Here is a 54,388-nt window from a genome sequence, read left to right on the forward strand (position 1 = left end):
TTAGAAAATAGAGTAAAGAATATAGAATCTTTAGAGAGCAGATAATACTTGAATATTAATTTTTTAGATTATTTCGCTTTTTAGATTTTAAAACATAAAAAACACATGGCATTAGATAAAATAGGAATTGCAAAACGAATTGCACAAGAATTAAAAGACCGTTATTTCGTCAATCTAGGCATCGGAATTCCCACTTTGGTGGCCAACTATATTCCAAAAGGAATTGACGTCGAATTTCAAAGCGAAAATGGCGTTCTAGGCATGGGTCCCTTCCCTTTTGAAGGCGATGAAGATGCCGATATCATCAATGCGGGAAAACAAACCATCACCACTTTGCCGGGAGCCTCATTTTTTGACTCCGCCACCAGCTTCGGAATGATTCGCGGACAGCATGTCGATTTGACCATTCTGGGCGCGATGGAAGTTTCGGAAAATGGAGATATTGCCAACTGGAAAATCCCCGGAAAAATGGTCAAAGGTATGGGTGGCGCGATGGATCTTGTGGCATCTGCCGAGAATATTATCGTGGCAATGATGCACGTCAATAAGGCTGGAGAATCCAAAATATTAAAAAAATGCACCTTGCCATTAACTGGTGTCGGTTGCGTGAAAAAAGTAGTCACTGAATTGGCAGTCTTAGAAATCACACCAAAAGGTTTTAAACTGCTGGAAAGAGCACCTGGAGTTACGGTAGAACACATCATAGCCTCCACAGAAGCCAATTTAATCATCGACGGTGAAATTCCAGAAATGATAATCGATTAATTATTCATCTGATTAAAAAAATTCTTACGAGTTATTTTTTATTCCTAAAATTTAAAAACTTCAAATCGATTATAACTATCTACCAGATGAAAGAATTTCTTTATTTAGTTACAATTGATTTAACACTTAATTTGTAATATTTTTGATTTTTTATTTATATTTGTTAAAAACAAACAAAACAAAAAATTATGAAAAATTACAGATTATTATTAATAGCTCTTTTATTTTCAGCAGGTATGATGGCTCAAGATAGAGGAGATATTGTACTAGATGTTCACGGAAGTTATACATTTTCAAACAACGTTAACTTTGATTATGGAGACATTAAAATTGGAGATGGTATTACGTATGGTGCCGGCTTGGAATTTTTTCCTCAAAAATCATCGTCTATAGAACTTAAATATCTAAGGCTTGACACTTCAATGAAAATTGATGTTCCTCTTGCTGGAGGTGATGTAGATGGAGATGGTGCATTCAATTATATCTTAATTGGGGGTAATCATTATTTTGACAATGGTAATAATGCAGTTCCTTATTTAGGAGGAGGTCTTGGTATGGCTATTACCGAAGGTCCTTCTGGCGGAAGCGACACCAACTTCGCATGGGAAATCAAAGGAGGTGTAAAAATCAAAACAGCTTCTATACTTTCTATTAGTCTTCAAGCAAATCTTATATCAACGGTTGCTCCTGCTGGAACAGATACATATTGGGGATATTGGGGACCAGTTGCCGTACAGGATTATGCCTATTCTTATCAATTTGGTCTAGGTGCTATCTTTGGTTTCAATTTTAAATAAAAGAATGAAACATATTTATAAAAGCAACTCAATCGAGTTGCTTTTTTTATGCCAAAAAAACACAAATCAGAAGTAAAAGACTACGTTAATTTACGTAAATAACTAATATTTAATGAAATAACTAAAAACATTCCTTCAAATTTCAAAAATATAGTTAAATTTGATTACCCCATTTTTCACAACGGATTATTCATTATTTAATAATAAATTCCATGAAAAATACATTACTTCAAAAGGCTTTCTGCTTAATCATTTTTTCTTTTTCAACATTCACATTATTAGCTCAAGAAGGAGATAAAAATGTATTAAAAAAAATCACAAACGAAAAAGGAATTCCCACCTTGATAACATTTACGAGTAAATCAACTTATAAAATAAGTGATTACCAACAACTCTTCAAAGATCAATTGGGAATAAAAGGCAATTCAAATTTTGCAAAAATCAAAACTGAAATTGACAAATTAGGTATTTCCCATGAAAAATTTCAATTATTCCATAACGGTATCAAAGTAGAATTTGCCACTTACACGTTGCATTCTTCTGCAGGAAAACTGAACTCAATGAACGGAGAATTCTACAAAACCGATATGTTGAATTCCATTCCCACTTTATCGCAAGATCAAGCTTTCGCAAAAGCATTACAGCAAATAGGAGCTCAAAAATACCTTTGGGAAGTACCGGAAGATGCCAAAATGTTTAGCTATAAAAAACCAATTGGTGAGTTAGTTTGGCTTCCAATTTTGGATGGGGACAATTCTAATACAAAGGACACTCCTTTGCGTTTAGCTTATAAATTTGATATTTATGCCACAAAACCAGTAAGTCGAGGCGACATTTACATAGATGCCATTACAGGAGAAACGCTGTTTTATAACGCTACTATTAAACATCTTGGGGAATACAGCCATGGGAAAGGAGAAGCAACTTCCAGAAACCAAAACAGAATGGTCGTTGCAGCCAATGCCGATACTCGTTATACTGGTTCACAAACCATACAAACAACCTTAAGCGGAGCCAACTATATATTGGCCGATGCCACAAGAGGAAACGGAATAAACACTTTCAATATGAAAAAAGGCACCAATTACAGCAACGCCGTAAACTTCACTGATGCCGATAACAACTGGACCGCAACCGAATATAACAATACCAACAAAGACAACGGAGCTCTAGATGCGCATTGGGGAGCCGAAAAGACTTATGATTATTGGTCAACTGTACATGGGCGAAATAGTTACGATAATGCCGGAGCGACTATCAAAAGTTATGTGCATTATGATAATGCCTATGATAATGCATTTTGGGATGGATCCGTAATGACGTACGGAGACGGAAGCGGAACCAATTTTGATATCTTAACCTCATTGGATGTGGCAGCACATGAAATTGGTCATGCTATTTGCGAAAAAACAGCCAATTTAGCTTATCAAAAAGAATCTGGCGCCATGAACGAAGCTTTATCGGATATTTGGGGTGCCTGTATAGAATACTATGCTGCTCCTTCCAAATCAACATGGTTAATAGGTGAAGATATCGAAAGAAGAGCTGGGCATTTATCATTACGATCCATGAGTAATCCAAAAGCAGAAGGCCAACCCGATACTTATGGTGGAACCAATTGGAAAAATCCCAATTGTGGTTTCCCTTTCAGCTTCAATGATTATTGTGGTGTTCACACCAATAGTGGAGTCTTGAATCACTGGTTTTACATCTTGTCAGTGGGAAAATCAGGAACAAATGACAAAGGCAATAGCTATGCTGTAACTGGAATTACTATCGAAAAAGCAGCAAAAATAACCTATCGGTTGGAAAGCATTTATCTAACGGCCAATTCAACTTATGCCAATGCCAGAACCTACGGGATTCAAGCAGCAACCGATTTATATGGAGCAGGATCAGCAGAGGTAATTGCTACAACAAATGCTTTTTATGCAGTGGGTGTTGGCGATGCTTATACTGGCCCAACAGACACTACCGCACCTACGACACCACTAAATTTAGTGGCATCGGGAACTACAGATACCACCACTAATTTGTCATGGACTGCTTCAACCGATAATGTAGCCGTAACAGGTTACAATGTGTACAATGGAGCTAACTTAATAACCACTGTTGCAGGAACGACTTACAATGTTACAGGTTTAATCGCATCAACTGCCTACACTTTTACAGTAAAAACAAAAGATGCTGCTGGCAATTTATCTGCTGTTAGCAATGATGCATCCATAACCACCTTACCAACTCCAGTAGACACAACAGCTCCAACTGCACCAACCAGTTTAACAGCTTCTGGAACTACGGACATTTCCACCAATTTATCTTGGACTGCTTCCACCGATAATGTAGGAGTTACGGGTTACAATGTGTATAATGGAGCTACCCTTGTTACGACCGTTTCTGGAACAACTTATGCAGTAACCGGACTAAATCCAAGTACATCCTACACCTTCACGGTTAGAGCCAAAGATGCAGCGACTAATTTATCGGATTCAAGTAATGAAGCCAATATTACCACATTAGCAACCGACACAACTCCTCCATCCGCACCAACGGCATTGACTGCCAGTGGCACTACAGCCACAAGCACCAATTTGTCTTGGACCGCATCAACCGATAATGTTTCCGTAACAGGTTATAATGTTTATAATGGTGCTATTTTGGTAAACACCGTAACTGGCACTACCTATACTGTAACTGGATTAAGCCCAAATACAGCCTATACCTTTACGATCAAAGCAAAGGATGCGAAAGACAACTTATCAGGTGACAGCAATTCAGTTACAGTAACCACTTCAGCAAATAATCTTACATATTGCACTTCCAAAGCAACAAATTCTACTTATGAATACATTGATTATGTGGGCATAGGAGGAATTGTCAACACAACAGCTGCCAACAGCGGTTATGGTAATTTCACCAACCTAACAGGGAATCTGCCTTATGGGTCGAATACAATTGTTTTGAGTATCGGTTATAGATCAGCTTCATATAAAGAATTTTGGGGAGTATGGATCGATTTTAATCAAAATGGCACTTTTGAAAATTCAGAAAAAGTAGTTTCGACATCAATAAAAAGCAGTACCAATAATTCATACTCCTTTACTGTTCCAGCAACGGCTTTAACCGGCACTACAAGAATGAGAGTAGCGATGAAGAGAAATTCAGCATCAACTGCTTGTGAATCTTTTTATTTTGGAGAAGTAGAAGATTACACCGTGAACATTGGGGCAAGCAACCTAATTACTTTTGCGTCTCCAATTGAAAATACTTCCGAAAGTAATACCAATACCAATTTTTATTCTATTTTTCCGAACCCGACCAATTCAATCTTAAACATTACCAATCCCGAAAACAAAGGATTATCGTTTAGAATTATAACATCATCCGGAATACAAATTGCTACAGGAAAAACAGTTGAAAACAGTATCAATACGGGCAATTTGAACCCAGGAGTTTATATTTTGGAACTAAATGACGGCAATCAAAAAATCACCAAAACCTTCATTAAAAAGTAAAAGTTAACATTAAATCAAGAAAGCCACAATTTCAATCCAAATGAAATTGTGGCTTTATAACATAATAAAAATTGTGTTTATCTAAAGATTCTCAAAGAAATCATTCCCTTTATCATCAGTGATAATAAAAGCAGGGAAATCCTTGATAGTGATTTTACGAACGGCTTCCATGCCTAACTCTTCAAAATCAACTACCTCAACCGAAAGGATATTTTCTTTAGCTAAGATTGCTGCTGGCCCTCCGATAGAACCCAAATAGAATCCGCCGTAAGTTTTACATGCATTCATCACATCTTTGGTTCTGTTTCCTTTGGCAAGCATTACCATGCTTCCGCCATTCTTTTGGAACTCTTCTACATAAACGTCCATTCTTCCTGCTGTTGTTGGTCCAAAACTTCCTGAAGCCATTCCTTCCGGAGTTTTTGCAGGACCAGCGTAATAGATTGGGTGATTTTTAAAGTATTCCGGCATTGGTTTGCCTGCATCCAATAATTCTTTGATTTTAGCGTGAGCAATATCACGAGCCACAATCAAGGTTCCGTTTAATTTCAAACGCGTTTTGATTGGATATTGAGACAATTTTTTAAGAATATCAGCCATTGGTTGATTCAAATCAATCTCAACTGCTGCTTCCAAATGTGGTGGTGTTTCAGGCAATAAACGTTTTGGATTTACTTCCAATTGTTCTACAAAAATACCGTCTTTGGTAATTTTACCTTTTATGTTTCTATCGGCAGAACAGGAAACTCCCAATCCAACAGGACAAGAAGCAGCATGACGTGGCAACCGAATCACACGAACATCATGAGTGAAATATTTACCTCCAAATTGCGCTCCAATAGCACTCTGCTGACAAATTAACTGCACTCTTTTTTCCCACTCTAAGTCTCGAAATGCTTGACCTGCCATGTTTCCAGTTGTTGGCAAATGGTCAAAATATCCTGCAGACGCTTTTTTAACGGCGGCTAAATTCGCTTCAGCTGAAGTTCCTCCAATCACTAAAGCCAAGTGATACGGCGGACAAGCAGAAGTTCCTAAGTCCATTATTTTGGCACGAATGAAAGCATCCAAAGATTTTTCATTCAGCAATGATTTTGTTTGTTGGTATAAATAGGTTTTGTTCGCAGAACCTCCTCCTTTTGCTAAAAACAAAAACTCATACGAAGCTCCTTTTTTGGCATAAATATCTATTTGGGCTGGAAGATTTGATCCCGAGTTTTTCTCCTCAAACATACTGATTGGCACAATTTGGGAATAACGAAGGTTTCTTTCCTGATAGGTGTTAAAAATCCCTTTTGAAAGCCATTCGGCATCATCAACTCCCGTATATACATTTTCGCCTTTTTTGGCCATTACAATCGCTGTTCCGGTGTCTTGACATGAAGGTAATTCCCCGTCGATAGCTACAACTGCATTTTGTAATAAATTATATGCTACAAATCTGTCATTGTCGGTCGCTTCAGGATCATCAAGAATAGCTCTTAGTTTCTCCAAATGCGAAGTACGCAACATAAAAGAAACATCTTTCAAAGCTTCCTGTGCCAAAAGTTCCAAACCTTTTGGGTCAACAGTCAAGATTTCTCTATCACCAAGTTTTTCAACTTTTACAAAATCGGAAGTGATTTTACGGTATTGGGTATCGTCTTTTAAAATAGGATAAGGATCCTGGTATATGAAGTCCATAGTTTGTTTTTTTTAAGAATGCCAAATATAAGAATTGTTCAAGGAATCATAACTGATTTATATCACGTTCCTTAAAGAAATTATTAAAAAATTTAAGTTTGATTGCCTGTTTTTAGAAGCAGAGGCATCGGCATTTTTGGTTATATGGTTCCTGCTCTCCACTATATCTTTGCTTTTTTAAAGAAAAAAAGCAAAGGATGCCGTTTCGATCAGGGCTAAAGGTGATTATTTGGTGATTTTATTGGTATAATTTGCATTTATAAAAACAAAAAACCTCGCTAAAAACAAGGCTTTTATATCATTTATCGGTCTTGGCTTAAACTCCAATTTAATTAACCGAAAGTAGTTTTACATCAAAAATCAAAACAGAACCACCGGGAATACGGCTAGTACTATAACTGCCATAACCCAAATGTGCTGGTATCAAAAGAATACCGCTTCCGCCTTCTTTAAAATACGGAATTCCTTCTGTCCATCCTTTTATTACTTGCTGCAGATTGAATGAAATTCCGGTCGTATTTTGGTCAAAAACACTTTTGTTCGTAAAGTAACCTTTGTAAGTCACCGTCACGTTTGAAGTTGCCGTGGGCTGTTTACCAGTACCTGCTTCATTAATTACATAATACAAACCCGAGTCTGTTCTTTTAGCATCTAATTGGTTTGCGACAACATATGCTTTAATTTCAGCTTCATTTTGAGCTGTATAATCTACCGCTACGGGCTGTTCCGAATCGCTATTACTGCATGACATAAAAAATACAGCTATAATGGCAAGGAATGAATATTTCATAAATAAATTTTAATAGTTATTGGCGACAAATATACTTTTTTGAAAGTATACAGGTTAATAGGATTGTCTTAAAAATTTCTAAACAGATGATTTTGTAGGCTCATCATTAAAACAAAAAAGCTGCAGGACTTAAATAAGTCCTGCAGCTTTTAGTTTTTATTAACTGTTATTTTGCAGTGAAAAAAAAATCCTTTTTCATCAATCGGATCAAAGATTTAACTTAATAAACTAGTAACCAAGAATAAAATAAGCAAACCTATGGCGATGTATTTAGTGTATTTTGACATTTTTTAATTTATTTAAAGATTTGTAAAGCGTTCAAAAGAATGAAAAATAAATTAATATTCCTAATTAGGCGATTCATATTTTATTCTAAAAAAACCAGCTTGCTACAAAAATTGCCGTAATCACACAAATTACATCAACTAGAAGCATTGTCCCTAATGCGTAACGGGTATTTTTGATATTTACAGAACCAAAATAAACCGCAATCACATAAAAAGTACTCTCGGCACTGCATTGAAAAATACTGCTCAATCTTCCCGTCATGGAATCGGCGCCAAATGTGTTCATCGAATCGATCAAAAATCCTCTTGATCCCGCAGAACTAAAAGGTCTAAGCAGCGCTACTGGCAAAGCATCGGTAATTTCTTTACTTACTCCCATATTCGAGAAAGCAAAAGCAATCCAGTTACTTATAATTTCAAACAGTCCACTGTTTCTAAACAAAGAAATGGCCACTAACATCCCTAAAACATAAGGAAAAATAACAACTCCTGTTTTTATTCCATTATTAGCTCCTGTTACAAAGGCTTCAAAAACCGTGGTTTTAGCCTCGGTAAATTTTTTCTCTTTTATAAATGAAAATATCAAAGTAAAAGCAATAATTCCAACCAATATCAATGCCGAAAGATTTGAAGTAAAATAGTTTTTCCCGATTAAATCCAAGTGGTTTACGTACATCAATAAGCCAATAATTGCAGCTATCAATCCCATCAGTACAACAACTAATGAAGCACTCTTGAAATTAATTTTTTGCTTTATTCCAACAATTAAAAACGCGGCAATTGTACCAATGAAAGAAGTAATAATACAAGGCAGCATTACATCGGCTGGATTTGTTGCGCCTGCAGCAGCACGATAACCAATAATCGAAGTTGCAATCAATGTCAGACCCGAAGCATGCAGACACATGAACATAATTTGTGCATCACTCGCTTTGTCTTTCTCGGGATTTATTTCCTGCAAACTTTCCATGGCTTTTAATCCAAATGGCGTCGCAGCAGAATCCAATCCTAAGAAATTGGCAGCAAAATTTAAAGTCATGTAGGAGATCGACGGATGATCTTTTGGGATACTTGGGAACACCTTAACAAATACGGGACTCAATAATTTAGCCAATTTTCCAGAGGCTCCAGAAATGATTAAAAGTTCCATCAATCCACAGAAAAATGCCAAATAGGCAATAAGTGGCAAAATCAAATCAACTAATGTGCTTTTGCAGGTAGGCAATAAACCATCCGATTTTTGAACACCGCTGAAGATTTTTACGGTTTTATTTTTATAAACATAAGTCGTGTCGGAATTTAGCGTATCACGATTTATAATCATGGTTTGATCCGTTGCTTTCTTGATACTGTCTTTGATAAAAGCAGGAACTTGCTCAATATACTTTTCGGATATAAGAACTGGGTCGTCTTTTTTCCCGTTCAAAACATAATCAATGGTATAGGTATTGGCAGAAAACAAACTGACAACAATAAAGACAATAGATGAAATAAAAATGACTAACCAGAATCTACTTAATACCATAATTTATATTTTTTGTAAATGTAATAAATCAATCGGAAATGCAATATCAATCATATTACCGAAAAATTTCAAATCATGAATAATCCCTATTTCTCTCTATTGAAAACTTTTATGCTCAATAATAAATGTTTGAGCTAGAGCAATTGTGGCTTTATTTCATAGACTGGCTATCCGGTCAAAAAATATTTTTCCGATAAAACAATAATAAATATTTATATATCAATATCTTATACCTAAAATACTTTTAAGGAGTTTGTATTTATTTTTCGATAATCTTAGTGATTATTCAATACTAATTTTAGTTTCCAGATAATTTTCAAAAGGTTTAATTGCTTCAAAAAGAGTATTTCTTTTAGTTTCATCCAAAGCAGAAAAAAACTGAGTTTCTATTTTTGCATGATCTTTTTTGATGGTTCGCTTCCAAATTCCGATGACTTTACCATTTTCGAGAATAACGGGTTTAAAAATGCCATTATTAGTAAATGCTTTAGACTGATGTTCCAATATAATAGATGCCTCACGATTTTTATACGAAATCAAAATCTCATCAAAGGCAGGCAGAAAATGTAAGCTTTCGCGAAAGTTGTCTTCGTCAGAAAAATCGGCTCCAAACCAATACTTCTGATTATCAATTTCAACCGAGTTCAGTTCCGATTCTATTGAATTAATCACCAATTTAGCCGTAGTTGGCGGAAAACCAGACCACCATGAAAAGTCGTGCAAAGTAGCTGGACCGTGGCTTTCGAAATAACGTTTGGCTAATTTAGCCAATGCTTCTTCTTTTGTAAAAGTTGTTTTGGGTTTTTCAACACGTTCTTCGAGTAAAGCGTATGTAATTTGTTTGCCTTTCATCTTGCCGTTACACACAACACCTTCTAATTCTGCATTCATCATTATTATAACGGGAGACAAGTCACCTGAAGCCTTTTTGATATTAAGCTCCTGCATTATTTCGTCCCGTGTTAAATGATTGTTTCCAGTTAGTAGTTTTTCGATGGACGAATTAACTTGATCCAGTTTCTTTTCATCATAGCCGTGTTGTCTGGCTGATGAAGTAAAAAGACGTTTAACTTGTGGTCTGGAAACATCCAGCATCCAATAAATATCATCCGCAGCAACAAAATGCCAAGTTGGCCTAAGGATATGAGTCCGGATAATTTTACCAGAATTAATAGCTTCTTCAATTTCTTTTTCCGTCGCATTACAACGGGAACCAATTGCCCATTTTGCCATCGAGTAATCCTGCGCCTGTATAGCCCCTAAATGCTTTACTATTTCTTGTGGCGAGTTAGAATTTGTTTTAAAAAGCTTTTGTGAAGCAAGTCTATAATTTGCAATTTCCTCATGTCTCATTTCAAAAATAAATTACACATGAATAATTTCTTCTTCGATCAATAAATCTTCTCGTCTCAGTCTCAGAAAGATCTGAGCGACTGCAATCGTATCTTTTTCACAATAGGTGACTATTCGGTCAATATCTTTGTCAACATAAAAGACATGACCTACCTGACTACCATCGATATCGCCTTTTGGCGATGGGATTCCGAGTACTTTACACATTAATTTCAAGGAAGTGAAATGTTTGTAATCGCCAAATTTCCACAACTCTAAAGTATCCAAATGTGCAATTTCCCAAGGTTTTTTACCAAATAAATTCAGTTTGTCAGGAATTGGAATCTGGTTAATAATCATTCGTCGTGCAAGGAAAGGAATGTCAAATTCTTTGGCATTGTGCCCGCACAAAACATGCTGTGGTCCATTGAAATGATTGTTCAGCAGATTATTGAAATCTTTCAAAAGTTTAGGCTCTTCACCAAAAAAAGAAGTCACTCTAAAATTTCGAATATCTCCTTTGATGACAAAATAACCCACCGAAATACAGACAATTTTCCCAAACTCCGCCCAAATTCCGGCGCGGTCGTAAAATTCCTCACCAGAGAACTCGTTTTTACGCTGGTATTGGGTTTTGAGTTCCCAAAGGATTTTCATTTCGTCATCCAAAGAATTGAAATCAGCTGTTTCCGGAACGGTTTCAATGTCAAGAAAGAGGATATTATTAAGGTTTATTTTTTCAATCATATAAAGTTATTTTGGACACGAATTGCACGAATTAGCACAAATTAAATAGTGCAAAAAATTACACAAACTCAGAATAATTTAATTTTATAAATCTATAAAATTAATTTGTGAAAATTCGTGCAATTCGTGTCTATTTACTTAGAACAAACTTTGCTGTGTTGTTGGATTTTCGTGTTCCAACAACCATTTTTTTCGCCATAATCCTCCGGCATAACCCGTAAGTGAGCCGTCTGTTCCAATGACTCTGTGACAAGGCACAACAATCCAAAGCGGGTTTTTCCCATTGGCAGAAGCTACGGCACGTATCGCTTTAACATCTCCTAAAACTTTTGATTGTTCAAGATACGTTCTGGTTTTGCCGTATGGAATTTCCAATAAAGCTTTCCAAACTTTTTGTTGGAATTCTGTTCCCTTTGGGTTGAGTTTGAAATCAAAATCAGTTCGTTTACCCTCAAAATAATCATTGAGCTGTGAAACTGCTTCTTGTAAAACAGTTGGAATTTCTTCTGAAACAATTCCTTCATCGGAAACTGAAATTACAGACACACCATTTTCATCGCCTATAATTGTGGTGATTCCCAAGGGTGTTTTGATGTAAGCTGTTTCCATAATTTTGAATAGATTTAAACGCAAAGTTCACAAAGTTATCGCAAAGTTCGCAAAGAATTTAGAAAGGATGAAAATAAAAAAACCACTCGTTTACACAAATGGTTCTTGTTTTTTAGCCCCGATGGAAACGGCATCCTCTTGTGGTCTCGTTTTTTTACGAGACCACAAGAGATATAGTGGACAGCGGGATTAGCTTCTAAAAATTATTATTTCAGATTCGAATAAATATAAGCCTCGACAGCTTTTAGTTCTTCCTCAGTAAAGGTTTTTGTAATCTCTAAATTGGCTTGCATTACTGCAAATTGGCTTGGATCAACAATGGCTTCGCCTTCGCCTTTAAGGAAATTAACCATATTTCCGTTTTTGTCTTTATAGATTTTGGCAATTTCCTTAATACTTGGTCCAACCACTTTTTGATCTACTTGATGACAAGCGACACAGTTTCCTTTTCCTTCGAAAATTTCTTTTCCTAATGCTTTTGGTGTTTGAACTTCAGTGGCAGCTTCTGCTGGTTTTCCGAATGGTTCTTGGCTTTCTTTCTTACAGGATAACGCAAAAACAGCTATTACGATAAGTACTAATTTTTTCATATTCAACTATTTTTGATTTAAAAGAATCGCTGCTTCTTTAGCAAAATAAGTTGAAATCAAACTCGCTCCCGCTCTCTTGATACACATTAATTGCTCCATCATTATTTTGTCGTTGTCCAACCAGCCTCTTTCGGCGGCCGCTTTGATCATCGCATATTCACCCGAAACGTGAAAAACTGTTACTGGAACATTCACAGCATTTTTGACTTCGCGAACGATATCCAAATACGCAATTCCTGGTTTTACCATCACCATATCGGCTCCTTCTTCTACATCAGATAAAGCTTCTTTGATGGCTTCAATGCGATTAGCATAGTCCATTTGGTATGTTTTTTTGTCTTTTGGAACCGCAACATCAGCTTCTCTTGGTGCACTGTCCAAAGCATCACGGAAAGGCCCGTAAAAAGCCGAAGCATACTTCGCCGAATAACTCATAATCCCAACGTGGTGGAATCCTGCGGCGTCCAATCCTTCGCGCAAACGCAAAACGCGTCCGTCCATCATATCGGATGGCGCGACAAAATCGGCTCCGGCCTCAGCGTGAGAGACAGCCATTTTTACCAAAGCGGCAACTGTAGAGTCGTTTTCTACATCGCCATTGGCAATAATTCCGTCGTGACCATAAATAGAATAGGGATCCAAAGCTACATCCGGCATCACAATCATCTCTGGACAAGCCGATTTGATCGCACGGATAGCCTGTTGCATCAATCCGTTTGGATTCCAAGCTTCTTTTCCAGTATTGTCTTTTAGGTCTTCGCTTACTTTTACGTAAATATTGACTGCACGAATTCCCAACGCATAGATTTCTTTAACCTCAGCTACCGTCAAATCAATCGAACGGCGGAAAATTCCCGGCATAGATGGTATTTCGACATTTACGTTTTCACCTTCGGCGATAAACATAGGAAACATAAAATCAGTTGGGCTTAAAGTGGTTTCACGAACCAAAGAACGGATGGATTCATTAACTCTTAAACGGCGATTTCTGTGTAATGGAAACATATTTTTTTAATTTTTAGATTGTAGATTTTATATTAAAGTCCTGTTTTCTGATGAATAGTTTCAAATGCCTCTTTTACTTTTTTGGGAGGATCAAAACGATATCCTACAGCAATATTTAAACTCGAAACATTATCATTCAATTGCACTCTTGTGTCGCTGTCTTGCGCAAATGCAATATAATTTATGTTAATAAATGAAAAAAACGAATCGGTATTGTAACCCAGCTTTAAACTCCCACTGGAATTATAAATACCCGAAACATCACCATCCATATCACTAATTCCTCCTCCTATTCCAAGCCCTGCCGACAGCAAAACCCGGTTATTAATCACAAAATTATAATAATAAGACGGAGATAATGTCATTTCAAAGAGGTCACTTTCTGGATTTGGACTTCCGTCATTCAAATCAAGATTGGTATAAAAGAATGAAAAACTTGGAATAAAACTGCCCGAACTTTTGGTTTGCCATTCTTTTTGATTCGCTATTGTTTTAAAAGAAAAATTGGGATTCAAAATATATGATGTAACTCCTCCGATTTTAGTTGTTCTCAAATCTGGCAAAGGAACTGTTGTTGCTCCCTCGCTCACATAAAATCCTGTTTGATTGATAAAACTAAGCGTTTGCATCCATTTTTTATGAATAAATCGCGTACTGAAATTAAATAGTTTTGAACCGTCATTGTCTTTATTGACATCAAAAAACTGAGGTGAAAATCCAAATGAAAAATCGGCTATTTTAAATGAAACACTTGCCCCGATTTGTTCTCTACGATTCGGAATCAAGTCATAAATTTTTTTAGTCCCATCTGAATTCGGGCTAACAATTTGAAAATTATTGGAAACATCCAAATAATACAAACTGGCAATCACTTTGTCATCATACGTTTTGAAATACGGATTGGAAGCTGTTTTTTCTTGGGCAAAACAGCCAAGAATACCGCCAATCAGTGTCAAACAAAACGTTTTTATAACCATTCTTTCGGATTTTCAAGCGTTGTAATTAATTTCTCTTCATCACTTCCCGCTTCTGGATGATGATCATAAACCCATTGCACGTTCGGCGGTAAACTCATCAGAATACTTTCTATCCTTCCGTTGGTTTTTAATCCAAATAAAGTGCCTTTATCGTGCACCAAGTTGAATTCTACATAACGTCCTCTTCTTATTTCTTGCCACGTTCTATTTTCGGCAGTATATGGAAGGTTTTTTCTTCTTTCCACTATTGGAACGTAGGCTTCTAGGAAACTATTTCCAACTTCAGTAACAAAGTTAAACCAATTTTCCATTGACATTGTTTCTGTAGCTTTGCAATAATCGAAAAACAATCCACCAATTCCGCGGGCTTCGTTACGATGTGCGTTCCAAAAATAGGCATCACATTGCTTTTTATATTTTGGGTAAAACTCAGGATTGTGTTTGTCGCAAGCCGTTTTACAGGTTTGATGAAAATGAATGGCATCCTCTTCAAACAAATAATAAGGCGTTAAATCCTGTCCTCCACCAAACCATTGCTGAATCACGTTTCCGTTGTCATCGTACATTTCGAAATAACGCCAATTCGCGTGAACCGTTGGTACCATTGGATTTTTTGGATGCAAAACCAAACTCAAACCGCAGGCAAAAAAATCAGCTTCACCTACATTGAACAATTTTTGCATTGAATCTGGCAATTTTCCGTGTACTGCCGAAATGTTGACACCGCCTTTTTCGAAAACAGCTCCATTTTCGATTACGCGAGTACGTCCTCCTCCGCCTTCAGGGCGTTCCCACAAGTCTTCACGAAATTTAGCTTGACCGTCAACGGCTTCTAATCCTGCAACGATTGTGTCTTGAAGGTTTTGTATGTATGAGAAAAATTTATCTTTCATTTTGTTAATTCATATAATTCCATATCTAATGGAAGTTCATTCGTTGGCGTGAACTCATCGATTAATGTTCTTTGCCAAATAAAACCATTATTTTCAGCCACTTTAATGCTTCCAAAATTAGTTTTGTGAGCAATAATTTGGAGAGTTTTTAATTCTAATTCATCGCAAGCAAAACTTGAAAGAGCTTTAACTGCTTTAGAAATCATACCTTTCCCTTCAAAATCATTTCCAATACAATAGGCAAATTCACCAATTCTATTTGTCCAATCAATTTTTTTAATGATAATTAATCCAATGATTTTTTGAGTCTCGATTTCCCTAATTGCAAAAGTGAAATTTACTTTCTGTTGAATTTCTCTCTCTTTAATTTCAATATATTCTACTGATTTTTCAAATGTCTCATTACTAGAAAGTGTAAGTGGGAAAAATTTACTTAATCGTTCCGTATTCTCAATAATAAACTGATGCAGCTGATTGGCATCTGTCGGTTTCAATTTATCAATACAAACGTTTTCAATGATTATCATTTTCATTATAAATTGGCCTTCGCGGAAGCTATTTTATTAAAAATCCCAAACGAAAAGACTTTGCTTTCCTGCTGGATATAATTGTAAATCGCAATGGCTTTTTGTGAAAAATCAAACTGACTTTCTTTGGAAAAAGCGACCAAAAAATCAGCGAATAACTCCAACTGATTCCAATCTAAATGAAGACGTTGCAAGTGGACTATCAATTCGGCCTCACTGAATTCATTAAGACTTTCGACATTCATCGCCAAGTCTTTCAATTCATTTTCTAAGTAAAGAAGGTCTTCCAAAATCCAAAACTTAGGCACATAAACCAATGACATCAGCTTTTTGAGCACGTTGTCAATTCGGATACTTTCTTGGTCTCTTAAGCCTTTGTTTAGCATTTTTTATTGATTGTTGGTTGATACCTGTTAGTTGATAGCCCAAGGATTCTCCAAACAACTATCAACTAACAACTGTCAACTATTAGTTCCCGTATTCCTTCACAGCATCAATAAATGCTTTGGCGTGATCTACAGGGATATTTGGTAAAATTCCGTGGCCTAAGTTCACAATGTATTTGTCTTTCCCGAATTCGTCGATCATTTCGTGAACCATTTTCTTGATCGTAGGAATTGGCGAAAGCAATCTTGAAGGATCAAAATTCCCTTGTAAAGTTATATTTCCACCAGATAAATAACGAGCATTTCTAGCTGAACAAGTCCAATCTACTCCAAGAGCCGAAGCTTTACTTTTCCCCATATCGTTCAATGCAAACCAACATCCTTTTCCGAAAACAATAACTGGAGTTACCTCAGCCAATGCTTCGATGATTTGGTTGATGTATTTCCAAGAGAATTCTTGGTAATCCACTGGCGAAAGCATTCCTCCCCAAGAATCAAAAATCTGAACGGCATTTACTCCCGATTTTACTTTTTCTTTTAGGTATAAAATAGTCGTATCGGTGATTTTTTGCAATAAAGTGTGCGCCGCCACTGGGTTTGAAAAACAAAATCCTTTAGCAGTATCAAAACTTTTAGAACCTTTTCCTTCAACAGCATAACAGAAAATTGTCCACGGAGAACCTGCGAAACCAATTAACGGTACCTCATCATTCAACATCTCTTTGGTTAATTTGATAGCATCAAAAACGTAACCTAAAGTTTCATTTACATCCGGTACATAAACTTGGTTTACTTGTTCCATAGTACGAATAGGATTTGGAATAATTGGCCCCAAATTGTCTTTCAATTCTACGTGAATCCCCATAGCTCTTGGCACTACTAAAATATCCGAGAACAAAATAGCGGCATCCGGAGCAATTCTGCGGATTGGTTGTACCGTGATTTCAGCTGCTAATTCTGGAGTTTCGCAACGGGTGAAAAAATCGTATTTGTCACGCAAAGCTCTAAATTCCGGTAAATATCTTCCGGCTTGACGCATCATCCAAACTGGTGGGCGTTGTACTGTTTCTCCTTTTAAAGCTTTTAAAAATAGGTCGTTCTTTATCATTTTTTATTCTTTTTTTAAATTCCCCCTTCGGGGGTTAGGGGGATTACTTATATTCTGCTATTACATCCTCAATTACGTCTTCAACGCTGGGCTGGTCTGCAACAATAATGTTTTTTGTTATTTTATCTAAAGCCTCTGCAGTAGTTTCGCCTATGCAAAAACAGATTTCTTTCTTTATAACATTGTTTTTCAAATAACTTTCTACGCCTGATGGGCTGAAAAACAAAATTGCATCGATTTTCTCCTTAATCTTTATCGGAGTCAATAGCGTTTCATAAACCTGAATCTCATTGAATTTTATCCCTGCTGCTGCCAAAGCTTTTGGTAATGTTTCTTTACGAAGATTTCCACTAAAAAAAGTATAGCTTTCTTGGCTATAAATCAAAGTGATAATCTCGGCTAAGTCGGCAGCATAACCAGTGTAGGCAACTACATTGAACCCAGCTTCGGATAATAGAATTTTCGTTTTTAGTCCAACGCAAAAAACATTTTTGGTTTTCAAATTGTCTATATCTGAATTTTCTAAAACACTTTGTACCGCATTTTGACTGGTAAAAATCAAATTGTCGTTGATGGCATTGAGTTCGAATTCTTGCTTCTTAGTCGAAATGAAATCCTCTTCGAACACTTCAAAACCAGCACTTAGAAGTTCACGTCGCTGAACATCCGACAGCGTTTTGGTAGATAATATAACTGTTTTACTCATTTTTTGTTTTTGAATCATTCTGAAAAAGCCAAATCTTTCGTTTCTTATTTTTTCAAAGTTACTTTTATCGTTGCCATCAATTCAGTTCCGCCGTTTGCGAAGATTTCTTGAGCCGAGTTATATCCAAGCTTTTTCCATTCTTCGATGGGAACGACTTTGTTTACTTCGATTTTTTGTTTTCCGTCAATCGAAAACAGCACTCCGTTGAAATGGATAGTATCTTCAATTTCGTTGTATTTTGCCAAAGCCCCGATAGGTGCCGTGCAACCGCCTTCGAGGGTTTTCAGGAATTGTCTTTCGATATGCGTACAAACTTCGGTTTCTATATCATTGAGTTGCGCAACAGCATCACGGCAAAAATCGTCATTAGCCATAGCCACAACAACCATTGCTCCTTGCGCTGGCGCAGGAATCATCCAATCGAGATTGATGTAATTTTCGGGTTTCAGGTTGATTCGCTCCAATCCTGCAGCGGCAAAAACGGCTCCGTTCCAATCGTTCTCCTGCAGTTTTTGCATACGGGTATTCACGTTTCCGCGCAAATCGACTACGTTGTGATTCGGATATTTATTCCACCATTGGGCTTGACGGCGCAAGCTTCCTGTGGCGATAGTTCCTTTTCCTTCCAAAAAATCCAGGTTTCCTTTGTGAACCAAAATGTCCAAAGTATTGGCTCTTTCGAGAACCGCACCTTGAACTATTCCGATTGGCAAAGCGGTTGGAACGTCTTTCATGGAATGCACAGCGATATCTACCTGACCATTGATCATAGCAATATCAAGCGTTTTGGTAAAAATACCAGTGATTCCGAGTTCGTAAAGGGGTTTGTCGAGAATAATATCTCCTTGTGATTTTACGGCAATGATTTCGGTTTTATATCCTAAATCGTTTAGCTTTTTTTCTACCGTGTGGGCTTGCCATAATGCGAGTTCGCTATCACGGGTTCCTATTTTAATAACTTTTTGAGCCATATTATTTTTGAATCCTTTAGATAGTAAGGAACTTTATTATTTACACTATTTAGGACAAATTGATTTTGTACTTTTCTTCAATTTCGGAAGTAGTTTTTTTGGAAGCCGATTGCCCAATTTGAAAAACTTTCTCAATAAATTCAATACTATCATCTACCGAAGTATTTTCGTCTTTCAAGTGACTGGCAAAATGATTGGTGATTTTTTGAATAATTCTAGCACTAAGTAAGTCAGCTTGTTCTTCATCAAAATTTGAGATTTTTTTTCGTTGAAAAGCCAATTCACTAGCTACAATATCGTTCAATTTAGCTTTCAAAGCGTGAATGGTTGGAGCATATTTTCGACCGTTCATCCAAGTGTTGAATTCTAATTTCATGTCCTCAATTATTGCTTCGGCAGCAGGAATATGATTCTTTCTTCTTTCCAAAGTATCATCTGTCATTTGAGACAAGTGATCCAGATGAATTAAAGTCACACCGTCGATTTGTTCTACATCTGGATTTACATTTCTAGGAATCGATAAATCCAAAATCAATAATGGTTTTTTTAAATTCAGCAAGGTTTTGTCTATCGTTGGATTTTTAGCGCCAGTAGCCACAACCAACACATCTGTTTGTTGTATTTCTTCTTGCAAATTGGCATAATCTTTTACAATGACATTAAGTTTTCCTGCTATTTTTTCGGCTTTGTTCTTTGTTCTGTTTACCAAAGTAATATGACCGTTTTTAGTATGTTTTACTAAATTCTCGCAAGTATTTCGGCCTATTTTTCCTGTTCCGAATAATAGAATGTTTTTATCTCCAATGTTTTCTACATTACGGATGATATATTGAACGGATGCAAACGAAACCGATGTTGCACCAGATGAAATTTCAGTATCTGTTTTAATTTTTTTGCTCGCTTGAATAACCGAATTTACCAAACGATCCAGGAATGTATTCACTAAATCCTTTGATTTACTTTGATTAAAAGCGATTTTGATTTGGCTGATGATTTCAAAATCACCCAAAATCTGACTGTCTAAACCAGTTCCTACTCGAAACATATGGTTGACTGCTTCTTGATTTTTGTAGATATAAGCAACTTCTCTAAATTCTTCTACAGAACCATTACTGTTTTCGCAAAGTAATTTGATTAACTCATAAGGATGATTGGCAAAACCATAAATTTCCGTTCTATTACAAGTAGAAGTGACAATTAATGATTCAATTCCTTCGGCTTTGGCTTGCTGTATCAAGGCAGACTGCGCATTAGTATCTAAACTAAATTTTCCTCTAATTGTGGCATCTGCTTTTTTGTAACTTAAACCTAAAGCGTAAAAAGTGGTAGTTTTGGACATATTGAATTTTTCCATATTATACTTTCCTTAAAAAGTTTGACAAAATTATTACTTACTATTTTATAAAAACAACGCTAGAGGAACTTTTTATATCGCTATGGAATAAATCGATTCAAAATATAAATTCTAAATAGTGTTTATTGCAATCTATAATGAAATCAAGCCTTCAATAGTTAGTTGTGTAGATTAATTCTAAATAACACTTTGGCTTTTGCGTTAAATATTATACACAAAAATATCGCTAAGGGTTCTGATAAGTGTTTTTAAAATTTATAAATCATTCACTTTCATATGTATAATTAACCGTTATGAATGATTTTAAAACAACTGCTTTTAAATAAAAACGCTACCCAAAATGGCAGCGTTTTTACTAAAAAAAACAAAATTATTTTTGAACAATTGGAGTTCTCAATGATTCCAAAACAACAACAATATCTGTATAAAGTTCTGTATTTGAAGCAACTCCATTAGCATTGGCAGCTGCGCCAACATAACCTACAAATTTTGTGTAATCTGCATTGCTGGATTTTGTTCCCATGCGAGCATTTGTCGCTGGATCGTGAGCTGCAACCATATTCAAACCCGAATAAGTATTAACAGCGTTAGTTCCTCCTGTATTAAACGAGAAGAAATCAGTCAAATTATCAGATAATTTAGCAATATTAGTAGATTGCGTAGTCCCTGTTTCGGCTAAAACAGGAGCAAAATGTGCCTGTAAATTCCCTGCTGCATTCGATTGAACATCGGCAACAATTAATCCGATAGTAGAATTAACCACTTTACGGAAACTCAAACGACCTTGTTCGATCATTTGCCCCATATTATCTGGATCAGAAACCATTTTTGTTCCGCCTAATCGCTCATAAATAGACGCTTTTACAGCAGGTGCTGGAGCATCATCGTCATTGTTGCAAGAAGTAAAAGCTGCTGATGCAACGATTAAAACGCTAAGTGTAATTTGTGAAAAATTTTTCATTGTAAAAAGTATTTAAAGGTTAATTAAAAATTTGATTTAATGATTTAGCCATTTTATAGCTGAAACTATTTTGATCTACCGGACAAACTTCTTTGTTTGCTAAATTTGCTGGTAAAATGTAAGGTTGCGCGTCATAATGTCTTTTATGCATTAATTCATCATAGACTTTTTTAGAATTAGTGATTTTATTGTTGTGGAAATAGACCACAACGTTTCTTTTGACAATTATAGAATCGGAGGTTAATCCTTTTATAGATCTTAAGTCCGAACATATTTGTTTGGCCTGAACAGAATCGATAGTTGTTTTAAAGTCAATTCGACTCACTTGCAGGTTGGGACTTTCATAAACAGCTGGCTTGGCTGTAATAATGTGATAAAGCATAATGCTTAGCAATAACACAACAATTACTAATACGGACCAAAGTCCTCTTTTTAGTGTTTTGTTAATTTTCATACCGATAGTTTTTAAAATTGATTGAATTTTAAAAGGATATACGAGTGTTTTTTAAACTTGGATTTTTTTTAAAAGAAGAAAATATTAATTTAGAATTATTTTAAATAATTATCCCCTCTACATCCGAATCGTTTTAGAAAACTCTGGAGAGATTAAACCCAAAAAACACATCGCCTTTTGACCAATCGCCCGTTGTTCTTGCTAAATATCCCGCTTCGTCAATACCTTGAGAATTGGTAAAATGCATTTGAAAAACGTGTCCGCCGGTTTCTAAATCAAATCCAATAGATAATGGGTTGTTATACACAGAATTGGAAGCTCTATTTAAATGTGCTGCGTAGTCAATATTTAAAGACCAACGTTTAGCGAATTTATATCTCCCTCCAAAACCTATAGCATATTGCGAATTTTTCTGCAGTTCGTTTTCTACAAAATTTTCATGAAAAAAGGTGGGAACTACTTCCAACGAAAGTTTATCAGTGAACTTTCTGGAAATTAATAATTGCGCTACATAGGTCAGCTTGTTTTCGATTTTAAGCCCAGGATAAACACTTTCTTTTAGTGTGTTGTTAATAGACATACTATTAAAACCTGCGATGGTCACTGGGAAACCACCTTTTATTTGAGGAAGCAAAGCATATTTTACAGCAAAATCATAAGCCAATTGATTTCTGGCGGCACTAACATGAAGTCCGTCTGTTACTCCGTAAATGAATTTGATTTGAGTATTGGCGTTATCCAACCCGTAGAAACCCTCGAATCCATCTTGGATAGATCCAAAGCGGTGTGCAACGACAAAATACAAATCGCCTTTTGCGGCCAATTTTGTCGATTCTAGGTTGACGATTTTTAAAGCCTTAAAAGCAGAGGTTACTTTTTCTTTTGTAACAGGAATGTCAACACCAGACAATAAATCATTTTGGGAATAGGTTAATAATGGAAATAAGAATAAAATGAGTAAAAGCTTTTTCATAAGATATGGTTTTAAATTATTTTGTTTTTTTAATGTGTAACTGAACTTTGGTCAATTTTGAATTCACCCAACAATTCATCGTATCCTAAAAAGCGTCCTTTGATTTTTAGTGTTTTACCCGATGTTATTTTTTTTGGCAAGCTGTCTTTGAATGTTACAAATACTTTTTCTCCCAAAACAATCCCTTTGCTCGTGGGATCAATCGCTGAGACTGTAGCCGTTAATTCGATGATTTTATTTTGATATTTAGTATAAGCCGATCTTTCATTCGCCGTAAATTCTCTCTCCAGTCCAGAAATAGTTACCACATAATCCACTTTTTCCGAACTTATGTCTCGATGCGCTTTATAAGAGTAGCGGTAAACTATACCTAAACTTGCAATGACCAAGAAAAGCGACATCCCTATAAGTATTTTTTTTTTCATAACTAGTTTTTTGTTGTTTGATGTATCTACGTTAAAAACTATGCTTTGGTTTTAAAAAAAAAATAATATGCGGTCAAAAAAACTAAACAATACATTTTTCCGTATATGTTTATGAAATGCTTTTATGAATCATCCTTATTAATTTAAAACCAGTAGTTATGAATGCGAAAACCCTTTTTATTGTCTTGTCATTTTCTTCAATCTTTGTTGGCTGTACCGATGATAATCCCAGCACGCTAATGGATAATCCTCCTGTAGTGGGCACCACAACCTATAATCAAAATGTAAAATCAATCATTGACAACAACTGTGTAGTCTGTCACGCAGCAGTCCCAAAAAATGGAGCTCCAATGTCTTTGGTTACTTATGATCAAGTAAAACAAGCCGTCTTAAGTCGTGGATTGCTATCGAGAATTTCATTAGAAAACGGCAATAGTTCCTTAATGCCAAATGGTGGGCCAAGGATGCCTCAAGCCACAATAGATATTATTGTTAAATGGGAGAAAGATGGATTATTAGAAAAATAATTCTATAATACAATTATGAAAAAAACAATACTTATAACAATGCTATTGGCTTCCTTCATTATTTTTTCACAGGAAAAAATGATAACTAAATCAGGGACAATAATTTTTGACGCTTCATTCCCTTCTTTTGACGAAGTAAAGGGAACCAACAGCAATGTAACCTTTGTTTTAAATCCGGCAACAGGAGAAATTGCAAGCTTGGCAATAATGAAAGGATTCGAATTTAAAATCGCTTTGATGGAAGAACATTTTAATGAAAGTTATATGGAAACGGATCAATATCCAAAAGCAATTTTCCGCGGACAAATAGAAGATTTTGATACTAGCCGTTTGACAGAAGATTTTAAAGATTATATCATAAAAGGAAAATTGGAACTCCACGGCAAAACCAAAGAAATAAACGCCAATGCAAAAATCCGCAAATTCGGCCCTCGAATTACTGTTTTATCAAACTTCTCTGTAAACACAAGTGATTTTAGCGTTCCCGTTCCAGCACTTATTAAATATAAACTTGCTAGTGAAGTGACTATAAAAATCACTGCTGTTTTGATGCGTGAATGGAATTAAAGATTTCATCACAACCAGACACTAATAGGTTCAATACAAATTATTAAGAATGCTAATTTAAAACAGAATCATGAAAAAAATCATACTCATTGCAATGTTAAGTATAACCGGTATTTGTCTTTCGCAAGAAAAAATGATTGATAAATCAGGAATGATAACTTTTGAAGCTTCTGTTCCTTCTTTTGAAGAAGTTAAGGCAATCAATAACAGCGTAACTTTTGTTTTGAATCCAGCAACGGGAGAAATTGCCTGTTTGGCTTTAATGAAAGGATTTCGGTTTAAAGTAGCTTTGATGGAAGAACACTTCAATGAAAATTTTATTGAAAGCGATCAGTATCCCAAAGCGATATTTAAAGGAAAAATTGAAGATTTTGATGCGAATAATTTAACCCAAAAAGCCAAAGATTTTATTATAAAAGGGACATTAGAACTTCACGGAAAATCTAAGAATATAACCGTTACAGCAAAAATCAGCAAAACCTCTTTAGTGTATATCATTTCCTCTAAGTTTACTGTAAACGCCAGCGATTTTGATATTTCAATACCAAAAGTCGTCAAAAACAAACTCACGAATAAAGTAAATGTTCAAATGGTAACCGTTTTTAAATATAAAGACAAAAACAATAAAGATTCTATAAAATAATAGTCAAGTAAACGATAAACCGTCAAAAAGATTTAATTTTGAAAAGATAAATTATTCGTTTCACAAAAACGGCAATAATAACTTGACTAAAGGAAATCAACAAAATGGAAGAAGAAATAAAAATTGACGATGATTTTATTTTAATTCGTTTTCAAAATAACACCAATGAAATTACTACTTTTCAACGTCCAGTTCAATTGGGATTGATTCAATTTCATTTTGGTTTGAAAGGAAATGCCAATTATATTTTTAACCAAGGAAATTATAGCATAAAACTTAACGAAGAGAAAGCGTTACTTTTTTATAATACTGAAAAAGAATTGCCTCTTCATGTCGATATTGCACCAAAATCCTGGTTGATTTCCATATTTGTTTCGATCAAAAAATTTCACGGATTATTTACAGCAGATGCGGAACATATTCCTTTTTTGAGCCAAGAAAACCAAGCAAAAAAGTATTATAACGAGAGTAACATTAGTCCGTCAATGGCAATTGTTTTGAATCAAATGTTTCATTATAATCTGAATCCATCGATCAAGAATTTGTATTATAAAGGCAAAGGATATGAGTTGTTGAGCTTGTATTTTAATCGCTCGGAAGATCCCAATGCTGAACAATGTCCGTTTTTGATTGATGAAGAAAATGTTTATAAAATAAAAAAAGCCAAAGAAATAATCATTGCCAATATGGCTGAACCACCAGGACTGCAAGAATTGGCCGATGAAATAGGTCTGACGTTGAAGAAACTCAAAATGGGCTTTAAGCAAATTTATGGAGACACTGTTTATGGTTTTCTTTTTGATTACAAAATGGATTACGCGCGGCAATTATTAGACAGTGGTTCGTATAATGTCAATGAAGTAGGTTTGAAAATTGGTTATAGTACTGGAAGTCATTTTATAGCGGCATTCAAAAAGAAATTTGCGACAACTCCCAAAAAATATCTGATGTCAATAAATACTAATGTTTAAAAACACTATTGTTTTTAGATATTAAAACATAACAAAAAAATAACATTTATCATATTTCCAAAAAGTTGCTTTCTATACTTTTGGCAAAAATTAAACTATATATGAAAGGCGTATTATTAGTAAACTTAGGCTCACCTGAAAGCCCAACACCCAAAGATGTAAAACCCTATTTAGATGAATTTTTAATGGACAAATACGTGATTGATGTTCCGTATTTGTTGCGAGCATTATTGGTTCGCGGTATTATTTTGCGAAAAAGACCTGAAGAATCTGCGCATGCTTACGCAAAAATTTGGTGGGATGAAGGCTCTCCATTGGTTGTCCTTTCTGAAAGAATGCATAAAAAAGTACAGCCATTAGTTAATGTTCCTGTGGCGCTGGCTATGCGATATGGTAGCATGACTATTGAAAAAGGACTTCAGGAATTGAACGACAAAGGTGTCACAGAAGTTTTGCTTTTTCCTTTGTATCCGCAATATGCTATGGCTTCCACTTTAACAATTTTGGTCAAGGCCGAAGAAATCCGCAAGAAGAAATTTCCACAAATGAAGTTTACTGATGTTCCTGCGTTTTACAACAAACCCGATTACATTAAAAACTTAGCCGACTCGATTCAGAAACATTTATCCGGATTTGAATACGATCATTTGCTGTTCTCTTACCACGGAATTCCAGAGCGCCATATCCGCAAAACCGATGTAACCAAATCACATTGCAAAATTGACGGTTCCTGCTGTAACACGCCATCTCCGGCACATGATTTTTGCTACCGCCATCAGTGTTACGAAACGACCAAACAAGTGATTAAATTACTAAATCTTCCTGAAGATAAATACAGTCTGACTTTTCAGTCCAGATTAGCAGGAGATAAATGGCTTGAACCTTATACTGATGTCGAAATTGATAAAATGCCCGAAAAAGGAATTAAAAATCTGGCTGTTGTAACTCCAGCTTTTGTTTCAGATTGTTTAGAAACATTGGAAGAAATTGCAATGCGTGCCAAAGAAGATTTTGAAGCAAAAGGTGGTCAAAATTTCTTAGCAATTCCTTGTTTGAATGATGATGATGAATGGTGTGAAACGGTTGGAAATTGGATTAATGATTGGGCTAAATAAAAATGTTTAAAAGTTTAAGGTTTAAAGTTATATAACGAGCTTGAACCTTAAACTTTGAGCTTTAAACAAAAAATATGGAATATTATAATTACCTAAAATCCCTACATCTCATCTTTGTAATCACTTGGTTTGCTGGTTTATTCTATATCGTTCGGTTATTTGTGTACCAAATAGAAGCCGCCGATAAACCTTCGCCAGAAAAAGAAATTCTGCAAAAGCAATACAAAATAATGAGTTATCGACTGTGGTACATTATTACTTGGCCAAGTGCTGTTTTGACTAGTATTTTTGCATTTTGGATGCTGTTTTTTACTCCAATGGGCAATGCTTGGCTACAAATGCCATGGATGCATGTAAAACTTGGCTTTGTTTTTGTGCTATATTTATATCATTTGAAATGCCAGCAGATTTTTAGTCAATTGCAAAGAGACGAAGTAAAATACACCACCAATTTTATGCGCTTGTGGAATGAGGTTGCCACTATCATTTTATTCGCTGTTGTGTTTTTAGTAATTTTAAAAAATGCCGTTAACTGGATTTATGGAGTAATCGGTATTTTCGTATTTTCGATTACCATTATGCTAGGTTTTAAATTTTACAAAAGGATTAGAGAGCGAAATAGTAAGCAGTAATCAGTATTTAGTATTCAGATGTTGGGTTAATGCCTGAAACACTGAACACAAGTTACTAACTGAATACTTAAAAACCGAACACTGAATACTTAAAAAAATATGCTTAAAAACTTTAAGATTCCTATAATTTCATTACGTGTTAGAATCTTTCTCTCAATGGTTGTGTTGATCATTGCAACCTCTCTTTTGCTCATAACCATCTCCGTCTTTCAATATAAAAGCATCGCCAAAGAGTACAATCAAAAGCGAATTGAAAGTATGGAATTTTATGTGAAAAAGCATATTAATTATATGCTTTCCAATACCACTTATCCCTTGACGGATGACAACATCAAATTAATCTTTAAAGACAAAATTCACGAAATATCCGATATTCAAAATACTGAAATACAGATCTATTCCCTAGACGGAAAATTATTAAAATCCTCCAAAGAATCCTTTTTTGTAACGACAAAATCCCCGATAGTATCGAAATTCATCGTTCGTTTGGTCAATACTTCAATAGACAAAAGATTTGTCGAAGTCAAAACCGTTAATGGCATAAAATATCGTTCTTCCTACAGTCTCATAAAAAACAAAAAATTCAAACCCATTGGAATCCTAAAGTTACCAAGTGTTCCCGATGATGGCTATTATGAAAAGAAATTAAACGATTTCTTGGTCAGCTTAGCACAGGTATATGCGCTCATGATTGCCTTGGCTTTTGGATTGGCTTATCTCCTTTCTTCCTTTATCACCAAACCCATCTATGATTTTGCCGAAAAATTAAGGGATACCAGTTTGAACCAAAAGAACGAAAAAATTCCTTTTTCGGCCAAAATTAAAGAAATTAACATGCTGTTGCATGCCTACAACAGGATGATTGAAGAACTCGAAAGAAACACCATAAAACTGGCTCAAAACGAGCGAGATCTAGCTTGGAGGGAAATGGCCAAACAGGTGGCTCACGAAATCAAAAACCCGCTAACGCCAATGCGACTTACTATTCAGAGTTTTCAGAGAAAATTTCACCCAGAAGACCCAAATATCAAACAGAAACTAAACGATTTCTCTGAATCCTTAATTCAGCAAATAGACACGATGAGTGCCGTTGCTTCAGCCTTTTCTGATTTTGCTTCGATGCCTGCCCAACAAAATGAAGTATTGAATGTCGTAGAAGTGGTAGAACTCACCCTAGATATTTTTCATGAAGATTATATTGTTTTTGAGTGTTCCGAAAAAGATATTATTTCCAAAATTGACCGTACACAGCTCATTAGAGTGATTACGAATTTGGTTAAAAATGCCATACAGGCCATTCCAGAAGATCAAGAAACCAAAATGATATTGGTTACCATCGAAAGAATAAAAAAAGAAGTCATCATTACTATAAAAGACAATGGAACTGGAATAAATCCTGAACATATCAACAACATTTTTGAACCCAAATTCACTACCAAAAACAGCGGAATGGGCTTGGGGCTTGGAATAATAAAAAACATTATCGAAAACTACAACGGAACAATTACCTTTGAATCTAAATTTGGAAGAGGAACTATTTTTACCGTTACCCTACCCATCATTAACTCATAACTAAACACAATGAACTACGACAATCTTTTAATTACAATTGAAAACAACATTGCAACCGTTGTTATTAACAGACCAACCAAACTAAATGCTTTGAACATTGCAACGATTAATGATTTGCACAAAGCCATAAAAGTATTGGGTAAAAACAAAGAAATTCAAATTATCATACTTACGGGAACTGGCGAAAAAGCATTTGTCGCCGGTGCAGACATTTCGGAATTTGCTCATTTTACAATCGAAGAAGGAGCGCAACTGGCTTTTCAGGGGCAAGAATTGCTATTTAATTATATTGAAAACCTAAAAACTCCTGTTATTGCTGCCATCAATGGATTTGCATTGGGAGGCGGATTGGAATTGGCTATGGCCTGTCATTTTAGAGTAGCCTCAGACAATGCCAAAATGGGACTTCCAGAAGTTTCTCTTGGAGTGATTCCGGGTTACGGAGGTACACAACGTTTACCGCAATTGGTTGGTAAAGGCCGAGCAATGGAAATGATTATGACCGCAGGAATGATAACTGCCGACGAAGCCAAACAATACGGACTAGTGAATCACGTAGTTCCACAAGCCGAATTAATCGAATTTTGCACTGGAATTGCCCAAAAAATAATGAAAAACTCTCCTTTTGCCATTGGTAGGGCCATAAAAGCTATCAATGCAAATTATACCGAAGGAAAGAACGGTTATGAGACCGAAATCAAAAACTTTGGAAAGTGTTTTGGAACCGAAGATTTCAACGAAGGAACTAAAGCATTTTTGGAGAAAAGAAAAGCTGTCTTTACTGGGAAATAGTTAATTAATACATTGATTTTTAAATTGTCATTGAAATTGAATTTTGCCGTTCTAAAGTCGGAATGCGAATGTGTGAGGGAAATATCGTTAAGTTAAGGTTTTTTTATTCTCGCCAAGACGCGAAGACGCAAAGATATTGACTCTGAACTTTGCGCCTTCGCGTCTTGGCGAGAGTTAAATTTAGAAAAAAACTAACTAGAAATCCTTAACATAACGACATTTTTCCTTATCCAAAAATGATAAAAAAAACAACTTTTGCTACTTCGAAAAAAAGAAGTATTTTTACGAAAATTATATAAAAACGATCCCTTATTTTGAAGAAAATAAAGGAAAAACCGAATAAACAAAAGAAATAGAGATGAAAGAAAAAAGCAGTTCAGAGAAAGAAGCTAAGTTGAAAGCGTTGCAGCTTACACTTGACAAATTAGACAAAACCTACGGAAAAGGAACTGTAATGAAAATGGGGGACAAAGCCATAGAGGAAGTGGAAACTATTTCATCTGGGTCTTTGGGAGTTGATTTGGCTTTGGGAGTTGGTGGATATCCAAAAGGAAGAATTATAGAGATTTACGGACCAGAATCGTCTGGTAAAACGACTTTGACACTTCATGCAATTGCAGAAGCTCAAAAAGCGGGAGGAATTGCTGCTTTTATTGATGCTGAGCATGCTTTTGATAGAAATTATGCTGAGAAATTAGGAGTTGATATCGAAAACCTAATCATTTCGCAACCGGATAACGGGGAACAAGCACTTGAAATTGCCGAAAACCTGATTCGTTCTGGAGCGATTGACATCGTGGTTATTGACTCGGTTGCTGCATTGACACCAAAAAGTGAAATTGAAGGTGAAATGGGAGATTCCAAAATGGGTCTTCACGCTCGTTTAATGTCTCAAGCATTGAGAAAATTGACGGGAACGATCAGCAAAACGAATTGTACTGTGTTTTTCATCAACCAGTTGAGAGAGAAAATTGGTGTAATGTTTGGAAATCCAGAAACTACTACCGGTGGTAACGCCTTGAAGTTTTACGCTTCGGTACGTTTGGATATCCGTCGTTCTACACAGATTAAAGACGGTGAGAATGTTTTGGGTAACAGAACTAAAGTAAAAGTCGTTAAAAACAAAGTGGCACCACCATTTAAAACAGCTGAATTTGACATTATGTACGGTGAAGGAATTTCCAAAACTGGAGAAATACTAGACCTTGCCGTAGAGTTTGAAATTATCAAAAAAGCGGGTTCTTGGTTCAGTTATGGTGATACCAAACTAGGGCAAGGCCGTGATGCAGTTAAAACATTGATTAAAGACAATCCAGAATTGGCTGATGAACTGGAAGTGAAAATCAAAAATCACATCAAGGAATTAGCCGAAGCATAAAAACATAAAAGACCGTCTAGTTCCAAAAAACGAGACGGTCTTTTTTATTTACTTATTTTAGATTCATCCAGCTTTTTGAAAGCCATTAATTCATCATAAATTAAGTTACGTACGTGTTCACGAACTTCCTTTCTGTCCAATGGTTCTCCCTTATCCGAAACCGTTTCAACCAAAGGCAAAATCTTAACACGCATTAGACCTGGACTGCCACTATAGAACGTGTACGACAACCTCTTCTTATTATCCGGAAATACAAGCGGAACTATGGGCAAATGATGCTCTACAGCCAAACGGAAAGCACCGTCCTTGAAATGATCCAAAAATATTGACTCATCATGTGGCACTCCCCCTTCTGGAAAAATGCAGATACTTAATCCTCTATCAATTCTTTTTTGAGCTTCATTAAACACTTCCATTCTGCTTTTAGAACAGCTTCTATCCACTAAAATACTGGTTCTTTTATAGAAAAACCCAAACAACGGAATCTTGGCAAGCGACATTTTCCCAACAAAAACAAAAGGATTGTCCACTGAAGCAAGCATTAGCATAATATCCGACATCGAAGTATGGTTGGCGACAAACATATAACTTTTCTTGCGATCCAATTTTTGGACTTTCTCAATTTTATAATAGAAACCCATACCAAAAAGCACACATTTGGCCCAAATGCGGGACATTTTAAAGAAATATGGATAACCTCTTTCAGTCAATATGGAAGCTACCAAAAAAGGAAGCATAATCAGGATGGGTATGAGCATAACCACATAAAACCAAACCCGCCAAACGGCCCAAAATATCTTTTTTACACTTTTCATAAAGTCAAAAGTAAGGAAACTTGCGGAAAATTTAGCAAAAGAATTAACTTTGCGGTCAAATATTACATCACCATACAATCATACGAGATTTAAATAAATAAAAATGGCAAAAATACTTACAGGCGTTCAAAGTACAGGAACTCCGCATTTAGGAAACCTATTGGGCGCAATTATACCTGCAATTGAACTGTCGAATAAACCAGAAAACGAATCTTTCCTTTTTATAGCCGATTTGCATTCAATTACACAAATAAAAGATGGCGACACACTAAGAGCCAACACTTATAGTACCGCAGCTGCATGGTTGGCTTGTGGTTTGAATATTGAAAAAGTGATTTTTTACCGCCAGTCCGATGTGACACAAACAGCGGAATTATCGTGGTATTTGAGCTGTTTTTTCCCTTTCCAACGTTTGACATTGGCACACTCTTTCAAAGACAAATCAGATCGATTGGATGATGTTAATGCCGGTTTGTTTTCGTATCCAATGTTAATGGCTGCTGATATTTTATTATATGATGCTCAATTTGTTCCCGTTGGAAAAGACCAATTGCAACATTTAGAAATTACCCGTGATGTGGCATCCCGTTTCAACCACCAAATGGGGGAAACTTTTGTGATACCTGAAGCCAAAATTCAAGAAGACAGCATGTTGATTCCTGGTACGAACGGTGGAAAAATGAGTAAATCCGCAAATAACTTTATCAATATTTTCTTGGATGACAAAGCCTTGCGCAAACAAATCATGAGTATTGAAACTGACAGCACGCCACTTGAAGCTCCAAAAAATCCTGATACCTGCAACTGTTTTACTTTGTATAAATTATTGGCAAACGAAAGTCAAATCGAAGCGATGAGAGCCAACTATTTAGGGGGTAATTATGGATACGGCCACGCCAAACAAGCTTTGTTTGAATTGATCGTTGAAAAATTTAAAACCGAAAGAGAAAAATACAACTACTACATCAACAATCTTCCAGAAGTAGATGCTTTATTGAAAAAAGGAGCTGCAAAAGCCAGTATTGTTGCCAATGGAGTTTTGGCAAGAGTAAGAGAGAAATTAGGATTTGAGGTTTAGATAAAATTTCCACAAACAAAACGAATTGCACTAATTAGCTCGAACAGATTCGTGCTAATTAGTGCAATTCGTTTTTTAACTTAATGGTGTAGCAAATTAAGAAGCCAATATATTACCAAACTAATCTTTATCTTTCGCTAATTTTTCTGCTATTATGATTGTATGCGTCTCTTTAGTTTTATCGTTTTTTTGGTAATTTATTAGCATAAAATTCAGATTATCAAAATCGTTTGCTTTCAATTGATTTGTTAAGTTTTCTGTGTTGTGATAATAAAAATAGGTCCTGTCACCACTGCTTCCTTTTTGATAACCCGATTTGTCTTTATCACCTTCTACAAAACTTAAATATAGTATTCCCTTTTCATTTAATAAATTTTTACAATCGCCAATGATTTTTTTAATATCAAATTCTGATAAATAAGGCAAGCAAAATCCACAAACAACTGCATCAAATTTTGTTTTAATATTATCAATTTCTCTACTGTCCATCACTTCAAATTTGGTATTTGGACAATTTATTTTTGCCAAATCAATCATATTTTGTGAAATGTCAATTCCTAAAATTTCGAAATCAGGTCTTTTATTCAATAGATATTTTGTTATGTTTCCTGGGCCACAGCCAATTTCTAAAATTGATGGATTGTTTTTCGGTAACAGTTTGCAAAACTTGTCATAAGTCTCATTATACAAGTCCAAATCCATAAATTTATCTTCGTATAATTTGGCAACTTTATTCCAAGTTTCAAAAGTTTCTAGATATCTATCCATTTCCTTTTTTTCTGACTATTACAGTGTTTAAAATCCTTATTGTATCGGCAAGTTTTTCTCAAAAGCCGACCCAAAAGAAATAAACGAATCCGTACCTCCTACTCCTTCTATAATGTGAATTTGTTCGTAGATGATTTTACGCAACTCTTCGTTATTGGCCGCAACAATCTTGATAAACAAAGCATATTTGCCCGAAACCCAATGGCATTCCACAATCTCGGGAATCAATTTGAGTTGCTCGGCTATTGAATAGGCAAAACGAGCTTCTTTGGTAGCGATTCCGGTATAGGTAATGGTTTCAAAACCATTGGCTTTCGCATTCAATTTTACTGAAAAACCGGCTATTACACCCGATTCCTGCAATTTCTTTACACGTAAATGCACCAAAGAATTCGATACTTTTAATTCTTTGGCTAATTCAGAATATGGAATTCTTCCGTTCTCACTCAGCTTTCTGATGATTTCTTGGTCTAAATAATCAGTATTTTCGTTGTTTTTGGTGTTTAACATCACTTAACTATTTGGTTGAAAACTATAACATTGACAATTCTAAAGCAAAAAACAGTTTTAAAACTGTCAAAATTACATAAATATTATTCAAATATGTCTATTTATAAATAATCGAATCAACATTATGTTAGTTCAACAGATTTCTATCTAGTTTTGTGTCATTCTTACAATTTAAAAACACAGACAGAAATGGACAAAAATCAACTGCTTTCGAAACTATGGGAACAATATGCTGAAATAACCCCATCTGCAAAAAAAATACATACTTTATTAGAAGAAAAAGGCGAAACGATTCAAAATGACCACATTGCGATTCGTACTTTTAATGACCCTAGAGTTAACATCTCTGTATTAGAAAAAATTTTCGTAAATGTTGGATACGAAGCCCGTGGAGAATATGTTTTTGAATCCAAAAAACTATTCGCCAAACACTATGAACATACTACAGACAAAGATGCGCCAAGAATTTTTATATCCGAATTAGAGTTAGAAAAATGTTCCGAATCGTTACAAAACACGGTTAAAAAATTACTGGATGATTGCGATCCTAACGAATTTAATCATCCTGAATTGGCTCTAAACAGCACTTTTTGGAAATCAGATTCACAGGCGATTTACAAATCTCTTTTGGAAGAATCAGAATATGCAGCTTGGATGTATATCTATGGCTTTCGTGCCAATCATTTTACGATTAGTGTAAATGCGCTAAAGCATTTTGAAAAACTAGAAGAATTGAACGATTTCTTAGAAGCAAACGGGTGGAAACTTAATGCTTCAGGTGGAAAAATAAAGGGAACTCCTGAACAATTTTTAGAACAATCCAGCACATTAGCAGATTTATACACAATTACTTTTGAAGAAGGCTCAATTGAAATTCCATCTTGCTATTACGAATTTGCCTTGCGATACGCTATGCCTGACGGTAATTTATACCAAGGATTTGTAGCTTCATCTGCCGATAAAATTTTTGAAAGCACTGATGTGAAATTGCAAAATTAGAAGCAAAAAACAATTCAATAACTTGTCAAATTCACCGTTTTTTGGGTTGGATTACGACAAGTTATTGTCTTTTTTAAGAAATATAACTCTCATATTGCAAAAATCCGTATTGAAAAAGTCATTTTTAAATAAATAAAATAAAATTTAAAATTGCTTTTTGAAGATTAAATTTAATAATGTCCCGTCAAAAAGACTATTTATAACAATAACCTCAATTATCGTTAAACTGGCTAGTATTATACCAATATATTTTCAGAATAACAATCGAGGGTTTATCTTTGTGCAAAAAATTTACAAATAATTTTTATTTGTGACAAACACAAAAAAGATGACAGAAAATCAGGAAACATTTATATTCGATTTTGACAGTACTTTTATAAAAGTCGAAGCACTTGATGTATTATGCGAAGTAATTTACGAAGATAGTGCCGCAGGGGTTCAAATATTAAGTGAAATTCAACGATTAACCGACCTAGGAATGGAAGGTAAATTGTCCTTAAAAGAATCTTTGACCAAAAGAATCCAATTATTACAGGCCAATAGAGACCACATAGGAAGTGTAATTGAAGAATTAAAAAAGAAAGTAACAGCTTCAGTAATTAGAAATAGAACTTTTTTTAAACAACATTCCGATAATATTTACATCATTTCAAACGGTTTTAAGGAAATTATCATTCCAATTGTTCAGGAATACGGTATCAAACCAGAGCATGTTTTAGCCAATACTTTCAAATTTGACCATGACGGCAAAATAATTGGTTTTGACGAAAAAGATGAATTGTGTGAAAACCAAGGAAAAGTAAAAAAAATCAAATCATTAAACCTTCAAGGAGAAGCTATAATGATTGGTGACGGTTATACTGATTATGAAACCCTTGAGGGTGGAGCAGTAAGTAAGTTTTTTGCTTTTACTGAAAATGTAAGCCGCAAGATTGTGGTAGAAAAAGCCAATCAAATAGCACCTTCATTGGACGAAATCCTTTATGAACTATCATATAAAGCTTCCGTTTCCTATCCAAAAAACAGGATTAATGTTTTGTTATTGGAAAACGTTCATCAAGATGCTGTTAAAATCTTTGAACACGAAGGTTATAATGTAGAAACCATCAAAGGATCTTTGTCTGAAGACGAATTGATCGAAAAAATAAAAGGAGTTTCAATACTTGGAATCCGTTCAAAAACTCACGTTACTGAGAAAGTTTTAGAGCATGCTAATAAATTGCACGCTGTTGGAACATTCTGTATCGGAACGAATCAAGTGGATTTGAACGCTTGTAGCATGAAAGGGATTTCGGTTTTCAACGCGCCGTACAGTAACACTAGATCTGTTGTGGAATTGGCTTTAGGACAAATCATTATGCTAGTTCGTAATACTTTCGAAAAAAGCAAATTGATGCACGAAGGTGTTTGGGACAAATCGGCCACAAACAGTGTTGAAATTCGTGGTAAAAAATTAGGTTTGGTTGGATACGGAAGTATTGGATCACAACTTTCTATCGTAGCCGAAGCATTGGGAATGAAAGTATATTTCTACGATGCTGTTGACAGATTGGCTCTTGGAAATGCAAAAAAATGTTCTTCTTTAAAAGAATTATTATCGCTTTCGGATGTTGTTTCTTTACACGTTGACGGACGCGCAAGTAATAAAAACATAATCGATGCCGATGCTTTTGATTACATGAAGCCAGGTGTTGTCTTTTTGAACCTTTCAAGAGGCCACGTAGTTGATATTGAAGCATTGGTAGCCAACTTAAAAAGCGGTAAAATTCACGGAGCTGCTGTCGATGTTTTCCCATACGAACCAAAAAACAACGACGAGCCCTTTGTATCTGAATTACAAGGTTTGAAAAATGTAATATTGACACCGCACATTGGAGGAAGTACAGAAGAAGCACAAGAAGACATCGGACATTATGTTGCCAACAAAATAATCAATTACATCAATACTGGTACGACTTATGGAAGCGTTAACCTTCCTGAAATTCAGCTTCCTGAACTTCAAAGTGCCCACAGAATCATGCACATCCATGAAAATGTGAAAGGTATTTTGGCTCAAATCAACAATATACTTTTAGAGTACGATAACAATATTTTGGGACAATATCTGAAAACCAACGAAACTTTGGGATATGTAATTACCGATATTGATAATTTCCACAACAAAGATTTGGAGAAAAAATTAAAAAAGATTCCAAATACAATCAGATATAGAATTCTATACTAAATAATTTTAGATTTCAGCTTATAGATTTCAAATTACCGAAATCCATAAGCTGAAATTTTTTAAATCAAAAATCACCAAAATGAACCTTGAAAGTCTTGAAAAGCAATTAGATGGAAAATTACTGTACGACCACACTATGCGTACGCTTTATGCCACTGATGCAAGTGCTTACAAAGAAATGCCGTTGGCAGTAGCCATTCCAAAAACGAAGGAAGATATTCAAAAAATCATTGCTTTTGCCAGAGAAAACAAAAGCAGCGTAATTCCTCGTGCAGCCGGAACATCTCTTGCTGGACAAGTTGTTGGGAATGGAATCGTGGTTGATATTTCACAAGAATTTACCAAAATCCTTTCTGTTGATCCTGTCGAAAAATCGGCTTGGGTAGAACCTGGAGTGATTCGTGACGAACTGAATTTACATTTAAAATCCTATAAATTATTCTTTGGCCCTGAAACCTCAACCAGTAACCGCTGCATGATTGGCGGAATGGTGGGTAACAATGCCTGTGGCGCAAGATCCGTAATTTATGGTTCAACTCGTGAGCATTTACTTGAAATTAAAGGTTTCTTGGCAGATGGAAATGAAGTAACTTTTGGCGCTTTAACCAATGCCGAATTTGAAGATAAATGCAACGGTATCAATGTGGCAAGCCCATTGGAACAAGCTATTTATGTTCAAACCAAAGAATTATTGTCGTCACCAGCCAACAGAGCTTTATTCGACGAAAATTATCCTAAAAAATCAATTCCGAGAAGAAATACAGGTTACGCGTTGGATTTATTAGCAGATAGTCAGCCTTTTGGCGATCCGACCGAGAAATTTAATTTCTGCAAATTAATAGCAGGATCCGAAGGGACTTTGTTCTTTTCGACTGCAATTAAATTGAATTTGGTTGATGCACTAAAACCTTTCGCTGGTTTGGTCTGCGTACACCACAATAGCATCAACGAATCGTTGAAAGCCAACTTGGAAGCCTTAAAATTCAAGCCGGACAGTGTTGAGTTAATCGACCATTATATCCTTGAATGTACTAAAGAAAATATCGAGCAGAGCAAAAATAGATTCTTTGTGGAAGGTGATCCACAGGCGATTTTGGTTGTTGAATTTTTAAGGGACTCAAAAGAAGAAATTATTCAGGCCGCCCAAGAAATGGAAGAGCTGATGCGTTCCAAAAACCTTGGTTACCACTTCCCGATTGTTTGGGGCGAAGACACCAATAAAGTTTGGAACCTGAGAAAAGCAGGATTGGGATTATTGTCTAATATTCCCGGCGATGCCAAAGCGGTTGCCGTTATTGAAGATACTGCAGTTGATGTTAATGATTTACCTGATTTTATCGAAGATTTCAATGCCATTTTAAAAGAGCGAAATCTAAGCTGTGTACATTATGCCCACGCAGCGACAGGAGAATTACACCTTCGCCCTATCATTGACCTAAAAACCAAAGAAGGGGCAGCACTTTTCAGAACTATCGCTACAGATATTGCCCATTTGGTTAAAAAATACAAAGGTTCTCTAAGCGGAGAGCACGGTGACGGAAGACTTCGTGGTGAATTTATTCCACTGATGTTGGGAGAAGAAATCTACCAAATGTTTATCCAAGTGAAAAATACTTGGGATCCTTGGGGAATTTTTAATCCTGGGAAAGTGGTAAATACACCTCCGATGGACACTAGTCTGAGATATACTCCAGGTCAGGACACTCCAATGCCGGAAACCTATTTTGATTTCTCCGAACATAATGGTATCGTGCGTGCTGCCGAGATGTGCAACGGATCGGGAGACTGCAGAAAAACTGAGAAAAGCGGCGGTACTATGTGTCCAAGTTATATGGCAACTCGTGATGAAAAACACACCACTCGCGCCAGAGCCAACATCTTGAGAGAAACCATCACCAATTCGACCAAAGAAAACAAATTTGATGATGAAGGTTTGCTGGAAGTGCTTGATTTATGTTTGAGCTGTAAAGGATGTAAATCCGAATGCCCTTCCAATGTGGATATGGCGAAGCTTAAAGCGGAAACCTTACAGCAATACCACGATAAAAACGGAGTGAAATTTCGTTCGAAATTAATTGGTAACACGCCAAAAATCAATCAATTATTTTCCTCATTACCATGGTTGTATAATTTTGGTTCCAAAGGAATCTTAGGAAACATTATGAAACGTTCAACCGGTTTTGCAACCGAAAGATCGTTGCCGCTAATGCACAAAATCACTTTTGCCAAATGGATCAAAAGCTACAGACAAACGGGGAATTTCATTCAGGGGAAAGTCTATTTGTACAACGATGAATTCCTGAACTTCTATGATGTCGAAATCGGTCAAACTGCTGTAAAACTCTTTAACCGTTTGGGTTATGAAGTTGTCGTTCCTGAAATTGGTATCAGTGGAAGAACCTATCTTTCGAAAGGAATGCTGAAAGAAGCTAGAGAAATAGCCGAAAAAAATATACAGGCTTTCGCCAAAGAAATGCCGGAAAATGCCATTTTAATTGGTATCGAACCTTCTGCTATATTGTCGTTCCGTGATGAATATCCAGATTTATGCCGTGGTGATTTTAAAGAAAAAGCAAAAGTCTTTTCAAGTAGAGCAATGCTTATTGAAGAATTTTTGGCCAAAGAATTAGACGAAGGCCGAATCTCTTCTGCTTCATTCACAGATAATACAGAAAGAGTTCGTATGCATGGCCACTGTTTCCAAAAAGCGTTGTCTTCATTAGTGCCGCTTAAAAAAATCCTAATGTTGCCACAAAACTATACCGTACTCAATATCCCAAGCGGATGCTGTGGTATGGCGGGATCTTTTGGATACGAAAAAGAACATTATGATATTTCGATGAAAATAGGAGAATTGGTATTATTTCCAACTATCCGTTCAGAAGAGCAAGCCACTTTGATTTCTGCCTCAGGAACGAGCTGCAGACACCAAATTAGCGATGGAACAAGCCGAAAAGCATTTCACCCTGTTGAGATACTTTTTAAGGCTTTAAAATAAGTACAATTAGTTTTTTATAAAAGATGCAGCTGTTTTTTAATGGCTGCATTTTTTTGTTTGAATTTTTTTGTTATAATTGCTGTATAAATATTTTGTTTTGATATCAATTAACTTAGAACAATAAAAGCAGTCTGCTCATAAATTTGCTAACCTAACTAATTAAACAATTGAACACTATTCAAACATTGCCAACAGATTTAAGATCGGTTATCGGAACAGAAAAAATTGATTTTTCAATCCTTGCCAAGAGAAAAGAACCTTTAAATAAATCCTTAGGAATTATTGGTTTTGGAATTATATGGTCTGCCTTCATCAGTATTTTTGTTGTTGCGTTTTTAGGCCCGATTTTTAAGGGCGAAGAAGTTCATTTTAAAGTAAACGATGAACCGACAACTGCTAGTTGGGATAATTTTGAACCAATGCTTGTTCCTTCTTTAATAATTGGTCTTTTTGTTGTAGTAGGGATTGTCATTTTGTGTAGCGGATTTTACTCCTTATTTCAAAAAGGCGGATATTTTGTAGGCACAGAAAACAGGCTCATTCACTATCGCAAAGGAACTATTAAATCCTATGACTGGGAACAATTCTCTGGGAATATGGAAATAAATAGTAAAAAAGAAGACATTTCAATGGAACTACGAACTGGTAAAATGGTAAGCCGAAAAAACAAACCCGATGAATATGTACCCGATATTCTGCACATTTCGGGAGTTACCAATGTTTTAGAAATTGAAAAAATATGCAGAAACAGGATTAAGGAAAATGATCCTACTCCTACAACTATTTTAAATACACCAAACCTTTAAACCGCCTCAAACATTTTGCCAGGCAAAGGCCTTATAACGCCCTTCAATTCCATATTGAGCAATAAACCCGAAATTCTGTAAATGGGAAAATCACAGTGCAGAGCAATAATATCCATTAGTTCTTTTCCTGTTTTCAAAAGATAATCATACACTTTTTGTTCGTCAGCGTCGAGGGTGACAAACAATTGTTTTTGAACGGGTTTGGCTTCTTTTTCAATATCCCAATTTAGCATATAAATCAAATCGGCTGCGCTAGTAAGCACATTGGCCTTTTGGGTTTTGATCAGATTATTGCATCCCTGGCTGTATTTATCGGTAACGCGACCCGGAACCGCAAAAACATCACGGTTGTAATCATTGGCCATATTCGCAGTGATAAGTGAACCTCCTCTATCTGCAGATTCGATGACAATCGTGGCTTCGGTCATTCCGGCAACAATACGATTTCTACGTACAAAATTCTCTTTATCAGGATTGGAGGTACTCCAGAATTCGGTCATAAAACCACCATTCTGTTCCATTTTGGCTACATACTTTTTATGCGGTTTGGGGTAAATTTGGTTTAGGCCATGGGCAACAACTCCAATCGTCTGCAAATCATGGTCCATCGCCAGTTGGTGCGCCACGATATCCACACCATAAGCAAAACCGCTGACAATTATTGGGTTCAAAGGCGCCAAATCTTCAATTAATTTCCGGCAGAATTCTGTCCCATAAGAAGTTATTTGGCGAGTGCCAACAATACTGATTATTTTTCGGTTTTTTAAATTGATATTCCCAGACGAAAACAATAAAACTGGGCTATCGATGCAGTGTTTTAAACGATCCGGGTAGTTATGGTCCTGAAAACATAGCACCTCAATGTTGTTATTTTGAATGAAATCCATCTCCTGCTTGGCTTTTTCAAAAATGCTTTTGTCCTTAAAGTTTTTGAGCAAAACAGTTCCTACCCCATCAATGGCAGCAAGCTGTGAGGCTTTGGCATTCAAAACATTTTCGGCAGTTCCAAAATGGGTAAGTAGCTTTTTGGCCATAATATCCCCCACACCTTCAACACGGAGTAAAGCCAATACGTGAAATATATTTTCTTCTGACATATCTTACAATTATAAGACAAATTTTCGAATCATAAAAAGGATTAAAAATTAAAATCTCATTCATTTGTGAAAAAACAGAATCCAAATTTTAAAAAAATGAAAGCAAAAAACGATTTAAAAAAAAGATTCTTGAAAAAATAAAACAGTAATCTACTGATTGTGTAATACATGCAGATTGTTAATAAAAATTGTGAATAAAATTTTGATAACTATTCCCGTTGTATAACTTTGTTACTATGAAAATAGAACTTTACATCGCGCAACTTTTATACCGTTATCAATGTGTAACCGTTCCTGGTTTTGGAGCTTTCCTGACCGAAATCCAATCGGCTCAACTGCTTGAAAACTCTCATTCTTTTTTTCCGCCAAAAAAGGTGATTTCCTTTAATACACACATCAAAAACAATGATGGTTTGTTGGCAAATCATATTGCCCAAGCGGAGAAAACATCATATGACTATGCCGTAAGCGCTATCGAATATGAGGTTTTGAATTGGAAAAAAACACTACAGGAAAATCGTAGTTTATCGATAAAAAATATCGGTGTTCTAAGTTTGAATGCCGAAAACAATATCTATTTCACTCCAAACGAGCAAACCAATTATTTGGCACAATCTTTTGGATTAACTTCTTTTGTTTCGCCAGCAGTAAAAAGAGAAGTAGAACTTGCAAAAACTGAAATTGTATTTGAAAAATCAACAGCAGTAATCGAGGAAGAAAAACCTATTTTTAATTTCATTCCAGAAACTAGAGAAAGAAGTCCTTATCTAAAATATGCAGCTGTTTTCGTTATCGGATTGGCAATTGCTGGATCTGTTGGTTATCCGATGTATCAAAATCAAATAGCCTCAGAAACTATTTTGGTTGAAACAGCCGTTCAAAAACAAGTGCAGCATAAAATTCAGGAAGCTACTTTCTTTATCAAAACACCAATTCCTGCCGTAACGCTTTCTTTGAAATCTGAGAAAGAAGTAGAAGCAAAAATGCCTTACCACATAATGGCTGGCGCTTTCAGAAGTGAAGCGAATGCACAAAAAAGATACAACCAATTAATCGCAAAAGGTTTTAAAGCAAGAGTTTTGGGAATTAACAAAAACGGACTATACCCAGTTTTATACGGTAGCTACTCAACTTTTGCGGAAGCGGAAAAAGAAAAAGACTCCATAACAGAAACGGACAATCCTGAAGCTTGGATCTTGATTCAATCTTTGTAGAAAAATCTAAATTTCCATACTAAAATCACGAACAAACCCGAATAAAAACGGTATTGTTCGTGATTTTTTTTTTACAAAAAACTATTCGGATTGATTTTAGCTTATATAAATCATTTTTTTAACGGAGTGGAACATGTTTGCATTTATTATAAAAATAGCCACATAAGCTTCAAAACAGCCTAAAAACAGTAAAATATTCTGATCCAGTAAAAACAAAAACATATCGCTTACAAATACTACTTAAATAATTTATTCTAAAAAAGTCGATAAAAAATATAAATAACTGATATATAGAAAGTTAAAATATATTTAATAAATTTGGTAAGGAAAAACCGCATTTATTTGTTGCTTTCAAATCAAGTATCGCTAATCATTCATTATTTAAAACGAAAAACATGAAAAAAGTACCTTACTTCACTTTATTGATTCTGATGTGCTATTACCCATTGCTTGCCCAAAAAAATGAAAGCGACAAAACCATGGAAATCTTCGGATTTATAATGATGGATTCCGGTTATGATTTTGGAAGAATGAATCCAGAATGGTATGACACCATGAGACCAACACAAATTTTAGATAAAGAAGGAAATGAATACCAAAGCCAAGGAGCTTATTACATGAGTGTTAGACAAACCACACTTGGAATTAAAAACTATGTGGATACTTCTGTAGGCCAACTCAAAACACATTTTGAATTTGATTTATTCGGGATGGGGAAAGACGCTGGAAACACCGCTTTTCGACTTAAATACGCGTATGTCGAATTGGGGAAGTTTTGCGTAGGACAAAACAACAGTTTATTTACGGACATAGACCTCTATCCAAATATCGTTGAATTTATGGGGCCAAACGCCGTGCCATTTCTTCGAAACGTGCAAATACGGTATACCCCAATCAGGAATGAAAACCATAATTTTTCGATAGCGATAGAGCGTCCTGGTGCCACAGCCGATCAAGGAGAATATGGGGCTGGATTTGTTTATGAATCAATATTAGAAGATGTAAAACCAAGATTTTCTGTTCCAGATTTTACTGCAGAATACCGATATAGCAACTCATGGGGATATTTAGAATTGGCCGGTATCCTTCGCAGCATAAAATGGGAAGACAACAACACCGATCAATACAACTTGTCGGGAAGTGCTTTAGGTTGGGGTTTGAGTTTAAGCACCCGATTAAAATTAGGCAAAAATGTAATTTATCACGGAGCAATCACAACGGGTGCCGGGATTCAAAACTACATGAATGATGCGGATGCAGATATTGGAATCAAAAGACAGTATGACAATATAAATGCACCCATAAAGGGTATTGCCATTCCAATGATTGGGGTTGTTAGTTATTTTGACATTTATTGGGATACAAAATTCAGTTCCTCAATCGGGTATTCCATTTTAAATAATAATACCACCGAAGCGCAGTTATCAACCGCTTATAAAACAGGGCAATATGCCAGTGTTAACTTGTTGTATTCTCCAGTAAAAAATTGCATATTGGGTCCAGAACTTCAATGGGGAAAAAGACAAAACAATGACTTTGCAGGAGATCCTCAGTTCAATCTAGCTGCGGCAAAAGGCAATAGCGGAACAGATGTGAAACTGCAATTTTCGTTTAGATACATTTTCAATACTGCTTTTTATAAGAATAAATAAGACAATAATTTTATAAATTGACTAATCAGTCGATGATGGCTCATCTAATCCTCAATCATTTTCCAGAACATTTCAAATGCTTCTTCACTTAGTTCAATTTGCTTTTCCTCAGTCAGATTAGTTGACAGAATATATTCATACAAACCACTGATTTGAGCTGTAAACAAAGAATATATAAAAGCAACAGGTAATTGTTTGATAAGAACGATGTCGATTCCGTTTTTAATTAGAATAAACAGCGGCTGATCTTCCCTATTGAGCATTGATGCGGAAACAATTTTAGCATAAGGCGAATGATTGAATTGCTGCAAATATTGAAAGTGAATTGGATTTTCAAGACTCCAAAGTAAAGTAGCCTTAAAAAGGGATCTGAATGCGTCTTTCGAAACCGAATGAGATTCCATTCTTTCGAGAATAAATTCATCCATATCTTTTATAACCGAGTGGTATAAAACAACGATTAATTCTTCTTTAGTACTGAAATAATTAAAAAGCGTTCCAGTGGCAACGTTAGCTTCCATAGCAATTTTGCTAGTCGCCGTACCATGAAATCCGTTTTCAACAAAAAGCTTAAGGGCCGTAACAAGAAGTATTTCTCTTTTATTCATTTTATAAAATTGACTAATCAGTCACAAAAATAAAACTAAATTTGATATTACATACACAAACTAAAGAAATAATTCAAGTACGTATATAAAAACAGTATTACAAAGGTTTCAAACAATTTTTGAAATCGGTTGGCAAACTGGTCAAAACCATTTCCATAGCTTCTTCGGGAGTCTCAACAATTCGGGAAAAGCCTATTTCTTCGGGAGAAAATACTCCTTGTTCCGACATGAATCCCACAAAATCTCTCAGTCCTTTCCAAAACTTACCCCCTACCAAAATAAGCGGAAACGGTCCTATTTTATGACACTGAATTAAAGTTGCCGCCTCAAACAATTCGTCCAAAGTTCCTAAACCTCCAGGCATCACAATAAAAGCACATGAGTATTTCACTAACATAACCTTTCGAACGAAAAAATATTTAAACTCAAAACTATCATCAACATATGGATTGGGCTGTTGTTCCTTGGGCAAAATTATATTTAATCCATAAGTAACACCGCCTGCCTCCTTTGCCCCCCTATTAGCAGCCTCCATTGCACCAGGCCCTCCTCCAGTTAAGACGGTAAACCCAGCTTTGGCAAAAGCACTGCCGGTTTCACGAGACAATTCATAATAAGGTTCGCCAGGCTTAAATCTAGCGGAACCAAAAACAGTCACTGCAGGCCCAAGATGGCTGAGTTTAGTAAAACCCATTTCAAACTCCTCAGTAATTCTTTCCAATCGCTCCTTTTCCTTTTCGGCTGTTCTTTGTACACTTAAAAAATTTCGTTCTTCCGACTCAACTATTGGCAATTCATAATCTAATTGAGCTTTTTTCCAATGTTTTTGCCATGCCGATTCCCATTCTTCAGGACTTAATCGCTTAATATTATCTACCTTTTTTGCACACATATCTTTGATTGATTAAAGTGAAATGACATCTAAGATATAAAATAAATACTTGATTTTATGACATTTAAAAACAAAAAAAACAATTAAAGTGTAAGCTAAAAGAATGCTTTTGTTCCAATACATTTCTATTTTTGATGTTTTTGAGGAAACAATAAACATAAAGAAATTCTGTAATAAAATCATTGTATGTGATTCGTCCATTCAACGACAAAAATAAAAATCTGTTTGAACTCCAATGTTTTTGCTTTTTAATCGGAATATCATGCTATTTGGCAGATTTATTTTTAATGAAATTACAATTAACTTAATTTTATATCACCCTAAATTTTTGATGTTTAAAAACCTAAAATTAATTAACTTAAAACAATCAAAAATGGAAAACAATCACATTACCATCAAAGAATCTTTATACCTAATCTATTCTTATGTAAGCATTGCTGCATTTATGTTATTAGGAATAAGCAAAATCACCAAAAATCTTGGGAGAGTCCTAGATTTCAATCCAATGGTGTCACTATTAATTGTTGTAAATATGGCAATATTTATTTCACTCTATTATTACAAAAAAAAGCACAGCGCACATATGAATCACGACAACTTTTAAAGCCCTAAACCCTACTAAATGAAATAAAATGGTTAGAAATAACATTAGAAATTGGAAAATAAAAAAAGAGACTGAATCGAAATCAAGTCTCTTTTTTTATGGAAATCCATAAGATGAATTTTATAGCTTTTATATTAGATTATTGGCCCTTTAGTTTATCACAAAGTGCAAACAAAAATTGACCGACATAATTATTTCCCAATCTCTATAAATTGCAGTGCACGGTCTAAAACCTCGTCTTTCCCTTGCTGAATTCCTAGAGTGGTTGGTTTTACTTCGATGTCTGGAATGATCCCGATTCTTTGTGTTTCGCGTCTATCAGGATAGTAAACACCAAGGCCTGAAAATGCCGTCAACAAGTCTTTAATAGGATCAAACAGACTTATATTTCCATCTGCTCCAGCAGTTTGACTGCCTACAATTGTTGTATTATCTGCCGTTTGAAAACACATTGCACTAAATTCTGAATGGCTTACAGATTTCTCATTAAGCAATACCACAACCTTACCTTTGTAATTGTTTATATTTTCTGAACCACACATGTATAGTCTACTCCATTTGAATCTTCCTGGATAATTTAAAACAGGTATAGTAAAAATGGCGAAATCTTTTTCTTTAGAATTTAAAAAATTTGAAATGTGTAAATAAGTTCCTTGTGGATAATTTCTCATATCAAAAACAATTGCTTTTGCCAACTTTAGACTTTCAATCATATCTGGAACATCTTTAACCGTTAATGTTCCCATATCTACATAACCAATATTATTTTCTAGAATTTTAAATTTCTCCTTTTTGATTGTTTTTTTATGTTTATTACTATGAGAAACATCATAATCATACCTATTTATTATTTTTGTTATATACTTACCATCTTTAAAAAACTCCAGTTTTATATTCTCTGTAAATCCAGTTAATGTTGGTAATAATAAATTCTCCAAATATGCAGCTTCATTTGACCCATTGATTAAATCTCTGTTTTCAATAATAATTTCTTTAATTGTTTTGTCATTTACTTTGGTGATTACATCGCCTATTTTGATGTCGTCCGCTTTTGCCAGACTGTCGGCTAATATTTCTGTAACAATTATTTTGTAATCAATTATTTTGCAATTAACAGGGAGAAAATATCTGTGTGTCTTAGTATTATTGTAAAAAACACCATGGGTATCATTTAGTTTTACCGTTAATTTCTGCATCACTGTGAAAAAAGCATCTTCGTTTTTGACTTCAATAAAAACAGGCAACATTTCGTCTAAAGTTGTATCCCATTTCTGATCCATTAGGTATTTATATGGGAAAAAATATTCTATTAAATTCCAATATGTGAATAGTGCAAGAATTGTTGTTTTTTTATTATTGAACTGAAATCCAGAATAATTTTCGTTTTTTATAAAAATGTTTTCAGCTTTATGTTGTCCTACATAATTTTGCTCACCTTGAAATCTATTGTTCTCAATGAATTTTAACTTCTTCGAAAGAGTTGCAGAAAACAATTTATTGTTGTTAATCCAGGATAAATCAAAATTTTTGTCAAAAAAATCAATTTCCTTTGGTAAAATGATTGGAGCAATTTCATTTACTTCACCTAGAGAATCTATCCAGTTTTCAAGAACTAATGAAAATTCTTCTTTGGTATTTGCTTGTTCAACTTTTCCCAATACATCAAAAAGCTGATTGTCCCAATTTTTACTTCCATCCGCCACTTTGGGATGGTAATATTTTAAATAACCCCAAACTTTGCAGGTGGCAGCCAGTTTTTGGGTTTCGGTAAGTTTGGTTTGTGCAAAAATCGATTGTGAAAGAACTAAGAGAAGTAATAAGGTAATTTTTTTCATTGGTCGGTTAAATGGTTAATTATGAATTTGAATTGAACTTGGTTTTTAATTTAATTTGCCTAATTGAGATTCAAACTGGCCTTGAACATCCTCAATTCTTCCCAACTGAAGGCGTCACCGTATTTCTCTTTTAGTGGTGAAACCGATTCTTCTTTGTAACCTGCAAAAGCCTCAGTGAGCGCTGCCAATTTATCTTCCGAAAATACTTCGCTGACAGTAATCCTTCTGGACTGTATCAACTTGGTAAGATGTCCTAAAATGGTTTCTTGGGTGAACTTGCGTATGGTGCCAATTTCCTGTACCGTTTTCTTTTGCATCCATAGCTCGTACGTTTCCTCAATTGTTGATTTTTTGGGTTCTTTAGTCGCGGTTTTCTTGGATCCGTATCGTTCGGCATCTTTTTCGTCCTCAATTAGGGTGATGTTGGCTTTTTTGAAATCTTCGATGACGCGCTCGACCTTGGTGTTTTTATATTGCTTGATTTCTGGAGAAGTCAGCTTTTCTTTCGAAATGGTTTCTCCTTTTACCAAAGTGGCAACCATTAATTTGGCTTTCATCAATTGAAGCACAGCCTTAGTTTGTAGATCGTCAAGGACTATTAACTCATCATAAAAAGCTTTGGCTTTTTTGAGACGCTTAACTTCCTCTAGTTTCCACAGAATTTCATAGACTAGCTTGTCCATTGGTTCCATGAAATAATTAAACGCAGCGTTGATACGATCTGAAATGTGATTAAATTCTAGCTGTTCGCTGTGGAACAATTTGTCCAACTGCATCAAAAACTTTGAAGAAGGATCCAGTAATTGCCAAATCACCCCAGCTTGATTATTTGCCCAAGTGCGGTGTTTGAATTTCACAGCGTTTTCGGCATCTTCATTATAACTGAACTGGTGATTGCGCCATTCTTGTGCCAACTCATTCCAATCGAAGCTGTTTTTGAGATAGTTAAGAATAAAATTTTTGGTTTCGCGTTTTAAAGCATTCGCCAAAACTTCTTCCGAGGCTTTGTTCTCGGCGTAATTCATCACGTCCTGATCGTTTGAAATACCATTCATTCGCAGCGGAGAAAGCAAAACAAGCCCATTTAAGGATCGTAAACGAGATAATGCCACATATGCCTGTCCAGGCAGAAAAACTTTCGATACATCAAGCGCAGCTTTGTCAAAAGTCAATCCTTGGCTTTTATGTACCGTAATCGCCCAGGCCAACTTGATTGGATAATGCACAAACGAACCCAAAACCTCCTCCTCTATTTCCTTTGTCATTTCGTTTACCGTGTAGCGAATGTTCTGCCATTCGTACTTGTCAACTTCTATGGTTTTGTCTTCATCCGGAAAATGTACCCAGATTTCTTTGGAAGTCATTGTTTTTACAATACCCATTTTTCCGTTGAAATAATTCTTTTCCATCGACAAATCGTTTTTGACAAACATAATCTGTGCTCCAACTTTCAACTGCAAATAGGGATCGACAGGATAGATTTTATCTGGAAAATCTCCTGTGATGTCAGGCATAAACATCATTTGACTCCCTACCAGATCTGCAAGTGATTGGGCGTTCATCACATCTGCTTTGGCATTGTGAGTCGTCAGTGTTATGAAACCTTTATTTGCTTTGAGGTCAAAATCGGGTTTTACGAATTCATTCAGCGTTTGAATATCACTGGGCGTAATCTCATTGTTCCGAAGATTATTCAAAACCGAAATAAATCGGTCATCCGTTTGACGATAAATCTTAGACAATTCTATGTACAAAGGCGGATACTGTTGAACGACATGCGCATGGAAAAAGAATTTTCCTCTGTAATAATTTCGCAACGTTCGCCATTCTTCATCTCGAATGATAGGTGGTAATTGTAATAAATCTCCTATAAATAATACTTGAACACCTCCGAAAGGTGCAGATTTTCTCCGAACCGTTTGCATCATATAATCCATCGCATCCAGTAAATCGGCACGCAACATACTGACTTCATCAATAATAAGCAATTCCATATTACGGATAACAGCTCGTTTTTGACCGCTCATTTTGAAATGTCTACGCAAAGTGGCTTTGGTTTCAAACTTGGTCGTATCGGAAAATTGAGGAGCAGAATTGTCCGGTATGAATCCACCAAAAGGCAACTGAAACATCGAGTGAATCGTAACACCGCCAGCATTTAATGCTGCAATCCCTGTAGGTGCCACAACCACGGTGTTTTTGTGTGTTGTCGCAATTATTTCCTTCAAAAGTGTGGTTTTACCAGTTCCTGCCTTTCCGGTAAGAAAAACTGATTGATGGGTTTGATTGATAAAACGGAGTGCATAAGCTGCGGCTTCAGATATGGATTGCATTTGGCGTATAATTTTAAAAGCTAAAATAGTATAATAATGAAAATAAAAAAAAACCTTCAATCTTATTCAAGATGAAGGTTTTATAAATTTATGCAAACGAAAAATTACTTTTTAGCTTCTTCTGTTTTAGCAGTTGATTTGTATTTTTCATTCAAAAGTTTTACGATATCTTTAGTAATGTCATATTTCTCTTCAGCATATAAAATAGATGCTGCATCACCAGTTCCGTAGATATAATCATAACCTTTCTCTTTACCGTAATCCTTGATGAATTTTTTAACACCTTTTACAAGAGAATCCATTTCTTTTCCACTCTCTTGTTGCAATTGCATTTGTAAAGCTTGTTGAGCTTGAGCAAGTTGTTGCTCTCTACGTTGCAATTCTTGGCCATTTTTTTGAGCCCATTCTTGACCGTTTGCTTGAGCATTACGTTGAAAATTAGCAGCATCTTGTTTGAATCTATTGATTTCTGCTTCCAATTGTCTTCCTTTTTCTGCTGCTTGCCCTTTATATTTTGCTTCTAAATCTTTAGTTTCCGTATATTCTTTCATCAACTCAGCCGTATCAACATAAGCTGTTTTGAATTCTTTCACTTCTGCTTTTTTATCACAAGAAACAAGTGATATTGAAATTGCGATAAATAATAATGCTTTCTTCATTTTGATGTATTTCAAGTTTTTTTATGTATGGATGACAAAAATATAAAAAAATAGATAGTATTGATAAAAAGTTTCAAAAATGCTACTATTTTATTAGTATAAATATAAATTATTTAAAATTTAAAATCGATAATAAATCGTTATAAAAACTGGATTTAACAGAAGCTTTTAGATGAATAAATTAAAATATCCGACCCGTTTCCTTATTAAAACCACAATAAACGTCTTAAAATCGCTTAAAATAAGTTTTAGTTGTTTTTTAGGATGTAAATGTGCGATGAATATTCCATTTTTTGTTTGGCTTTCCAATTCGACTGCAATCCGATGAAAAAGGCTTTAAGATAATTCATTTTACCTGTTTTGTATTTTTCGGAAAGCAGACTTACGTAAAACGAATCAAATTTCATCGGAAGCACTTTTTCCAGTTTCATATTCTCTTTAGCAAACAATTTTTGAATGGCTGTTTTTGAGAAATGCCAAAAATGGATTGGCACATCATAAGCGGCCCAAAAGTTGCCATAATGTTTTGCGTCGAAAGATTTGAAATTTGGAACGGCAACAATCAAAGTTCCACTAGGTTTCAATAATCGCTTTAATTCTTTAATTTGTTCATCCAAATTTGGAACGTGTTCCAAAACGTGCCACATCGAAATCACGTCAAAACTATGACTTTCCAATTCGGCAGTATTCTCCACAAAAGAAACTCCTTTATTTTTTGCAATTGCTTTGGCCTTATCACTTGGTTCAACACCTACCGTTTTCCAACCATCATTTTGAGCAACAGTCAAAAAATCACCAGTTCCTGCACCAATATCTAAAATCAACCCTTTAGAGGGCTGATAAGAGTTTATTAAATTCAATTTATTTTTTAATGCAATATTTTTTACAAAATGATAAGCCTTTTCAAAAATTGATCTTTTCGAGTCGGTATGCGAAATATAATCAGCACTTTCATAGTATTTACCCAAAACATCCAAACTCGGTTGCGGATGTGTGATTAGCATATCTAGTGTTTCATCATAAAAAAGTTCAAAAACCTCTTGAGAAACGGAAAAATCTTGTACAGTAAGAAAATGTTTTTTGTTTGTAATGTCCATTTGTGTTTTAAATAAATAATTTCAGCTCTAATTACAAAAGCTGAAAAGAAATTCTCTTTTTATTAATTCTATTGGGAAAGAAATATACTAGCCTGCTATACCCTTTTTCCATCTTATTTTTACTGCGGAAATCTTATCGTTTTCCATACGTATATTTTGATCAACTATAAATCCATTCTTGGTATAAAACTCCAATGGCGATAAATAGGGTTCCTTATTTCTTTTCACATCATTTTGATGATCGGTAGCCCATCCATTCAAAACCGATGTGTTATTTTTTAATTCATCAAGTAAAAGCGTTCCAAATCTTTTCCCCTGAATTTTGGAATTAATTATAATTCCGAACCAATCTTCGTCTTCTCGAACAAAAGTAAAAGCCCAGCCAGAAATTTGATTCAAATCATTTACAAGCAAATAATGTTTTATGCTTGAAACTCCATCTAGATAATTCTCAAATTCAGATAAATCTTTATAACCAATTCTTTCGGGATATTCTGCGTTCCAAAGTTCAAACAACGATTCTTTTTGTTCTAAAGTTAAAACCTGTGTTTGAATAAATTTCATTCTCAAAAAAATTAAAAATTGATTTATTCAACAAATATAGGACTTACAGCCGTAGTTT

Annotated in this window: 51 protein-coding genes; 20 read left to right on the top strand and 31 right to left on the bottom strand. The window is 35.3% G+C overall.

What is annotated here, in order from left to right; all coding sequences use genetic code 11:
- Window positions 1–105 precede the first annotated feature (105 nt).
- The 3 genes from B0E44_RS07955 to B0E44_RS07965 all read left to right on the top strand — a co-directional run bounded on the left by B0E44_RS07955 (window position 106) and on the right by B0E44_RS07965 (window position 5,077).
- Window positions 106–765 carry a CoA transferase subunit B gene (locus B0E44_RS07955; RefSeq protein ID WP_077372681.1) on the top strand — a complete coding sequence of 220 codons (660 nt, stop codon included), beginning with the start codon at window positions 106–108 and terminating at the stop codon, window positions 763–765.
- Between the two features lie 188 nt (window positions 766–953).
- The gene (locus B0E44_RS07960) at window positions 954–1,562 is read left to right on the top strand and encodes an outer membrane beta-barrel protein (RefSeq protein WP_077372684.1); all 609 of its coding nucleotides are present in this window, start codon (window positions 954–956) and stop codon (window positions 1,560–1,562) included.
- A 212-nt stretch (window positions 1,563–1,774) separates the two neighbouring features.
- Entirely contained in the window at window positions 1,775–5,077 is a 3,303-nt protein-coding gene (locus B0E44_RS07965; protein WP_077372687.1) for a M4 family metallopeptidase, read from the top strand.
- Between the two features lie 81 nt (window positions 5,078–5,158).
- Here the strand turns inward: B0E44_RS07965 and B0E44_RS07970 are convergent, their stop codons facing one another.
- The 20 genes from B0E44_RS07970 to B0E44_RS08065 form a co-directional block, all read right to left on the bottom strand.
- Window positions 5,159–6,760 (bottom strand): fumarate hydratase, encoded by a 1,602-nt coding sequence (locus B0E44_RS07970; RefSeq protein ID WP_077372690.1) that lies wholly within the window; start codon window positions 6,758–6,760, stop codon window positions 5,159–5,161.
- 328 nt (window positions 6,761–7,088) lie between these two features.
- The gene (locus B0E44_RS07975; RefSeq protein WP_077372693.1) at window positions 7,089–7,550 is read right to left on the bottom strand and encodes an FKBP-type peptidyl-prolyl cis-trans isomerase; all 462 of its coding nucleotides are present in this window, start codon (window positions 7,548–7,550) and stop codon (window positions 7,089–7,091) included.
- Window positions 7,551–7,922: 372 nt separating this feature from the next.
- Window positions 7,923–9,362, bottom strand: a complete 1,440-nt coding sequence (locus B0E44_RS07980; RefSeq protein ID WP_077372696.1) for a nucleoside recognition domain-containing protein — start codon at window positions 9,360–9,362, stop codon at window positions 7,923–7,925.
- Between the two features lie 282 nt (window positions 9,363–9,644).
- Window positions 9,645–10,715: a winged helix DNA-binding domain-containing protein gene (locus B0E44_RS07985; protein ID WP_077372699.1), complete on the bottom strand. Its 1,071-nt coding sequence runs from the start codon at window positions 10,713–10,715 to the stop codon at window positions 9,645–9,647.
- A 12-nt stretch (window positions 10,716–10,727) separates the two neighbouring features.
- Window positions 10,728–11,441 (bottom strand): 3'-5' exonuclease, encoded by a 714-nt coding sequence (locus B0E44_RS07990; RefSeq protein ID WP_077372702.1) that lies wholly within the window; start codon window positions 11,439–11,441, stop codon window positions 10,728–10,730.
- A 138-nt stretch (window positions 11,442–11,579) separates the two neighbouring features.
- Window positions 11,580–12,050 carry a methylated-DNA--[protein]-cysteine S-methyltransferase gene (locus B0E44_RS07995; protein WP_077372705.1) on the bottom strand — a complete coding sequence of 157 codons (471 nt, stop codon included), beginning with the start codon at window positions 12,048–12,050 and terminating at the stop codon, window positions 11,580–11,582.
- Window positions 12,051–12,256: 206 nt separating this feature from the next.
- Entirely contained in the window at window positions 12,257–12,640 is a 384-nt protein-coding gene (locus B0E44_RS08000; RefSeq protein ID WP_077372708.1) for a c-type cytochrome, read from the bottom strand.
- Window positions 12,641–12,646: 6 nt separating this feature from the next.
- Window positions 12,647–13,645, bottom strand: coding sequence for a porphobilinogen synthase (hemB, locus tag B0E44_RS08005; protein WP_077372711.1), 999 nt, complete (start codon window positions 13,643–13,645; stop codon window positions 12,647–12,649).
- A gap of 32 nt (window positions 13,646–13,677) precedes the next feature.
- Complete coding sequence (locus B0E44_RS08010) at window positions 13,678–14,622, bottom strand: DUF4421 family protein (RefSeq protein ID WP_077372714.1); 945 nt, start codon at window positions 14,620–14,622, stop codon at window positions 13,678–13,680.
- Window positions 14,613–15,515, bottom strand: a complete 903-nt coding sequence (hemF, locus tag B0E44_RS08015; RefSeq protein ID WP_077372717.1) for an oxygen-dependent coproporphyrinogen oxidase — start codon at window positions 15,513–15,515, stop codon at window positions 14,613–14,615. Before hemF ends, B0E44_RS08010 begins: the two co-directional genes overlap by 10 nt.
- A complete protein-coding gene (locus B0E44_RS08020; RefSeq protein ID WP_165688780.1) occupies window positions 15,512–16,042 on the bottom strand; it encodes a GNAT family N-acetyltransferase in 531 nt (176 codons plus the stop codon). Before B0E44_RS08020 ends, hemF begins: the two co-directional genes overlap by 4 nt.
- 5 nt (window positions 16,043–16,047) lie before the next feature.
- On the bottom strand, window positions 16,048–16,428 hold the full coding sequence (locus B0E44_RS08025; protein ID WP_077372723.1) for a hypothetical protein: 381 nt from the start codon (window positions 16,426–16,428) through the stop codon (window positions 16,048–16,050).
- 82 nt (window positions 16,429–16,510) lie between these two features.
- A complete protein-coding gene (gene hemE / locus B0E44_RS08030) occupies window positions 16,511–17,536 on the bottom strand; it encodes a uroporphyrinogen decarboxylase (RefSeq protein WP_077372727.1) in 1,026 nt (341 codons plus the stop codon).
- Between the two features lie 43 nt (window positions 17,537–17,579).
- The gene (locus B0E44_RS08035) at window positions 17,580–18,242 is read right to left on the bottom strand and encodes a uroporphyrinogen-III synthase (RefSeq protein ID WP_077372827.1); all 663 of its coding nucleotides are present in this window, start codon (window positions 18,240–18,242) and stop codon (window positions 17,580–17,582) included.
- A 44-nt stretch (window positions 18,243–18,286) separates the two neighbouring features.
- On the bottom strand, window positions 18,287–19,213 hold the full coding sequence (hemC, locus tag B0E44_RS08040; RefSeq protein ID WP_077372730.1) for a hydroxymethylbilane synthase: 927 nt from the start codon (window positions 19,211–19,213) through the stop codon (window positions 18,287–18,289).
- A gap of 49 nt (window positions 19,214–19,262) precedes the next feature.
- A complete protein-coding gene (gene hemA / locus B0E44_RS08045) occupies window positions 19,263–20,567 on the bottom strand; it encodes a glutamyl-tRNA reductase (protein ID WP_077372733.1) in 1,305 nt (434 codons plus the stop codon).
- A gap of 370 nt (window positions 20,568–20,937) precedes the next feature.
- A complete protein-coding gene (locus tag B0E44_RS08050) occupies window positions 20,938–21,528 on the bottom strand; it encodes a hypothetical protein (protein ID WP_077372736.1) in 591 nt (196 codons plus the stop codon).
- A gap of 19 nt (window positions 21,529–21,547) precedes the next feature.
- On the bottom strand, window positions 21,548–21,982 hold the full coding sequence (locus B0E44_RS08055) for a hypothetical protein (protein ID WP_077372738.1): 435 nt from the start codon (window positions 21,980–21,982) through the stop codon (window positions 21,548–21,550).
- Between the two features lie 133 nt (window positions 21,983–22,115).
- Complete coding sequence (locus tag B0E44_RS08060) at window positions 22,116–22,955, bottom strand: DUF5777 family beta-barrel protein (protein ID WP_077372742.1); 840 nt, start codon at window positions 22,953–22,955, stop codon at window positions 22,116–22,118.
- A 29-nt stretch (window positions 22,956–22,984) separates the two neighbouring features.
- Window positions 22,985–23,380: a hypothetical protein gene (locus B0E44_RS08065; protein ID WP_077372745.1), complete on the bottom strand. Its 396-nt coding sequence runs from the start codon at window positions 23,378–23,380 to the stop codon at window positions 22,985–22,987.
- A 158-nt stretch (window positions 23,381–23,538) separates the two neighbouring features.
- On the opposite strand from B0E44_RS08065, the gene B0E44_RS08070 reads away from it, so the two are divergent.
- The 9 genes from B0E44_RS08070 to recA all read left to right on the top strand — a co-directional run bounded on the left by B0E44_RS08070 (window position 23,539) and on the right by recA (window position 31,577).
- Window positions 23,539–23,907 carry a hypothetical protein gene (locus B0E44_RS08070; protein WP_077372748.1) on the top strand — a complete coding sequence of 123 codons (369 nt, stop codon included), beginning with the start codon at window positions 23,539–23,541 and terminating at the stop codon, window positions 23,905–23,907.
- Between the two features lie 15 nt (window positions 23,908–23,922).
- A complete protein-coding gene (locus B0E44_RS08075) occupies window positions 23,923–24,474 on the top strand; it encodes a YceI family protein (protein WP_077372751.1) in 552 nt (183 codons plus the stop codon).
- Window positions 24,475–24,544: 70 nt separating this feature from the next.
- Window positions 24,545–25,117 carry a YceI family protein gene (locus B0E44_RS08080; protein ID WP_077372754.1) on the top strand — a complete coding sequence of 191 codons (573 nt, stop codon included), beginning with the start codon at window positions 24,545–24,547 and terminating at the stop codon, window positions 25,115–25,117.
- A 104-nt stretch (window positions 25,118–25,221) separates the two neighbouring features.
- Complete coding sequence (locus tag B0E44_RS08085; protein WP_077372757.1) at window positions 25,222–26,088, top strand: helix-turn-helix transcriptional regulator; 867 nt, start codon at window positions 25,222–25,224, stop codon at window positions 26,086–26,088.
- A gap of 101 nt (window positions 26,089–26,189) precedes the next feature.
- Window positions 26,190–27,203 carry a ferrochelatase gene (gene hemH, locus B0E44_RS08090; protein WP_077372761.1) on the top strand — a complete coding sequence of 338 codons (1,014 nt, stop codon included), beginning with the start codon at window positions 26,190–26,192 and terminating at the stop codon, window positions 27,201–27,203.
- Window positions 27,204–27,277: 74 nt separating this feature from the next.
- The gene (locus tag B0E44_RS08095; RefSeq protein WP_077372764.1) at window positions 27,278–27,835 is read left to right on the top strand and encodes a CopD family protein; all 558 of its coding nucleotides are present in this window, start codon (window positions 27,278–27,280) and stop codon (window positions 27,833–27,835) included.
- Window positions 27,836–27,991: 156 nt separating this feature from the next.
- Window positions 27,992–29,407, top strand: coding sequence for a HAMP domain-containing sensor histidine kinase (locus tag B0E44_RS08100; protein WP_077372767.1), 1,416 nt, complete (start codon window positions 27,992–27,994; stop codon window positions 29,405–29,407).
- A gap of 9 nt (window positions 29,408–29,416) precedes the next feature.
- A complete protein-coding gene (locus B0E44_RS08105; protein WP_077372770.1) occupies window positions 29,417–30,199 on the top strand; it encodes an enoyl-CoA hydratase/isomerase family protein in 783 nt (260 codons plus the stop codon).
- Window positions 30,200–30,557: 358 nt separating this feature from the next.
- On the top strand, window positions 30,558–31,577 hold the full coding sequence (recA, locus tag B0E44_RS08110) for a recombinase RecA (protein WP_077372773.1): 1,020 nt from the start codon (window positions 30,558–30,560) through the stop codon (window positions 31,575–31,577).
- Window positions 31,578–31,621: 44 nt separating this feature from the next.
- Here the strand turns inward: recA and B0E44_RS08115 are convergent, their stop codons facing one another.
- The gene (locus B0E44_RS08115) at window positions 31,622–32,392 is read right to left on the bottom strand and encodes a 1-acyl-sn-glycerol-3-phosphate acyltransferase (protein ID WP_077372830.1); all 771 of its coding nucleotides are present in this window, start codon (window positions 32,390–32,392) and stop codon (window positions 31,622–31,624) included.
- A 103-nt stretch (window positions 32,393–32,495) separates the two neighbouring features.
- Here B0E44_RS08115 and trpS point away from each other — a divergent pair, with 103 nt between their 5' ends.
- Window positions 32,496–33,470 carry a tryptophan--tRNA ligase gene (gene trpS / locus B0E44_RS08120; RefSeq protein WP_077372776.1) on the top strand — a complete coding sequence of 325 codons (975 nt, stop codon included), beginning with the start codon at window positions 32,496–32,498 and terminating at the stop codon, window positions 33,468–33,470.
- 120 nt (window positions 33,471–33,590) lie between these two features.
- Here trpS and B0E44_RS08125 read toward each other — a convergent pair whose 3' ends face one another.
- Together B0E44_RS08125 and B0E44_RS08130 are read right to left on the bottom strand one after the other, a co-directional pair.
- The gene (locus B0E44_RS08125) at window positions 33,591–34,238 is read right to left on the bottom strand and encodes a class I SAM-dependent methyltransferase (RefSeq protein ID WP_077372779.1); all 648 of its coding nucleotides are present in this window, start codon (window positions 34,236–34,238) and stop codon (window positions 33,591–33,593) included.
- Window positions 34,239–34,274: 36 nt separating this feature from the next.
- Window positions 34,275–34,748, bottom strand: coding sequence for an Lrp/AsnC family transcriptional regulator (locus B0E44_RS08130; RefSeq protein WP_077372782.1), 474 nt, complete (start codon window positions 34,746–34,748; stop codon window positions 34,275–34,277).
- Window positions 34,749–34,937: 189 nt separating this feature from the next.
- Between B0E44_RS08130 and B0E44_RS08135 the strand changes: the two genes are divergently transcribed.
- The 4 genes from B0E44_RS08135 (at window position 34,938) to B0E44_RS08150 (ending at window position 41,775) form a co-directional block, all read left to right on the top strand.
- Complete coding sequence (locus tag B0E44_RS08135; RefSeq protein WP_077372785.1) at window positions 34,938–35,747, top strand: DUF1338 domain-containing protein; 810 nt, start codon at window positions 34,938–34,940, stop codon at window positions 35,745–35,747.
- A 328-nt stretch (window positions 35,748–36,075) separates the two neighbouring features.
- Window positions 36,076–37,971 (top strand): phosphoglycerate dehydrogenase, encoded by a 1,896-nt coding sequence (gene serA, locus B0E44_RS08140; protein ID WP_077372789.1) that lies wholly within the window; start codon window positions 36,076–36,078, stop codon window positions 37,969–37,971.
- A gap of 79 nt (window positions 37,972–38,050) precedes the next feature.
- Window positions 38,051–40,969 carry an FAD-binding and (Fe-S)-binding domain-containing protein gene (locus B0E44_RS08145; protein WP_077372792.1) on the top strand — a complete coding sequence of 973 codons (2,919 nt, stop codon included), beginning with the start codon at window positions 38,051–38,053 and terminating at the stop codon, window positions 40,967–40,969.
- 167 nt (window positions 40,970–41,136) lie between these two features.
- Entirely contained in the window at window positions 41,137–41,775 is a 639-nt protein-coding gene (locus B0E44_RS08150) for a hypothetical protein (protein WP_077372796.1), read from the top strand.
- Here B0E44_RS08150 and dprA read toward each other — a convergent pair.
- Window positions 41,772–42,872 carry a DNA-processing protein DprA gene (dprA, locus tag B0E44_RS08155; protein WP_077372799.1) on the bottom strand — a complete coding sequence of 367 codons (1,101 nt, stop codon included), beginning with the start codon at window positions 42,870–42,872 and terminating at the stop codon, window positions 41,772–41,774. The genes B0E44_RS08150 and dprA overlap by 4 nt on opposite strands.
- A gap of 236 nt (window positions 42,873–43,108) precedes the next feature.
- Between dprA and B0E44_RS08160 the strand changes: the two genes are divergently transcribed.
- Both B0E44_RS08160 and B0E44_RS08165 read left to right on the top strand, forming a co-directional pair.
- The gene (locus B0E44_RS08160) at window positions 43,109–44,086 is read left to right on the top strand and encodes an SPOR domain-containing protein (protein WP_077372802.1); all 978 of its coding nucleotides are present in this window, start codon (window positions 43,109–43,111) and stop codon (window positions 44,084–44,086) included.
- A 395-nt stretch (window positions 44,087–44,481) separates the two neighbouring features.
- The gene (locus B0E44_RS08165; RefSeq protein WP_254423266.1) at window positions 44,482–45,738 is read left to right on the top strand and encodes a DcaP family trimeric outer membrane transporter; all 1,257 of its coding nucleotides are present in this window, start codon (window positions 44,482–44,484) and stop codon (window positions 45,736–45,738) included.
- Between the two features lie 44 nt (window positions 45,739–45,782).
- On the opposite strand, the gene B0E44_RS08170 is transcribed toward B0E44_RS08165, so the two are convergent.
- Both B0E44_RS08170 and B0E44_RS08175 read right to left on the bottom strand, forming a co-directional pair.
- Entirely contained in the window at window positions 45,783–46,346 is a 564-nt protein-coding gene (locus tag B0E44_RS08170; RefSeq protein ID WP_077372805.1) for a TetR/AcrR family transcriptional regulator, read from the bottom strand.
- Window positions 46,347–46,443: 97 nt separating this feature from the next.
- Window positions 46,444–47,238: a TIGR00730 family Rossman fold protein gene (locus B0E44_RS08175; RefSeq protein WP_077372808.1), complete on the bottom strand. Its 795-nt coding sequence runs from the start codon at window positions 47,236–47,238 to the stop codon at window positions 46,444–46,446.
- Between the two features lie 373 nt (window positions 47,239–47,611).
- On the opposite strand from B0E44_RS08175, the gene B0E44_RS08180 reads away from it, so the two are divergent.
- On the top strand, window positions 47,612–47,842 hold the full coding sequence (locus B0E44_RS08180; RefSeq protein ID WP_124019306.1) for a hypothetical protein: 231 nt from the start codon (window positions 47,612–47,614) through the stop codon (window positions 47,840–47,842).
- Window positions 47,843–48,033: 191 nt separating this feature from the next.
- Here B0E44_RS08180 and B0E44_RS08185 read toward each other — a convergent pair whose 3' ends face one another.
- The 5 genes from B0E44_RS08185 to B0E44_RS08205 all read right to left on the bottom strand — a co-directional run bounded on the left by B0E44_RS08185 (window position 48,034) and on the right by B0E44_RS08205 (window position 54,330).
- A complete protein-coding gene (locus B0E44_RS08185) occupies window positions 48,034–49,677 on the bottom strand; it encodes a S41 family peptidase (RefSeq protein ID WP_077372814.1) in 1,644 nt (547 codons plus the stop codon).
- A gap of 59 nt (window positions 49,678–49,736) precedes the next feature.
- The gene (locus tag B0E44_RS08190) at window positions 49,737–52,010 is read right to left on the bottom strand and encodes a helix-turn-helix domain-containing protein (RefSeq protein WP_077372836.1); all 2,274 of its coding nucleotides are present in this window, start codon (window positions 52,008–52,010) and stop codon (window positions 49,737–49,739) included.
- 104 nt (window positions 52,011–52,114) lie between these two features.
- Entirely contained in the window at window positions 52,115–52,669 is a 555-nt protein-coding gene (locus tag B0E44_RS08195) for an OmpH family outer membrane protein (protein ID WP_077372816.1), read from the bottom strand.
- Between the two features lie 248 nt (window positions 52,670–52,917).
- Entirely contained in the window at window positions 52,918–53,766 is an 849-nt protein-coding gene (locus B0E44_RS08200; protein WP_077372819.1) for a bifunctional 2-polyprenyl-6-hydroxyphenol methylase/3-demethylubiquinol 3-O-methyltransferase UbiG, read from the bottom strand.
- Between the two features lie 87 nt (window positions 53,767–53,853).
- Entirely contained in the window at window positions 53,854–54,330 is a 477-nt protein-coding gene (locus B0E44_RS08205; RefSeq protein WP_077372822.1) for a hypothetical protein, read from the bottom strand.
- Window positions 54,331–54,388: the final 58 nt, after the last annotated feature.

The organism is Flavobacterium sp. A45, from assembly GCF_002001005.1.
GTDB lineage: Bacteria > Bacteroidota > Bacteroidia > Flavobacteriales > Flavobacteriaceae > Flavobacterium.

Coding starts and splice junctions, on each gene's coding strand:
- B0E44_RS07955 (WP_077372681.1), top strand. CDS start 106: ATGGCATTAGATAAAATAGGAATTGCAAAACGAATTGCACAAGAATTA.
- B0E44_RS07960 (WP_077372684.1), top strand. CDS start 954: ATGAAAAATTACAGATTATTATTAATAGCTCTTTTATTTTCAGCAGGT.
- B0E44_RS07965 (WP_077372687.1), top strand. CDS start 1,775: ATGAAAAATACATTACTTCAAAAGGCTTTCTGCTTAATCATTTTTTCT.
- B0E44_RS07970 (WP_077372690.1), bottom strand. CDS start 6,760: ATGGACTTCATATACCAGGATCCTTATCCTATTTTAAAAGACGATACC.
- B0E44_RS07975 (WP_077372693.1), bottom strand. CDS start 7,550: ATGAAATATTCATTCCTTGCCATTATAGCTGTATTTTTTATGTCATGC.
- B0E44_RS07980 (WP_077372696.1), bottom strand. CDS start 9,362: ATGGTATTAAGTAGATTCTGGTTAGTCATTTTTATTTCATCTATTGTC.
- B0E44_RS07985 (WP_077372699.1), bottom strand. CDS start 10,715: ATGAGACATGAGGAAATTGCAAATTATAGACTTGCTTCACAAAAGCTT.
- B0E44_RS07990 (WP_077372702.1), bottom strand. CDS start 11,441: ATGATTGAAAAAATAAACCTTAATAATATCCTCTTTCTTGACATTGAA.
- B0E44_RS07995 (WP_077372705.1), bottom strand. CDS start 12,050: ATGGAAACAGCTTACATCAAAACACCCTTGGGAATCACCACAATTATA.
- B0E44_RS08000 (WP_077372708.1), bottom strand. CDS start 12,640: ATGAAAAAATTAGTACTTATCGTAATAGCTGTTTTTGCGTTATCCTGT.
- hemB (WP_077372711.1), bottom strand. CDS start 13,645: ATGTTTCCATTACACAGAAATCGCCGTTTAAGAGTTAATGAATCCATC.
- B0E44_RS08010 (WP_077372714.1), bottom strand. CDS start 14,622: ATGGTTATAAAAACGTTTTGTTTGACACTGATTGGCGGTATTCTTGGC.
- hemF (WP_077372717.1), bottom strand. CDS start 15,515: ATGAAAGATAAATTTTTCTCATACATACAAAACCTTCAAGACACAATC.
- B0E44_RS08020 (WP_165688780.1), bottom strand. CDS start 16,042: ATGATAATCATTGAAAACGTTTGTATTGATAAATTGAAACCGACAGAT.
- B0E44_RS08025 (WP_077372723.1), bottom strand. CDS start 16,428: ATGCTAAACAAAGGCTTAAGAGACCAAGAAAGTATCCGAATTGACAAC.
- hemE (WP_077372727.1), bottom strand. CDS start 17,536: ATGATAAAGAACGACCTATTTTTAAAAGCTTTAAAAGGAGAAACAGTA.
- B0E44_RS08035 (WP_077372827.1), bottom strand. CDS start 18,242: ATGAGTAAAACAGTTATATTATCTACCAAAACGCTGTCGGATGTTCAG.
- hemC (WP_077372730.1), bottom strand. CDS start 19,213: ATGGCTCAAAAAGTTATTAAAATAGGAACCCGTGATAGCGAACTCGCA.
- hemA (WP_077372733.1), bottom strand. CDS start 20,567: ATGGAAAAATTCAATATGTCCAAAACTACCACTTTTTACGCTTTAGGT.
- B0E44_RS08050 (WP_077372736.1), bottom strand. CDS start 21,528: ATGAAAAATTTTTCACAAATTACACTTAGCGTTTTAATCGTTGCATCA.
- B0E44_RS08055 (WP_077372738.1), bottom strand. CDS start 21,982: ATGAAAATTAACAAAACACTAAAAAGAGGACTTTGGTCCGTATTAGTA.
- B0E44_RS08060 (WP_077372742.1), bottom strand. CDS start 22,955: ATGAAAAAGCTTTTACTCATTTTATTCTTATTTCCATTATTAACCTAT.
- B0E44_RS08065 (WP_077372745.1), bottom strand. CDS start 23,380: ATGAAAAAAAAAATACTTATAGGGATGTCGCTTTTCTTGGTCATTGCA.
- B0E44_RS08070 (WP_077372748.1), top strand. CDS start 23,539: ATGAATGCGAAAACCCTTTTTATTGTCTTGTCATTTTCTTCAATCTTT.
- B0E44_RS08075 (WP_077372751.1), top strand. CDS start 23,923: ATGAAAAAAACAATACTTATAACAATGCTATTGGCTTCCTTCATTATT.
- B0E44_RS08080 (WP_077372754.1), top strand. CDS start 24,545: ATGAAAAAAATCATACTCATTGCAATGTTAAGTATAACCGGTATTTGT.
- B0E44_RS08085 (WP_077372757.1), top strand. CDS start 25,222: ATGGAAGAAGAAATAAAAATTGACGATGATTTTATTTTAATTCGTTTT.
- hemH (WP_077372761.1), top strand. CDS start 26,190: ATGAAAGGCGTATTATTAGTAAACTTAGGCTCACCTGAAAGCCCAACA.
- B0E44_RS08095 (WP_077372764.1), top strand. CDS start 27,278: ATGGAATATTATAATTACCTAAAATCCCTACATCTCATCTTTGTAATC.
- B0E44_RS08100 (WP_077372767.1), top strand. CDS start 27,992: ATGGTTGTGTTGATCATTGCAACCTCTCTTTTGCTCATAACCATCTCC.
- B0E44_RS08105 (WP_077372770.1), top strand. CDS start 29,417: ATGAACTACGACAATCTTTTAATTACAATTGAAAACAACATTGCAACC.
- recA (WP_077372773.1), top strand. CDS start 30,558: ATGAAAGAAAAAAGCAGTTCAGAGAAAGAAGCTAAGTTGAAAGCGTTG.
- B0E44_RS08115 (WP_077372830.1), bottom strand. CDS start 32,392: ATGAAAAGTGTAAAAAAGATATTTTGGGCCGTTTGGCGGGTTTGGTTT.
- trpS (WP_077372776.1), top strand. CDS start 32,496: ATGGCAAAAATACTTACAGGCGTTCAAAGTACAGGAACTCCGCATTTA.
- B0E44_RS08125 (WP_077372779.1), bottom strand. CDS start 34,238: ATGGATAGATATCTAGAAACTTTTGAAACTTGGAATAAAGTTGCCAAA.
- B0E44_RS08130 (WP_077372782.1), bottom strand. CDS start 34,748: ATGTTAAACACCAAAAACAACGAAAATACTGATTATTTAGACCAAGAA.
- B0E44_RS08135 (WP_077372785.1), top strand. CDS start 34,938: ATGGACAAAAATCAACTGCTTTCGAAACTATGGGAACAATATGCTGAA.
- serA (WP_077372789.1), top strand. CDS start 36,076: ATGACAGAAAATCAGGAAACATTTATATTCGATTTTGACAGTACTTTT.
- B0E44_RS08145 (WP_077372792.1), top strand. CDS start 38,051: ATGAACCTTGAAAGTCTTGAAAAGCAATTAGATGGAAAATTACTGTAC.
- dprA (WP_077372799.1), bottom strand. CDS start 42,872: ATGTCAGAAGAAAATATATTTCACGTATTGGCTTTACTCCGTGTTGAA.
- B0E44_RS08160 (WP_077372802.1), top strand. CDS start 43,109: ATGAAAATAGAACTTTACATCGCGCAACTTTTATACCGTTATCAATGT.
- B0E44_RS08165 (WP_254423266.1), top strand. CDS start 44,482: ATGAAAAAAGTACCTTACTTCACTTTATTGATTCTGATGTGCTATTAC.
- B0E44_RS08170 (WP_077372805.1), bottom strand. CDS start 46,346: ATGAATAAAAGAGAAATACTTCTTGTTACGGCCCTTAAGCTTTTTGTT.
- B0E44_RS08175 (WP_077372808.1), bottom strand. CDS start 47,238: ATGTGTGCAAAAAAGGTAGATAATATTAAGCGATTAAGTCCTGAAGAA.
- B0E44_RS08180 (WP_124019306.1), top strand. CDS start 47,612: ATGGAAAACAATCACATTACCATCAAAGAATCTTTATACCTAATCTAT.
- B0E44_RS08185 (WP_077372814.1), bottom strand. CDS start 49,677: ATGAAAAAAATTACCTTATTACTTCTCTTAGTTCTTTCACAATCGATT.
- B0E44_RS08190 (WP_077372836.1), bottom strand. CDS start 52,010: ATGCAATCCATATCTGAAGCCGCAGCTTATGCACTCCGTTTTATCAAT.
- B0E44_RS08195 (WP_077372816.1), bottom strand. CDS start 52,669: ATGAAGAAAGCATTATTATTTATCGCAATTTCAATATCACTTGTTTCT.
- B0E44_RS08200 (WP_077372819.1), bottom strand. CDS start 53,766: ATGGACATTACAAACAAAAAACATTTTCTTACTGTACAAGATTTTTCC.
- B0E44_RS08205 (WP_077372822.1), bottom strand. CDS start 54,330: ATGAAATTTATTCAAACACAGGTTTTAACTTTAGAACAAAAAGAATCG.